44 protein-coding genes and 2 pseudogenes (1 of these 46 running past the window's edge) are annotated in these 57,671 nt (G+C 73.6%); 26 read left to right on the top strand and 20 right to left on the bottom strand.

Annotated features, from left to right (window positions below; all coding sequences use genetic code 11):
- The 7 genes from ACFPP6_RS33410 to ACFPP6_RS33380 form a co-directional block, all read right to left on the bottom strand.
- Window positions 1-1,257 carry the 5' portion of a 3-hydroxyacyl-CoA dehydrogenase NAD-binding domain-containing protein gene (locus ACFPP6_RS33410; protein WP_382050335.1) on the bottom strand. The gene continues 906 nt to the left of window position 1, outside the view, so 1,257 of the gene's 2,163 nt are visible here — the first part of the coding sequence; its start codon is at window positions 1,255-1,257; the stop codon falls past the left edge of the window.
- Between the two features lie 75 nt (window positions 1,258-1,332).
- On the bottom strand, window positions 1,333-2,550 hold the full coding sequence (locus tag ACFPP6_RS33405) for an acetyl-CoA C-acetyltransferase (protein ID WP_382050286.1): 1,218 nt from the start codon (window positions 2,548-2,550) through the stop codon (window positions 1,333-1,335).
- Window positions 2,551-2,593: 43 nt separating this feature from the next.
- The gene (locus ACFPP6_RS33400; protein ID WP_382050284.1) at window positions 2,594-3,736 is read right to left on the bottom strand and encodes an acyl-CoA dehydrogenase family protein; all 1,143 of its coding nucleotides are present in this window, start codon (window positions 3,734-3,736) and stop codon (window positions 2,594-2,596) included.
- On the bottom strand, window positions 3,733-4,872 hold the full coding sequence (locus ACFPP6_RS33395; RefSeq protein ID WP_382050282.1) for a CaiB/BaiF CoA transferase family protein: 1,140 nt from the start codon (window positions 4,870-4,872) through the stop codon (window positions 3,733-3,735). Before ACFPP6_RS33395 ends, ACFPP6_RS33400 begins: the two co-directional genes overlap by 4 nt.
- 219 nt (window positions 4,873-5,091) lie before the next feature.
- Window positions 5,092-5,469 (bottom strand): MmcQ/YjbR family DNA-binding protein, encoded by a 378-nt coding sequence (locus ACFPP6_RS33390; RefSeq protein ID WP_382050280.1) that lies wholly within the window; start codon window positions 5,467-5,469, stop codon window positions 5,092-5,094.
- A gap of 101 nt (window positions 5,470-5,570) precedes the next feature.
- Window positions 5,571-6,506 (bottom strand): dihydrodipicolinate synthase family protein, encoded by a 936-nt coding sequence (locus ACFPP6_RS33385; RefSeq protein WP_382050278.1) that lies wholly within the window; start codon window positions 6,504-6,506, stop codon window positions 5,571-5,573.
- A gap of 143 nt (window positions 6,507-6,649) precedes the next feature.
- Window positions 6,650-7,348, bottom strand: coding sequence for an endonuclease V (locus ACFPP6_RS33380; protein ID WP_382050276.1), 699 nt, complete (start codon window positions 7,346-7,348; stop codon window positions 6,650-6,652).
- A 44-nt stretch (window positions 7,349-7,392) separates the two neighbouring features.
- Here ACFPP6_RS33380 and ACFPP6_RS33375 point away from each other — a divergent pair, with 44 nt between their 5' ends.
- Complete coding sequence (locus ACFPP6_RS33375; protein WP_382050274.1) at window positions 7,393-7,692, top strand: YciI family protein; 300 nt, start codon at window positions 7,393-7,395, stop codon at window positions 7,690-7,692.
- A gap of 27 nt (window positions 7,693-7,719) precedes the next feature.
- Here ACFPP6_RS33375 and ACFPP6_RS33370 read toward each other — a convergent pair whose 3' ends face one another.
- Window positions 7,720-8,811, bottom strand: a complete 1,092-nt coding sequence (locus ACFPP6_RS33370) for a WD40/YVTN/BNR-like repeat-containing protein (protein ID WP_382050272.1) — start codon at window positions 8,809-8,811, stop codon at window positions 7,720-7,722.
- A gap of 172 nt (window positions 8,812-8,983) precedes the next feature.
- On the opposite strand from ACFPP6_RS33370, the gene ACFPP6_RS33365 reads away from it, so the two are divergent.
- Both ACFPP6_RS33365 and ssgD read left to right on the top strand, forming a co-directional pair.
- Complete coding sequence (locus ACFPP6_RS33365; protein WP_382050270.1) at window positions 8,984-10,174, top strand: sensor histidine kinase; 1,191 nt, start codon at window positions 8,984-8,986, stop codon at window positions 10,172-10,174.
- 307 nt (window positions 10,175-10,481) lie between these two features.
- Window positions 10,482-10,895, top strand: a complete 414-nt coding sequence (gene ssgD, locus ACFPP6_RS33360) for a spore wall synthesis regulator SsgD (RefSeq protein WP_168091666.1) — start codon at window positions 10,482-10,484, stop codon at window positions 10,893-10,895.
- A 109-nt stretch (window positions 10,896-11,004) separates the two neighbouring features.
- On the opposite strand, the pseudogene ACFPP6_RS33355 reads toward ssgD, so the two are convergent.
- Both ACFPP6_RS33355 and ACFPP6_RS33350 read right to left on the bottom strand, forming a co-directional pair.
- Window positions 11,005-11,484: pseudogene (locus tag ACFPP6_RS33355) on the bottom strand (inorganic diphosphatase); the annotation flags it as partial.
- Between the two features lie 603 nt (window positions 11,485-12,087).
- On the bottom strand, window positions 12,088-12,996 hold the full coding sequence (locus ACFPP6_RS33350) for a DMT family transporter (RefSeq protein WP_382050265.1): 909 nt from the start codon (window positions 12,994-12,996) through the stop codon (window positions 12,088-12,090).
- 435 nt (window positions 12,997-13,431) lie between these two features.
- On the opposite strand from ACFPP6_RS33350, the gene ACFPP6_RS33345 reads away from it, so the two are divergent.
- The 7 genes from ACFPP6_RS33345 to ACFPP6_RS33315 all read left to right on the top strand — a co-directional run bounded on the left by ACFPP6_RS33345 (window position 13,432) and on the right by ACFPP6_RS33315 (window position 23,335).
- Window positions 13,432-15,450 carry an MMPL family transporter gene (locus tag ACFPP6_RS33345; protein ID WP_382050263.1) on the top strand — a complete coding sequence of 673 codons (2,019 nt, stop codon included), beginning with the start codon at window positions 13,432-13,434 and terminating at the stop codon, window positions 15,448-15,450.
- Between the two features lie 26 nt (window positions 15,451-15,476).
- Window positions 15,477-16,790: a sensor histidine kinase gene (locus tag ACFPP6_RS33340; RefSeq protein ID WP_382050261.1), complete on the top strand. Its 1,314-nt coding sequence runs from the start codon at window positions 15,477-15,479 to the stop codon at window positions 16,788-16,790.
- Between the two features lie 168 nt (window positions 16,791-16,958).
- On the top strand, window positions 16,959-17,696 hold the full coding sequence (locus tag ACFPP6_RS33335; RefSeq protein ID WP_336013724.1) for a response regulator transcription factor: 738 nt from the start codon (window positions 16,959-16,961) through the stop codon (window positions 17,694-17,696).
- 307 nt (window positions 17,697-18,003) lie between these two features.
- Window positions 18,004-18,789 (top strand): AfsR/SARP family transcriptional regulator, encoded by a 786-nt coding sequence (locus ACFPP6_RS33330; RefSeq protein WP_382050258.1) that lies wholly within the window; start codon window positions 18,004-18,006, stop codon window positions 18,787-18,789.
- 142 nt (window positions 18,790-18,931) lie between these two features.
- On the top strand, window positions 18,932-21,775 hold the full coding sequence (locus tag ACFPP6_RS33325; protein ID WP_382050256.1) for a beta-ketoacyl [acyl carrier protein] synthase domain-containing protein: 2,844 nt from the start codon (window positions 18,932-18,934) through the stop codon (window positions 21,773-21,775).
- A complete protein-coding gene (gene redW, locus ACFPP6_RS33320; protein ID WP_382050254.1) occupies window positions 21,772-22,935 on the top strand; it encodes an L-prolyl-[peptidyl-carrier protein] dehydrogenase in 1,164 nt (387 codons plus the stop codon). The genes ACFPP6_RS33325 and redW overlap by 4 nt, the downstream gene beginning before the upstream one ends.
- An 82-nt stretch (window positions 22,936-23,017) precedes the next feature.
- Entirely contained in the window at window positions 23,018-23,335 is a 318-nt protein-coding gene (locus tag ACFPP6_RS33315; RefSeq protein ID WP_382050333.1) for a RedY protein, read from the top strand.
- A gap of 20 nt (window positions 23,336-23,355) precedes the next feature.
- Here the strand turns inward: ACFPP6_RS33315 and ACFPP6_RS33310 are convergent, their stop codons facing one another.
- From ACFPP6_RS33310 to ACFPP6_RS33285, 6 genes are all read right to left on the bottom strand, one after another.
- Window positions 23,356-24,018, bottom strand: a complete 663-nt coding sequence (locus tag ACFPP6_RS33310) for a LuxR C-terminal-related transcriptional regulator (protein WP_382050252.1) — start codon at window positions 24,016-24,018, stop codon at window positions 23,356-23,358.
- A 399-nt stretch (window positions 24,019-24,417) separates the two neighbouring features.
- On the bottom strand, window positions 24,418-25,608 hold the full coding sequence (locus ACFPP6_RS33305) for a nitroreductase family protein (RefSeq protein ID WP_382050250.1): 1,191 nt from the start codon (window positions 25,606-25,608) through the stop codon (window positions 24,418-24,420).
- Between the two features lie 11 nt (window positions 25,609-25,619).
- Complete coding sequence (locus tag ACFPP6_RS33300) at window positions 25,620-26,426, bottom strand: 4'-phosphopantetheinyl transferase family protein (RefSeq protein WP_382050248.1); 807 nt, start codon at window positions 26,424-26,426, stop codon at window positions 25,620-25,622.
- A complete protein-coding gene (locus tag ACFPP6_RS33295; RefSeq protein WP_382050246.1) occupies window positions 26,413-27,303 on the bottom strand; it encodes a DUF6206 family protein in 891 nt (296 codons plus the stop codon). The genes ACFPP6_RS33300 and ACFPP6_RS33295 overlap by 14 nt, the downstream gene beginning before the upstream one ends.
- Before the next feature lie 132 nt (window positions 27,304-27,435).
- The gene (locus ACFPP6_RS33290; protein WP_382050244.1) at window positions 27,436-28,662 is read right to left on the bottom strand and encodes a beta-ketoacyl-[acyl-carrier-protein] synthase family protein; all 1,227 of its coding nucleotides are present in this window, start codon (window positions 28,660-28,662) and stop codon (window positions 27,436-27,438) included.
- Entirely contained in the window at window positions 28,659-28,904 is a 246-nt protein-coding gene (locus ACFPP6_RS33285) for an acyl carrier protein (RefSeq protein ID WP_179083350.1), read from the bottom strand. The genes ACFPP6_RS33290 and ACFPP6_RS33285 overlap by 4 nt, the downstream gene beginning before the upstream one ends.
- A 295-nt stretch (window positions 28,905-29,199) precedes the next feature.
- On the opposite strand from ACFPP6_RS33285, the gene ACFPP6_RS33280 reads away from it, so the two are divergent.
- The 11 genes from ACFPP6_RS33280 to ACFPP6_RS33230 are packed head-to-tail and all read left to right on the top strand — an operon-like array spanning window position 29,200 to window position 47,692.
- On the top strand, window positions 29,200-30,195 hold the full coding sequence (locus tag ACFPP6_RS33280) for a beta-ketoacyl-ACP synthase III (RefSeq protein WP_382050242.1): 996 nt from the start codon (window positions 29,200-29,202) through the stop codon (window positions 30,193-30,195).
- Window positions 30,196-30,209: 14 nt separating this feature from the next.
- Entirely contained in the window at window positions 30,210-30,473 is a 264-nt protein-coding gene (locus ACFPP6_RS33275; protein WP_382050240.1) for an acyl carrier protein, read from the top strand.
- Entirely contained in the window at window positions 30,470-32,311 is a 1,842-nt protein-coding gene (locus ACFPP6_RS33270; protein ID WP_382050238.1) for an aminotransferase class I/II-fold pyridoxal phosphate-dependent enzyme, read from the top strand. The genes ACFPP6_RS33275 and ACFPP6_RS33270 overlap by 4 nt, the downstream gene beginning before the upstream one ends.
- On the top strand, window positions 32,308-33,939 hold the full coding sequence (locus ACFPP6_RS33265) for a D-alanine--poly(phosphoribitol) ligase (protein ID WP_382050236.1): 1,632 nt from the start codon (window positions 32,308-32,310) through the stop codon (window positions 33,937-33,939). Before ACFPP6_RS33270 ends, ACFPP6_RS33265 begins: the two co-directional genes overlap by 4 nt.
- An 11-nt stretch (window positions 33,940-33,950) precedes the next feature.
- Window positions 33,951-39,422 carry a beta-ketoacyl synthase N-terminal-like domain-containing protein gene (locus ACFPP6_RS33260; RefSeq protein ID WP_382050234.1) on the top strand — a complete coding sequence of 1,824 codons (5,472 nt, stop codon included), beginning with the start codon at window positions 33,951-33,953 and terminating at the stop codon, window positions 39,420-39,422.
- Window positions 39,307-40,749: an aminotransferase class I/II-fold pyridoxal phosphate-dependent enzyme gene (locus ACFPP6_RS33255; protein WP_382050331.1), complete on the top strand. Its 1,443-nt coding sequence runs from the start codon at window positions 39,307-39,309 to the stop codon at window positions 40,747-40,749. The genes ACFPP6_RS33260 and ACFPP6_RS33255 overlap by 116 nt, the downstream gene beginning before the upstream one ends.
- 4 nt (window positions 40,750-40,753) lie before the next feature.
- Window positions 40,754-41,815, top strand: coding sequence for an NAD-dependent epimerase/dehydratase family protein (locus tag ACFPP6_RS33250; RefSeq protein WP_382050232.1), 1,062 nt, complete (start codon window positions 40,754-40,756; stop codon window positions 41,813-41,815).
- Window positions 41,802-42,677 carry a thioesterase II family protein gene (locus ACFPP6_RS33245; protein ID WP_382050230.1) on the top strand — a complete coding sequence of 292 codons (876 nt, stop codon included), beginning with the start codon at window positions 41,802-41,804 and terminating at the stop codon, window positions 42,675-42,677. Before ACFPP6_RS33250 ends, ACFPP6_RS33245 begins: the two co-directional genes overlap by 14 nt.
- Window positions 42,665-43,735: an SAM-dependent methyltransferase gene (locus ACFPP6_RS33240; RefSeq protein WP_382050228.1), complete on the top strand. Its 1,071-nt coding sequence runs from the start codon at window positions 42,665-42,667 to the stop codon at window positions 43,733-43,735. The genes ACFPP6_RS33245 and ACFPP6_RS33240 overlap by 13 nt, the downstream gene beginning before the upstream one ends.
- A gap of 37 nt (window positions 43,736-43,772) precedes the next feature.
- Window positions 43,773-46,478 carry an undecylprodigiosin ligase RedH gene (gene redH, locus ACFPP6_RS33235; RefSeq protein ID WP_382050226.1) on the top strand — a complete coding sequence of 902 codons (2,706 nt, stop codon included), beginning with the start codon at window positions 43,773-43,775 and terminating at the stop codon, window positions 46,476-46,478.
- 44 nt (window positions 46,479-46,522) lie between these two features.
- Window positions 46,523-47,692: a Rieske 2Fe-2S domain-containing protein gene (locus ACFPP6_RS33230; RefSeq protein WP_382050224.1), complete on the top strand. Its 1,170-nt coding sequence runs from the start codon at window positions 46,523-46,525 to the stop codon at window positions 47,690-47,692.
- A gap of 94 nt (window positions 47,693-47,786) precedes the next feature.
- Here the strand turns inward: ACFPP6_RS33230 and uriT are convergent, their stop codons facing one another.
- Window positions 47,787-49,247 carry a uridine transporter UriT gene (gene uriT, locus ACFPP6_RS33225; RefSeq protein WP_382050222.1) on the bottom strand — a complete coding sequence of 487 codons (1,461 nt, stop codon included), beginning with the start codon at window positions 49,245-49,247 and terminating at the stop codon, window positions 47,787-47,789.
- A gap of 403 nt (window positions 49,248-49,650) precedes the next feature.
- Entirely contained in the window at window positions 49,651-50,652 is a 1,002-nt protein-coding gene (locus tag ACFPP6_RS33220) for a LuxR C-terminal-related transcriptional regulator (protein ID WP_382050220.1), read from the bottom strand.
- Between the two features lie 173 nt (window positions 50,653-50,825).
- Between ACFPP6_RS33220 and ACFPP6_RS33215 the strand changes: the two genes are divergently transcribed.
- From ACFPP6_RS33215 to ACFPP6_RS33195, 5 genes are all read left to right on the top strand, one after another.
- Window positions 50,826-51,143: a hypothetical protein gene (locus tag ACFPP6_RS33215; RefSeq protein WP_382050218.1), complete on the top strand. Its 318-nt coding sequence runs from the start codon at window positions 50,826-50,828 to the stop codon at window positions 51,141-51,143.
- A gap of 198 nt (window positions 51,144-51,341) precedes the next feature.
- Window positions 51,342-51,602 carry a hypothetical protein gene (locus tag ACFPP6_RS33210; protein WP_382050216.1) on the top strand — a complete coding sequence of 87 codons (261 nt, stop codon included), beginning with the start codon at window positions 51,342-51,344 and terminating at the stop codon, window positions 51,600-51,602.
- Window positions 51,603-51,853: 251 nt separating this feature from the next.
- Window positions 51,854-53,326, top strand: coding sequence for a C40 family peptidase (locus ACFPP6_RS33205; RefSeq protein WP_382050214.1), 1,473 nt, complete (start codon window positions 51,854-51,856; stop codon window positions 53,324-53,326).
- Window positions 53,327-53,509: 183 nt separating this feature from the next.
- A complete protein-coding gene (locus tag ACFPP6_RS33200; RefSeq protein WP_382050212.1) occupies window positions 53,510-55,723 on the top strand; it encodes a glycoside hydrolase domain-containing protein in 2,214 nt (737 codons plus the stop codon).
- Window positions 55,724-55,855: 132 nt separating this feature from the next.
- Entirely contained in the window at window positions 55,856-57,049 is a 1,194-nt protein-coding gene (locus tag ACFPP6_RS33195) for a transglycosylase family protein (protein ID WP_382050210.1), read from the top strand.
- A 117-nt stretch (window positions 57,050-57,166) separates the two neighbouring features.
- On the opposite strand, the gene ACFPP6_RS33190 is transcribed toward ACFPP6_RS33195, so the two are convergent.
- Entirely contained in the window at window positions 57,167-57,493 is a 327-nt protein-coding gene (locus tag ACFPP6_RS33190; RefSeq protein WP_382050208.1) for a hypothetical protein, read from the bottom strand.
- Window positions 57,490-57,671: pseudogene (locus ACFPP6_RS33185) on the bottom strand (aa3-type cytochrome oxidase subunit I); the annotation flags it as partial. The pseudogene ACFPP6_RS33185 and the gene ACFPP6_RS33190, both read right to left, overlap by 4 nt.

Genomic DNA, 57,671 nt, shown 5'->3' with positions numbered 1-57,671 from the left:
CTGGAAGACCTTGTGCTTGAGGGCCGGGTCCTCGAAGACCGCCTCGATGACGGCGTCGCAGCCCGCCAGGTCGGCCACGTCGGCGGTCGGGGCGATCCGGGCCAGCAGCTCGTCCCGCTGGGCCTCGGTGGTGCGGCCCCGGGCGAGGGCCTTGGCCAGCAGGCCTTCGGAGTAGGCCTTGCCCTTGCGGGCCGCTTCGTCGGAGACGTCCTTCAGGACGACCTCGATGCCGGCCTTGGCGCAGGCGTAGGCGATGCCCGCGCCCATCATGCCGGCGCCGAGGACGGCGACCTTGCTCACCTGGCGGGGGGAGACGTCCCGCGGGCGGCTGACGCCGGAGTTGACGGCCTGGAGGTCGAAGAAGAACGCCTGGATCATGTTCTTCGCGGTCTGCCCGGTGACCAGCTCGGTGAAGTAGCGGGCCTCGATGAGCTGCGCGGTCTCGAAGTCCACCTGGGACCCCTCGACGGCGGCCGCCAGGATGTTGCGCGGGGCCGGGTAGGGGGCGCCGCCGAGCTGCTTCCTGAGGTTGGCGGGGAAGGCCGGGAGGTTCGCGGCGAAGCGCGGGCTGGCCGGGGTGCCGCCGGGGATCCTGTAGCCCTTGACGTCCCAGGGCTGCTGCGACTCGGGGTGCGTGTCGATGAACGCGCGCGCCTTGGCGAGGAGTTCGTCGCGGTCGGCCGCCAGCTCGTGGACGAGCCCGGCCTCCAGGGCGCGGCGCGGGTCGTACTGCGTGCCCTGCAGCAGCACCTTCAGCAGTGCGTCGGTGATGCCGAGGAGGCGTACGGTGCGGGTGACGCCGCCGCCTCCGGGCAGCAGACCGAGGGTGACCTCGGGGAGGCCGATCTTCGAGCCGGGGGCGTCGAGGGCGATGCGGTGGTGGCAGGCGAGCGCGATCTCGTAGCCGCCGCCGAGGGCCGCGCCGTTGACGGCCGCGACGACGGGCACGCCGAGGGTCTCGATCCGGCGCAGGTCGCGCTTGATCGTCATGCTCCCCTCGAGGACGCTCCCGGCGTCGGCGGGGGTCGCGGCGATCAGCTCGCGCAGGTCGCCGCCGGCGAAGAAGGTCTTCTTCGCGGAGGTGAGGACGACGCCGCGCACCGACTCCTTCTCGGCCTCCAGCCGGTCGGCGACCGCCGTGAGGGACGCCTTGAAGGCGTTGTTCATGGTGTTGGCGGACTGGTCGGGGTCGTCCAGGACGAGGGTGACGATGCCGTCGTCGCTCCGCTCCCAGCGGATGGTGTTGCGCTCGCTCATGTCGGTGCTCTCCATGGGGGATTGTCCTCAATCGCCGGACAGGGGAAGGGGGGCCGGCCCGGGGCCCGCCGGAGGCTATACGCGCTCGACGACGGTGGCGATGCCCATGCCGCCGCCCACGCAGAGGGTGACCAGGCCGTACTGCTTGTCCTGGCGTTCGAGTTCGTCGATGACGGTGCCCAGCAGCATGGCGCCGGTGGCGCCGAGCGGGTGGCCGAGGGCGATGGCGCCGCCGTTGACGTTGATCTTGTCGAGGCCGATGCCCATCTCGCGGGCGAAGTGCAGCACCACGGCGGAGAAGGCCTCGTTGACCTCGATCAGGTCGATGTCGCCGATGGTCAGGCCGGCCTTGGCGAGCGCCTTGCGGGAGGCGGGGGCGGGGCCGGTGAGCATGATGGTGGGGTCGGAGCCCGAGACGGCGGCGGAGACGATGCGGGCCCGCGGCGTCAGCCCGTGGCGCTCGCCGGTCTCGCGGTTGCCGATGGCGACGAGGGAGGCGCCGTCGACGATGCCGGAGGAGTTGCCCGCGTGGTGGACGTGGTCGATCTTCTCGACCCAGTGGTACTGCTGCAGGGCCACGGCGTCGAAGCCGCCGGCCTCGCCGATCGTGGCGAAGGAGGGCTTGAGCCCGGCCAGGGTCTCGACGGTGGTGCCGGGGCGGGGGTGCTCGTCGCGGTCGAGGACGACGAGGCCGTTGCGGTCGCGCACGGGGATCACGGAGCGGTCGAAGCGGCCGGCCTTCCACGCGGCGGCGGCGTTCTCCTGCGAGCGGGCGGCGAAGGCGTCCACGTCCCGCCGGGTGAAGCCGCCGAGGGTCGCGATCAGGTCGGCGCCGATGCCCTGGGGCACGAAGTTGACGTCGAGGCTGGTCATGGGGTCGTTGAACCAGGCGCCGCCGTCGGAGCCCATCGGCACCCGCGACATCGACTCCACGCCGCCGGCGAGGACGAGGTCCTCCCAGCCGGAGCGGACCTTGGCCGCGGCGAGGTTGACGGCCTCCAGGCCCGAGGCACAGAAGCGGTTCTCCTGCACGCCGGCGACGGTGTCGGGCAGGCCGGCGGCGATCGCCGCGATCCGGGCGATGTCGGAGCCCTGGTCGCCCAGGGGGCTCACGACGCCGAGCACGATGTCGTCGATCGCGGCCGGGTCCAGGCCGGGCAGGCGGCGGCGCAGCTCGTGGATGAGGCCGACGACGAGGTCGACGGGCTTGGTGCCGTGCAGGGCGCCGCTTGCCTTGCCGCGGCCGCGCGGGGTGCGGATCGCGTCGTATACGTACGCTTCGGTGCTGCTCAAGGTCGTGGGCCTTTCGGGGCGGGGGACGCTGGTCGGGGGTGGATCAGGAGAGCAGGGAACGGCCGATGATCTCCTTCATGATCTCGGTGGTGCCGCCGTAGATCGTCTGGATCCGGCCGTCGGTGAACGCCTTGGCGACCCGGTACTCCGTCATGTATCCGTACCCGCCGTGCAGTTGCAGGCAGCGGTCGGCGACGCGCTTCTGCAGCTCGGTCGCCCACCACTTGGCCATGGAGGCGTGCACGGCGTCGAGCGTGCCCGCGGTGTGCTCGGCGATGCAGCGGTCCAGGAAGGTGCGGGTGACGGCGCACTCGGTGGCCATCTCGGCGATCTCGAAGCGGATGTGCTGCAGCTTGGCGAGCGGACGGCCGAAGGCCTCGCGCTCCTTGACGTAGCCGGTGGTGAGCTCCAGCAGGTGCTCGGCGGCGGCGATCCCGGCCACGGCTATGTTCATCCGCTCCTGGGCGAGGTTGGTCATCAGGTGGACGAAGCCGCCGTGGAGCTCGCCCAGCAGGTTCTCCTTGGGCACGCGCACGTCGTGGAAGAACAGCTCGGCGGTGTCCTGCGCCTTCTGCCCGATCTTGTCGAGGTTGCGGCCGCGCTCGAAGCCGGCCATGCCGCGCTCGACGACGAGCAGGCTCAGGCCCTTGGCCCCGCCCTCTGGCGTCGTGCGCGCCACGACGACCACGAGGTCGGCGAGGATGCCGTTGGAGATGAAGGTCTTGGAGCCGTTGAGCAGCCAGTGGTCGCCGCGGTCCTCGGCGGCGGTGCGGATGCCCTGCAGGTCGGAGCCGGCGCCCGGCTCCGACATCGCGACGGCGGTGATGATCTCGCCCGTGCAGAAGCCGGGCAGCCAGCGCCGCTTCTGCTCGTCGGTGGCGAGGCCCGTCAGGTACGGTCCGACGATGTCGTTGTGCAGCCCGATCGCGAGGCCGGCGGCCCCCGCGCGGGTGAACTCCTCGGTGAGCACGGCGCTGTAGCGGAAGTCGCCGGTGCCCCCGCCGCCGTACTCCTCGGGCACGGCGAGGCCGAGCAGGCCCTGGCGCCCGGCCGCCCGCCAGGCCTCGCGCGAGACGATGCCGTCGCGCTCCCACTGCTCGTAGTGCGGGGCGACCTCCTTGGTGAGGAAGGTGCGTACGGTCTCGCGGAAGGCTTCGTGCTCGGCGGTGAAGATCTGGCGCTTCATGACTGCGGGCCCTTCTGGAGCGACTCGAGGCCGGGGACGTCCCAGTCCCGCGCCACCTCGGCGGTGTCCGCGCCGGGCCGCGCGGGCGGGCGGCGGACGGAGCCGGGGGTGGCGGAGAAGCGCGGGGCGGGGGCGGGCTGGGTGAGGCCGGCGTGCTCGACGAAGGTGCCGCGGGCGGCGAGGTGCGGGTGGCCGGGGGCCTCGCGCAGGGAGAGCACGGGGGCGACGCAGGCGTCCGAGCCGTCGAAGACGGCCGTCCACTCGGCGCGGGTGCGCGTGCGGAAGCGGGCGGCGACGGCGGCGCGCAGTTCCTCCCAGCGGGAGGGGTCGTCGCGGGCGGGCGCGAGCTCGGCGAGGCCGATGAGCTCCATGAACTCCGCGTAGAAGCGCTGTTCGAGGGCGCCGACCGCCATGTGGCCGCCGTCGGCCGCCTCGTACGTGCCGTAGAAGGGCGATCCCCCGTCGAAGAAGTTGGCCTCGCGCCGGTCCTGCCAGGCGCCGGCGGCCAGCATGCCGTGGAGGAGCGCGGTGAGGTGGGAGGTGCCGTCGACGATGGCGGCGTCGACGACCTGGCCGGTGCCGCCGGCGCGGGCGTGGTGGAGGGCGGCGAGGACGCCGACGACCAGGTAGAGCGCGCCGCCGCCGAAGTCGCCGAGGAGGTTGGCGGGGAAGGCGGGCGGCCCGTCGGCCGGGCCGGACAGGCCGAGGGCGCCGGTGACGGCGATGTACGCGATGTCGTGGCCGGCGGTGTCGGCGAGGGGACCGTGCTGGCCCCAGCCGGTCATCCGCCCGTAGACGAGGCGGGGGTTGCGGGCGAGGCAGGCGTCGGGGCCGACGCCGAGCCGCTCGGCGACGCCGGGCCGGTAGCCCTCGATCAGTACGTCGGCCCGGGCGGCGAGGCCGAGGACCGCGCGGCGGCCCGCGGGGGTCTTGAGGTCGGCCGTCACGGAGCGCTTGTTGCGGTTGGTGACGTCGCGGGACGGGGCGATGTGCAGGCCCGGGCCGCCGGGCCGGTCGACGCGGACGACGTCGGCCCCGAGGTCGGCCAGGAGCATGGCGGCGAACGGGCCGGGCCCGATTCCCGCGAGCTCGACGACGCGCACGCCGTCGAGCGGACCGCCGGCTGTCCCGGTCATCCGGACCCCCTGTGGCTTTGTGTGACCCGACTTCGCTGATACGGCTTTGGTGAGGCGGCCTTGGTGATACGACCCCGGTGATACGGCCCCGGTGATACGACGTCTGTGACACAACCGCTGTCACACCCGCGATGCTAAGAACAGGTTCCAGTTTTCACAAGACCTCGGCCCCCGGCCGCGGCCTCACATCGCTCCCCCGGCAGCGCACTTCGGGCCCGCTCAGCCCGCGTCGAGCTCGGCGATGAGGCGCTTGGGGGCGATGGTGCGGTAGCTCTCCTCCACCCAGTCGCACAGCACCTCCGCCGGGGCGCTCTCCCCGGTGAGCGGGACCGACACCCAGCCGTGTCTGCCGAGGCCGTAGGACGTGGGCGCAGCGCCGGGGACGGCCATGGCGTGGCCGTGCACCTCCTCGTCCTTGAGCTTGACCGAGATGCCGGGCGACTCGGTGTTCCCCTCCGGGCCGAGGAAGACGAAGATCTTCTTGTTGACCTTGACGACGGCGTCCTCCTCCCAGGGGAACTCCTCGACGGCGCCGGGCAGCGAGAGCGCGAATTCCCGCACCTTCGCGCGGGCCTTGAGAGGGGCGGACAAGGTCATGGGATGCCTCCGGGGTGTGCGCATGCGCCTCTGTGCCTCTTGCCCGTACAACGCTAGCCCGCGGGTCCGACATCACCGGGGATCTCCGGCTCCGCGGGGGATCACAGCAGCCCGGCCTCCGCCAGGTGGTGCCGCACGGCGTCCACGGCCGCGCCGGGCAGGGGACGCTGCGGGGCGGCCGTCGCCGGGCAGTCGATGACCCCCAGGAGGTGCAGCGCCGCCTTGAAGCCGCCCAGTGCGGACGCGCTCCCGCTCATACCAGTGAGGTCGCCAGTCCCGGCGAGCGCGAACAGGACCGCGAGCCGGTCCTGTTCGGCGGCCGCCTCGGCCCAGCGGCCCGCACGGGCGTGCTCGTACAGCCGTACGTACCCGGCCGGGTCCACGTTGCCCAGCCCCGGGACGACGCCGTGCGCCCCCGCCAGCAGGGCCCCGTCGACCGCCAGTTCGGACCCGGTCAGCACGGCGAACGAGTCGTCGAGACCGCGCCGCCGCAGCGCGACGAGGAGCCGGCGCAGCCCGCCGGAGTCGCCGCTGCTGTCCTTGAGCCCGGCCAGCGTCCCGTCCTCGGCGAGGGGCAGCAGGATCCCGGCGTCCAGCCTGGTGGGGACGGACGGGGGGATGTCGTACGCGACGAGCGGCAGCCCGGCGCCGGACCGGATGCGGCGGAAGTGGTCACGGACCTCGGCCGGGTGGGTGGCGGTGTAGAAGGGCGCGGTGGCGACGAGCGCGTCCGCGCCGGTCGCGGCCGCGGCCCGGGCGTGGTCCAGGACGCGCGCGGTGGTCATGTCGATCACCCCGGCGAGCACGGGCACCCGCCCGGCGACGGCGTCGACGGCGGCCCGCAGCGCGGTGCGGCGCCGGGCGTCGTCCAGGTAGGCCGTCTCCCCGCTGGACCCGAGCACGAAGACCGCGTGGGCGCCGGCGGCGAGCACGTGCTCCACGAGCGAGCCGAGCGAGCGGGTGTCGACCTCGCCGGACGGGGTCAGCGGCGTGCAGAGCGGCGGGACGACCCCGGACAGGGGAACGGGCAGACCCATGGCGACCGCCTTTCCGGCGCGGTACGGGCCGCGCCGAGCCTTCGGGAGGGGCGAGGTCAGTATGTCGGCGCCGTGCGCCGCCGTGGGGCCGCTCCGTCACCGGGCGGCACGTGTCCGCCCGCCACCCGTCGCCCCATCACCCGTCACCCCGTCACCAGCCCCTTCAGCGCCCGCCGGCACAGGCCGTCCGCCGCTCGCGTCGTCTCCGGGAGGCGGAAGGCGGGGGCCAGGGCGAGGGTGTGGGCGGTGGCGTTGTCGAGGCCGGTGCGGTGGCCGACGGAGACGAAGACCGGTTTGACGCCGGACTGGGTGCGCAGGGCGCGGCCCACCTCCTCGTCGCCGTCGAGGAGGGGCGAGGTGTCTCCGCGGTGCGGCCCGGGGGCCTCGTAGCGGAAGGTGAAGGGGTTCTTGGCGACGCCGATCGTCGGCAGGCCGGTCACGACGCCCAGGTGGCTGGCGAGGCCGAAGCGGCGGGGGTGGGCGAGGCCGTAGCCGTCGCAGACGACGAGGCCGGGGGTGACGCCGAGCCGTTCCAGGGCGGCGAGCACGGTGGGGATCTCGCGGAAGGCGAGCAGCCCGGGCACGTACGGGAAGGCGACCCGGCCGACGGCCGTCGCCTCCTCCACCACGCTCAGGGTGGCGGTGTCCAGGGCGACGGCGGCGGCCACGACGACGTCCCGCTCGTCGTCGTAGGCCACGTCGACGCCGACGGCAACGAGCGGCTCGCCGGGCGGGGGCCCGGGTTCGTCCAGGACGGTGCGGCCCCGCAACTCGTCCTGGAGGGCGGTCGCTTCCGCCTCGGTCGTGGGCCACCCGGGCGGTACGTCGGTTACCTCTGCCATGCTCATAGTGCGGGTCACGCTACCCGGCGGCTAGCCTGGCGATCATGTTCGTACTGGAGCTGACCTACATCGCGCCGATCGAGCGCATCGACGCCGCCCTCGCCGAGCACGTCGCCTGGCTGGACGCGCACTACGCGTCCGGCGTCTTCATCGCCTCCGGCCGGAAGGTGCCCCGGGACGGCGGTGTCATCCTCGCCGTCGGGGAGGACCGGGCGAAGATCGAGGAGATCACGCGGAGCGACCCGTTCACCGTGGCGGGGGTGTGCGAGTACTCCATCACCGAGTTCATCCCGACGAAGACGGCCCCCGCCCTGGAGTCGTACCGGCAGGAACTGCCGTCCTGACCACGGCTCCCGCCGCCCCGGGCGCGCCTACCGGGAGGTGAGCCGGGCGAGGCGCCCCTTCTCCCCCGCCGCCCAGCAGCCGCCGTCCGGCGCGCAGTCCACCGTGTCGTAGGAGCCGGTGCCGAAGGCGCGCCAGGTGCGGCCGCCGTCGGTGGTGAGGTCGCTGCCCGCCGGGCCGACCGCGAGCGCCGTGGTGCGGCTGCGCGGCAGCCAGGCGACGCCGGAGCGGTAGGAGCCGGGCGGGCGGGAGGCGGCCGTCCAGGTCGTGCCACCGTCGCCGCTGACGGCCGCGGCCCGCTCCGAGGGCTGCCCGGTGCGGTAGTCGCCGCCGACGGCCAGGCCGTGCGTCCGGTCGCGGAAGGCGAGCCCGAAGACACCGCGCGCGGAGTCGCCGGCGGGCACGGGCGTGCCGGCGACGGTCCAGGTGCGGCCGCGGTCGGCGGAGTGCAGGACGCGGGAGGACGCGGCGCCGCCGGTGGCGATCCAGGCGTCGTGCCGGCCGGAGCTCACCACGCACTGGCCGCTCGCCGCGAACGCGGCCTCGCCGGGGAGGGCTGCCGGCATGCCGCGGCCGGGCAGGACGCGCCAGCTGCGGCCGCCGTCGCCGGTGGCGAGGATGCGGAACCGGCCGTCCACGGGGTCGCCGAGGGCGATGCCGTGGCGCGGGTCGAAGAAGGTCAGGCAGTCGTAGAACGCCTTCGGATCGGTGTTGCGGAAGGTCTCCGTCCAGGTGCTGCCGCCGTCGTCCGTGCGGAAGACCCTGGACGCCTCGCCCTCGCCGATGGCCAGCACGACGGCGCGGCGGGCGTCGAACGCCTCCACGTCGCGGAATTCGAGCGCGCCCGCGCCGGGCGGCGAGACGTTTCGCCAGCTGCGCCCGCCGTCGCGGGTGAGCAGGACCGTCCCCTTCGTGCCGGCGGCCCACGCCGTGGAGCGGCTGACGGCCGCGAGCCCCCGGAAGCGGGCGTCGGTGCCGGCGTCCCTGCTCTCCCACGCCGGGCCCGCGCCCCCGCTCCCCGCACGGGCCGGTGCGGCGGTGACCGCCAGCGCCAGCACGGCGCCGGTGAGCGCCCCCGTCAGTCCGCACAGTCTGCGTAACGTCTTCCCCGTCCGTCTCATGACCGGGGAAGCTAGCCGACGCCGGGCGGGCCGTCCACGGGACCTCCGCTCCCGCCCCTGCCCGCGGCCCGTCCGCTGCCGCGCAAGCCGTCCAACGTTCATCCTTTCGGCCGGGGCGGGTGTGGCTTTACGGGCGATCCCCGGGCTCCGCGCCCCCGCCTAGCGTGAGCCCATGACGCCGACATCCCTGCTGTTCTCCCCCGCCGGGAGCGCCGCCGCCCCGTCCCGGGCCAGGCGCCGCCAGGGCTGGCTGCTGGCCGGCCTGTGCGGCCTGTGGCTGCTTGAGGGCCGCCTGCTGTCCCGGGGCGCCGTCCACGCCGAGCAGACCGGCGGCCACCAGGCCCACCTCGTCGTGTGGGCCGCCGGGCTGCTGGTGGCCCTGTGCGTGCTGCCGTGGGGCCCGCTCGCCGCGCGCGCCGCGGCGGCGATCGCGGTGTCCTGGTCGGCGACCGGGTACCTGATGGCCGCGGGCGAGCACCTGCCCGTCTGGGGGCTGACCGAGAGCGCGGCCCTGCTGGTGCTGCTCGCCCTCGTCGCGTGGCGGGTGCCGGTGCGGGCCGCCGTGCCGGCGGGCGTCGCGCTGGCCGCCGGTGTGCTGGTGGCGCCTGTGCGCGACACGGACGCGCCCGGGGCGGCCGTCGTCGTCCACGCCCTGGTCGTGGCAGGCGTCACCTCGGCGGGCCTGTGCCTGCGCTACCGGGACGGCGAGCGCGCCCGGGCCGTGGCCGCCGCGCGCGACGCCGAGCGCCTGGAGCTGGCGGGCGAGCTGCACGACTTCGTCTCCCACCACGTCGCCGCGATGACGCTGCTGGCCAAGGCCACCGGCACCGTCGCCAAGGACGAGCAGGTCGCCGCCTCCCTGCGGGACATCCAGGCGGCCGGCGACGAGGCGCTGACCTCGTCCCGGCGGCTGCTGCGCGTCCTGCAGCAGGACCAGGCCCACCGCGCGCCGCTGCCCGGGCTGGACGGGGTGAGCGCGCTGGTCGACGAGTTCCGCAGGACGGGGCCGGGCGCCGTACGCGTCGAGCTGCACGTCGACCCCCGCTTCGGCTCCGGGACAGCCCCGGAGCTGGCCGCCTCCGTCCACCGGATCGTCGCCGAAGGGCTGGCCAACGTGGCCAAGCACAGCCCCGGGGCGTCGGCCGTGCGCGTGACGCTGCGCGAGGAGGAGCGGCGCCTGTTCGTCTCCGTGCGCGACGACGGCCCCGCGGGCCGGCCGGCGCCCCCCGCGCCCGAGGACACCGGGGGCCTGGGGCTGGTCGGGCTCACCGAGCGGGCGGACGCGATCGGCGGGTCCCTGACGGCGGGGCCGGTTCCGGGCGGCGGATGGGAGGTGCTGGCGGTGCTGCCGGTGCAGCGGTAGGTGCGGTAGTGAACAGAGTGGCGTTCGGGCAGCGATTTCATGGCTGAGACGGCTTATGTCCTTTCCAATCGAAGGATCGTGATGCAGGTCACGCTTGAATCATGTGCACTGCAGCGATCGAACCGCCGTCTCTTCAGACGGCGTCTCTCCAGTCGGCGGATCCCCCCGGATCCGGTCGGCGTCCGGACGCCGGCAGGAGCAGCACGACCCGCACGTCCCGTACGACCCGCACGACCACCGCCGCACCAGCACCCCGTACCACCGCAAGGACCCGCACCACATCACAGCGATCGCGAGGGAGCACGCGTTGTCCACTGTCATCGACCAGGCTGTCCAGGCACGGCTCATTGCGTCGGCCCCGCAGGACCGCGCCGTCCCCGCGCAGCTGCGCTACGTACCCTCCGATCCCTTCGCCGTCCACATCGCCTTCCCGCCCGTGGCCTCCCTCGACGGGGCGGACGTGGAATGGGTCTTCGCCCGCGAGACGCTCGCCTGCGGCCTGATCGCGCCCACCGGGGGCGGCGACGTCCACGTGTGGCCGTGCGGGCCGGACCGCACGGTGCTGGAGTTCCATGCCGTCGAGGGCGTGGCCATGGTGCAGATCGACACCGCCGAGCTGCGGCGCTTCCTCGCGCGCTCCTACGCGCTGGTGCCGGCCGGCAGCGAGGGCGGCCGCCTGGACGTGGACGGGGACCTCGCGGCGCTGCTGCGGGAGGCCTGAGCCCGGCACGGGCGGCCTAGTGCGCCGGGCGCTCCTGCTCCTGCCCCGGTTCCTCCTCGTGCTCCTGCCCCTGTTCCTGCCCCTGTTCCTGTTCCTGCTCGGCGCGGGCCGCCGCGGCCCGCGCGTAGGAGGCGGAGATCTCCGTCTCGGCGGCGGCGCGGTCCGCCCAGCGGGCGCCGTCGTCGACGGACTTGCCGGGTTCGAGCTCCTTGTAGACCTCGAAGAAGTGCTGGATCTCCAGCCGGTCGAACTCGGGCAGGTGGCGCAGGTCCCTCATGTGCTCGTGGCGCGGATCGGACGAGGGGACGCACAGCACCTTGTCGTCCTCCCCCTTCTCGTCGCGCATGCGGAACATCCCGATGGCGCGGCATCTGATGACGATCCCCGGGAACGTCGGCTCGCCCGCGAGGACGAGGGCGTCGAGCGGTTCGCCGTCGGCACCGAGGGTCCGCTCGATGTAGCCGTAGTCGGCGGGGTAGCGGGTCGAGGTGAACAGCAGCCGGTCCAGGCGGATGCGGCCGCGCTCGTGGTCCATCTCGTACTTGTTGCGGCTGCCTTGCGGGATCTCCACGACGACGTCGAAGTCCACGGGGCTCCTCCGGAGGGGGTAGGCCGGACGGACGGGCCCATCGTGTCGTGGTTCCCGCGCCAGGGCCATACCTCCTCGCGGAGGGCGCTCACGGACAACGGCGGCCCCGCCGCGCCCGGCGCCTGACGCCGCCGTCACAACCCGCCAACCTTCCGGACACGCCCGGCCCGCCTCCCCTTCGCCACGGCACCGCCGGAACGCGCCATCGCGGCTTATCGCCGCTGCGGCGGAAGTTGGTTTCCCGGCGCCCCGGACACCGGCAGAGACCACCCAACCCTCGGCACGGCACCGCCGGAACGCCCCGTCCCGGCTGATCACCGTCGCGGCGGAAGTTGGTTTCCCGGCGCCCCGGACACCGGCAGAGACCACCCAACCCTCGGCACGGCACCGCCGGAACGCCCCGTCCCGGCTGATCACCGCTGCGGCGGAAGTTGGTTTCCCGGCGCCCCGGGCACCGGCAAGGACGGCCCCGGCGTGGAAGGCCGAGCCCCCCTCCCCCGCGACGTCACACCGCCAGTCCGCGTCCTGCCGGCTGATCACCCCCGCGGCGGAAGGGGTTTCGGGGCGTGCCCCGTAACTCCCGTCGCTGCAGTGCTCGGTGGGCTATTCCTGCTTCGCCGTGGCGTGGGTGAGGCCTCGGCGGGCGCGGGGGACGGTGCTGGTGGTGTCGGAGGGGTGGGGGGCGGCGCGGGGTGGGGTGAGGCGGCTGAGGGTGACCACGCCGGCTGTGGCGACCGTGCCGGCGAGGATCGCCAGGAGCCCGCCCGTCACCCCGTACCGGAACGTTTCTCCCAGCACCGCCGTCCCTACGGCCGCCGCCACCACGGGGTTCACGGTGGTCACCGTCGCCAGCGGCGCCGCCAGGCCCGCTCCGCGGTAGGAGGCCTGGGACAGGAGCATGCCGCCCGCGGCGAGGACGGCGGTGACCAGCGCCGTGAAGACGAAGAACTCCGTCCTGCCCGAGGTCCAGTCCTGCGCGGCGGCCTTGGTGAAGACGGAGGCCATGCCGAAGGCGACGCCCGCGGCCGCGGCCAGCACCACTCCGTGGACCACGGCCCGCCGCGCCCAGTGCGCACCGAGCGCGAGGACCGCAGCCCCGGCGACCGCCACGGCGGCGAGGCCGGGCCGCTGGGCGGGGTCGAGGGTCTCGGCGTGCGGCGGGCCGGTCAGGCTGAGGAGCCCGGCGAGCCCGGCGGTGGCCAGCAGGGCGCCGCGCCACCCCGCCGCGCCGACGGGTCTGCGGGCGGACACCGCCGCCAGGGGCAGCGCGAAGACGATCGTGAGCGCTCCCAGGGGCTGCACCAGGCTCAGCGGCCCGTAGGCGAGCGCCAGTACGTGCAGCCCCGCGCCGAGCCCGGTCAGGGCGACCGCGCCCCACCAGCCGGGCCGGCGCAGCGGCCCGCAGGGCCCGCCCGGCGTCGTGGCCGCGACGCGCTCCTGCACGACGGCCGCGGCCGCGTAGGCCACGGCCGACACCAGGCAGAGCAGCACCGGCAGCAGGAGCGGGCTCACACCGCTCTCCGCCACCGCCGGGGCCCGTGGCCCTTCACGCCTGTCGTGCCTGTCATGCCCTTCATGTCTCCACCATGCCTCGCGCCCGCCGCGTCCGTCGTCGTCCCAGGGGACGGATCCGGCCCTCATACCGGGGGAGTACGGGATGACCCCGAGCGCGCACACTGCGTATCCGTCCGGCGTCGGCCGTCGTCCGCCCGGCCTTACTCCCGCGGGAGTACCAACCCCCCTGTTGCACCCGGCGGATTAGCTTCCGCTTCGCTCTCCGGGCCGACGTGCCGGGCGCTTCGCGCCGGAATCCTGGGAGGGTCAGTGGATTTCGGCTCGGAGGAGGCGGCGGGAAACATGGCTCCGGCGGCGGAAGCGCAGCGGAAGGAAGGCCGGCTGCGACCGGCACGCGAAGGAAGGTCGAGGCGCCGCGCCCTTCCGTGGGCGGTGATCGCCCTGTGGATCGTGGTGCTCGCGGTCACGGCGCCCTTCGCCGAGAAGCTCGGCGGCGCGGCGCGGGACCGGCCGGTGGACTACCTGCCGGCCAGCGCCGAGTCCACCAGGGTCGAGCACCTGCTGGAGAAGCTGCCGGGCGGCAACACCTCGGACGCGATCCTCGTCCACCACCGCGACGGCGGCCTCTCCGACGCCGACCGCAAGGCGGCGCAGGAGCAGATCAAGCGGATCGCGGCGCGTTACGAGCTGCGGGGCGGGGGCGAGCCGCCCACGGTGGTCTCCAAGGACGGCGCCACGTCGATGACGGCCCTGTCGGTGTCCGGGCTGGCGGACGCCGCCGCGCAGGGCAAGGCGGTCGACGGCATCCGGGACATCGTCGGGAAGGACAAGCCCGCGGGCCTGAAGGCCGAGCTCGGCGGGCAGGTGGCCCTCGCCTCCGACCAGAACGAGGTCTTCGAGTCCATCGACGGCACCCTGCTGATCGGCACCGCGGGCGTCGTCGCCGTCCTGCTCATCCTGATCTACCGCAGCCCCTTCCTGTGGCTGGTGCCGCTGGGCGTGGTCGGCGTGGCGGCCTCGGCGGCCATGGCGGGCGTGTACGGGCTGATCAAGGCCTTCGACCTGACGGTGACGACGATGAGCACGTCGGTGATGACGGTGCTCATCTTCGGCGCGGGCACGGACTACGCACTGCTGCTGGTGGCCCGCTACCGCGAGGAGCTGCGCAACACCGAGCAGCCGTACGACGCGATGATGTCCGCGATCCGCGGCTGCGGGCCGGCGGTGCTCGCCTCGTCCGGAACGGTCGTCGCGGGCCTGATGTGCCTGATGGCGGCGGACCTCAACAGCAGCAGCGGCCTCGGGCCGGTCGGCGCGGTGGGCGTCTTCTGCGCGCTGGCGGCCATGCTGACGCTGCTGCCCGCGGTGCTGGTCCTGCTGGGCCGCCGCGTCTTCTGGCCGATCGTGCCGGCCTACGGGTCGGAGGCGGTGCACCGGCGTTCGCTGTTCGCGGCGATGGGCAACTCGGCGGGCCGCCGCCCGGGCCTGGTGCTGCTGTGCGGCGTCGCGGCGCTGGTCGCCCTGTCGGTCGGCGCGGTGAAGCTGCCGGGCACGCTGAAGCAGGAGGACGCCTTCCTCAAGAAGCCCGACTCGGTCGCCGCGATGCGCACGGTCGCCGAGGCCTTCCCCGACTCCAGCAGCCTGCCGATCACCGTGGTGACGCGCAGCGGGCAGGCGGGCGAGGTGGAGAGGCGCATCAAGGCGACGAAGGGCGTCGCCGCGGTGCAGCCGGGCCGCAGCGGCGGGGACCGCACCGAGCTGCAGGTGTTCTCCGTGGCCAAGCCCGAGTCGGACGGCGAGAAGAAGACCATCTCCGCACTGCGCGGTGCGGTGCACGACGTGCCGGGCGCCCAGGCGATCGTCGGCGGGCCCACGGCCCAGCAGATGGACCTCGCGACGACCAACGCCGACGACCGGGTCAAGGTGATCCCGCTGGTGCTGGTCGCGGTGCTGATCGTGCTGATCGCCCTGCTGCGCAGCCTCGTGGCGTCCGTGGTGCTCGTCCTCGCCGTGATCGCCTCCTGGGGCGCGGCGATGGGGCTCAGCGGCCTGGTCTTCGGCCCGGTCCTCGGCTACAAGGGCCTCGATCCGAGCCTGCCGCTGCTGACGTTCGTCTTCCTCGTCGCGCTCGGCGTCGACTACGGCATCTTCCTGATGCACCGCGCCCGTGAGGAGCGGCTGAAGGGCGCGGACTCGTCCGAGGCGGCGCTCACCGCGCTGCGCACCACCGGTGGGGTCATCACCTCCGCGGGCATCGTGCTGGCGGCCACCTTCGCCGTGCTGGCGACGCTGCCGCTGGTGGCGCTGGTCGAGATGGGCTTCATCATCGCGGTCGGCGTGCTGCTGGACACCTTCCTGGTCCGTACCTACCTGGTCACCTCCGCAAGCCTGTTGCTGAAGAGGTGGATGTGGTGGCCCGGGAAGCTCTCCCGGGGTTCGATGGAAGCGTGATGCCGTCCCGGGAACCGGTTGCCCCCATGATCGCGCGTCTGCTGCTGCCGCGGCACGCGGCCGTACGACGCAGCGTCCTGCTGCAGGACTTCGGAATCGCGCTGGCGGTCCTCGCCGTGCAGAGCGTGCTCTTCGTGGTCACCACGCGGCGGTCGCCGGACCTCCCGGGATGGGCGCTCCTCACCGGCGCCGCGCTCGTCCTGACGGCGCGGCGCCAGGCACCGTGGCTCACGGTGCTGGCCGTAGCCTGCATGAACGGCCCGTTCTACGCGCTGGGTTACCCCCGCACGGCGGTGCTGCCGGCGGGCCTGGTGGCCCTGTGCACGCTCGCCGTGGTCGGCCCGCCCAAGCGCAGCTTCCTCACCCTCGGCGGCATCTTCGGCGTGGCCACGGTCGTGCTGCTGGCGTTCGGCAAGGGGCACGAGATCGTGCCGACGCTGGTGAGCGCCGGCTGGATCGCCGACGTCGTCCTGATCGGCGAGGCGGTGCGCCTGCACCGCAATTACGTCGGGGCCATCATGGAGCGCGCGGAGCGCGCCGAGGCGACGCGCGAGCGCGAGGCGGCGCGCAGGGTCGCGGAGGAGCGCGTGCACATCGCGCGCGACCTCCACGACCTGCTGGCCCACAGCATCACCCTGATCGGGGTGCAGACGGCGGTCGCCGCCCACGTCCTGGTCGCCGACCCCGAGCGGCTCGACCGGGCGGCGCTCGCCAAGGCGCTGGACGGGATCGCCGACACGTGCCGGGACGCCCGGGCGGAGCTGCGCGGGACGCTGGAGGTGCTCCGCGGGAACGATTCCGCGGGCTACGGGCCCCTGCCGGGCCTCGACGGGCTGCCCGACCTGGCGCGGGCGGCGGAGGCGGCCGGGGCACGGGTGAGCCTGCAGGTGCACATGGGGCCGGGCCCGCAGGGCGGGACGGCGGAGGGCAACGGGGCGTGCCCCGGTACCTCGGCGGATCCCGCGGCGGATCCCGCGGCAACGGCCGTCCTGGCCCCGGCAGTCGGGGCCGCTGCGTACCGTATCGTGCAGGAAGCGCTCACCAACGCGGTCCGCCACGGCGGTCCCTCGGTCCGCGTCTGGGTGACGGTGGCGCGCGGCGGGGACGACGGCGCCCTGCGGGTCACCGTGCTCGACGACGGCGGTGCGGGAGCGCCCGCCCGCGACCCCGTGCCGGGGAACGAGCCGAACGGCACCGGCGGTTACGGCATCGTCGGGATGCGCGAGCGGGCCCGCAGCGTCGGCGGAGGGCTGCGGGCCGGGCCGCGCGCCGGGGGCGCCGGGTTCGCGGTCACCGCGGTCCTGCCGTCGGCCCCCGCGGACGGGACGGCCCTGCGGTGAGCGCGCCGTGAGGCGCCGGCGAGCGCGTGCGCCCGTGCGTGCCGTGCCCGCATCAGTGAACGACCCGCGCCGCGGGGCGCGGTGCGGGTCCCCACCCCGAAGGATGACTCCGATGACATCAGCACCGACTCCGGCAGCACCTCCCCCTCCCGGGGGGAGGGAGGGCCGATGAACGCGCAGCAGCCGATCCGGGTCCTGCTCGCCGACGACCAGCGGCTCGTCCGCTCCGCGTTCGCGATGCTGGTGGACACCGCACCCGACATGGAGGTCGTGGGCGAGGCGGGCACGGGACGGCAGGCCGTCGAGCTGGCCCGCAGCGCCCGTGCGGACCTGGTGGTGATGGACATCCGGATGCCGGACCTGGACGGCATCGAGGCGACCCAGCGGATCGCGGCCGACGAGGACATGGCCGGCGTGAAGGTGCTCGTCCTGACGACGTACGACACCGACGAGTACGTCATCGACGCGTTGCGCGCCGGCGCCTCGGGATTCCTGGTGAAGGACACGCGCCCGGCGGCCCTGCTGGAGGCGATCCGGACCATCGCCGCCGGGGAGGCGCTGCTGTCGCCCGGCCCGACCTCGCGCCTGATCGCCCGGGTGCTGCGGGCGCCGAGGGCGGACATCCCGGCGGGCTTCGTGACCAACGGCCTGGCGGTGCTCTCGGTCCGCGAGCGCCAGGTGCTGACCCTGGTGGCGAGGGGCCTGAACAACGCCGAGGTGGGCGATGTGCTGGGGCTCAGCCCGCTCACCGCCAAGACCCATGTCAGCCGGATCATGGGCAAGTTGTGCGCCCGCGACCGGGTCCAGCTGGTCATCGCCGCGTACGAGGCGGGGCTGGTGACGCCGGGCGCCGTGCCGGGGGTACCACCCGCCGGGGGCGGCGGGGGCGGCGCGTACTCTTCCTGAAGCCTCCCTGAAGAGAACGGGCGCCGTTCCTACGCCACGGGGCGGAACATCACGGGCGGCCGGCGTCGTCCGTGCGTTGACGCCGTGTTGAGCCGGGCGCGCACGCGCCTCAATGAACGTTCGAGGCACCCGCCCGGCTCCGCCATCCGTTGAGGGCGGAAAGGGGCCGGGGGATGGATGACGCCGGTTGTTCCACGTTGCAAGGATTGGGCGCCGAAAGGGGGAAAAAGCTGTCCAAGCTCCTGTTCTGATCTCCGGCGGAAACCGCTGTGGGGGGAAATTCGTGCAAATTGAAATACTCGGTCCGGTGCGCATCAGCGTTGCGGAGAGGAGCAGCGACATTCGGGCCAGCAAGGTCCGTTCCATGCTCGCCACCCTCGCCCTCCGGGCGGGCCGGGCGGTGTCGCACATGGAGCTCGTCGACGAGCTGTGGTGCGGTTCGACCCTCGGCAATCCCCGCAACGCCCTGCAGGCCCAGGCCACCAGGGTGCGCAAAGTACTCGAGGCACACACTCCGATGAACCGCACGACCGTCCTGCGCGCCGTCCCGAACGGCTACCTGCTGGACGTGCCCGCGGAGTGCGTCGACGCCAACAGATTCCTCGATCTCGCCTCCCGCGGCGGAGCCGCGCTGACCACCGACCCCGAGCGGGCGGCGAGGATGCTGGAAACCGGTCTGCGGCTGTGGCGCGGCCCTGCCCTGTTCGACGCCGGGGAGGGGCTGCGGTGCGCAAGCGCCGCGACCCTCTTCGAGGAACGCCGGCTGACCGCGTGGGAGGACCTGGTGAGCGCCCGTCTGGTGCTCGGCCGCAACACCCAGGTGATCGCCGAACTGCAGCAGCTCGTCGCACAGCACCCGCTGCACGAGCGGTTCTGCGAGCTGCTGATGCTGGCGCTGTACCGGTCCGGGCGGCAGAGCGAGGCACTGGAGCGCTTCCGCCTGACCCGCAAGCGGCTGGACGAGCAGCTGGGCATCCAGCCGGGTGCAGGGCTGCAGCGCCGCCACGCCGAGATCCTCGCCCAGGACCCGGCGCTGGCACAGCCGGGCGCGCTGTGGAACGGGCGGCGCGAGCCGCTCGCGACCAGCGCGTAGCGCCCTGCGGGCGGGGCTCGACCGCACCGCACGGTGCCGCAGCCCGATTCGGCACCGCCGGAAGCCGGTGTCGGCCCCGCACCGCGGTGGCGGAGAGAGGTTGCCGGACCCGGCAGCACCGAGACAACTGGAGCCAGCCCGCATGCACTCCGAGTCCGACGCGCGTGGTGCCACCGGCGCCGCGCGCACACCACAGAACGAACCCGTCGCGATCGTCGGCATCGCGGCGCTCTACCCCGGCGTCCGGGGAGCCGACGCCTACTGGAGGGCCCTGACCGAGCCCCCTCCGGAGCCCGGGTCCGGCCCGGCGCCGTCGCTCGCCGGCATCAAGGTCGACGTCGCGCGGTTCGGCATACCGCCCGCGCAGGCCGGGGCGCTCACGCGCATGCAGCTGCTGATGCTGGAGGCGGCCCGCGAGTGCCTGGAGGACGCCAAGGCCGGCGACCGGACGCTGCAGGCCGAGCGCACGGACGTGGTGGCCGGGGTGTGTTCCGGCCTGGACCGGCAGTACGCCAACGCGCTGCGCGTCGAGGGCAGCCGGTACGCCCGGGAGCTGGAACGGGCCGTGTCCGCACCGGAGTTCGGCGGCTCGGCCCGTACCGCCGCGCAGGCCGCCGACGAGCTGCGCACGGCCCTGGTGCGGCGCCTGGGCGCCTCGCCGCACGACCGGGTCGGGGAGATGGCGAGCACCATCCCCGCCCGGATCGCGAGCGCGTTCAAGCTCCGGGGCCGCACCCTGGCCCTGGAGTCGGCCGACGCGACGTCGTTCCTGGCACTCGCGCACGCCCTCGACAGCCTGCGCGGCGGGCTGTCGGAGGCCGTTCTGGTGGTGACCGGCCAGCGCGAGGAGGGGCCGTACCTGCGGGCGGCGCTCGCGGCCAAGGGCCTCGTCGCGCCGCGCACCCGGCCCTTCGCCGCGGACGGCGACGGCTTCGCGCTCGGCGAGGGCGTGGGTGCGCTGCTGCTCAAACGGCTGTCGTCCGCGGTCCGCGACGGGGACCGCGTCTACGCGACGGTCCGCGGGTGCGCGGTGCACCACCAGGGGCGCCCCGGCGTCTTCCGCTACTCCACGTCCGTGGAGCGGCGCGCGGAGACGGCCCGGGCCGCCTTCCGGGAGTGCGGCGTCCCCCCGGGCACGGTCGGCTACGTGGAGTGCGGCGCCTCCGGCGTGCCGCGCGAGACGGCCGCCGAACTCGCCGCGCTGGCCGCGGTGTTCGCGGACGCCGAGCCCGGCTCCGTGGTGGTGGGCAGCGTGCGCGACCGGCTCGGGCACACCTTCGCCAACGCCGGTCTGGCCGGCGTCACCAAGGCGGCGCTGGCGCTGTACCACCAGCGCCTCCCGGCCCGGCTGCCTCCGGCGCCCGGGGCGGCGCAGGACCTGTCCGCCGCGCCCTTCCGCTCGCCGGCGGAGCCGCAGAAGTGGGCCCCGGCGCCGGGCGGGGAACCGCGCCGCGCCTCCGTCAGCGGCGCCTCGCTGACGGGCACGCTCTGCCACCTCGTCCTGGAGGAGCACGAGACGGCCGGCGCCGCGCCCGCCCCGGCCCGGCCGCGCACCGCGCGCGCCTCCGCCGCGCCGGAGCCCGTGGCGATCGTGGGCTTCGGGGGCCGGTTCGGGAACGCTCCCGACGCCGACGCCTTCTGGGCGGCCATGCTCGGCGGGCAGGACCGGATCGGGCCGCTGCCGGAGTCCCTGCTCGACCGGGAGCTCTACCACCGGCCGGGCAAGCTGAGCCTGACCCACAGCTACACCGACCTGGGCTCCCCGGTGGAGGTGCCCGCGGCGCCCCCGGAAGGACTGTGCATCCCCCCGCAGCGCTACGCGGTCATGGACGCCGCGCAGCGGGTGGCCCTGGGCGTGGCCGGCGAGCTCCTGGCCCGCCGCGGGCGGGCGGGGTCCGGGGGCACGGCCGCGCGGCCGGCCGGCCGGGGGCTGGTCGCGATGGGCACCAACCTGAGCCTGTCCCGGGAGCGGCGCACGGCGGCCGGCCTGGCCCTGGGCGAGGTCGAGGCGGCCGTCGGCGAACTGGCGGCGCTCGGGCACCTGGACGCGACCGGGGTGGCCACCCTGCTCGACCTGGTCCGCGAGCGGTACGCCGCGGACCCGGCCCCGGGCGGGCCGGAGGACCTCGACGGCTCCCTCGCCGGGGGCGTCGCCGCGGTGATCGCCAACGAGTACGGCCTGGACGCCGTGCCGCTGGGGGTCGAGGCGGCGTGCGCGTCGTCGCTCGCGGCGCTGGACGTGGCGGTGGGACGGCTGCGCTCCGGCAGCGTGGACTACGCGCTGGCGGGCGGCGTCGAACTGCCCTGCAACGCCCGCGACATGGTGCTCTGCTCGGCCCTGGGGCTGCTCTCGCACGAGCGCATCACCCCCTTCGACACCGCGGCCGACGGCTTCACCCCGGGGGACGGCTGCGCGCTCTTCCTGCTCAAGCGCTACGCGGACGCGCGCCGCGACGGGGACGCGATCCACGGGCTGCTGCGCGGGATCGGGGCGTCCAACGACGCGAAGTCCCTGATCGCGCCGGACGTGGACGGGCAGGTGCGGGCCATGCGCCAGGCCTTCGGGCAGGCGGGCTTCGACCCGGCGGACGTCGGCTACCTGGAGGCGCACGGCACCGGCACCCGCGTCGGCGACCGGGTCGAGATCGCCGCGGCGGCGCGGGTGTACGCGAGCCCGCACCGGCGGCGCCCGCTGGAGATCGGCTCCGCCAAGTCGTTCTTCGGCCACACCTTCGCGGCCGCGGGCGGCGCCGGGCTGCTGCGGGCGCTCTACGCCCTGCGGACCGGGGTGCTGCCGGCCAACGCGGGCCTGACCGCCGTCAATCCCGAGCTGGACCTGGACCGCATCCCCGCGCGCGTCTCCACCGGGACGGCGCCCTGGGAGTCCGCCCCCGGCCGGCCGCGCCGGGCGGGCGTGAGCTCCTTCGGCACCGGCGGCATCAACTATCACGTGCTGATCGAGGAACACCTGGACGGGCCACGATGAACTTCGACTTCGACACCGAGACCGCGGAGATGTGCGACATGGTCGTGCGCTTCGCCAGGCGCGACCTCGGCGACGGCACGGCGGCGCACGACCCGGAGGAGTTCCGGCGCCGCTGGCAGCTCGCGGGGAAGCAGGGCATCGTGGGCGCGAGCGTGCCCGCCGCGTACGGGGGCAGCGGCCTGGACGCCGTCACCACCGCGGCCCTGATGGAAGCCCTCGGCTACGGCTGCGCGGACCAGGGCTTCGCCTTCTCCGTCGCCGCGCACCTGTTCGCCGCCGTCATGCCGGTCACCGAGTTCGGCACCGAGGAGCAGAAGCAGCGCTGGCTGCCGCCGCTCGCCTCGGGCGAGGCGATCGCGGCGCACGCCATCACCGAGCCGCACGCCGGGTCCGACGCCCTGAACCTGCAGACGCGCGCCGTGCGGCAGGGCGACGCGTACGTGATCAACGGCAGCAAGTGCTTCACCACCAACTCCCCCGTCGCCGACGTGTTCGTCCTGCAGGCGGCGACGTCGCCCGGCGGCGGCTTCTTCGGCCTCACCACCTTCGTCGTGGACGCGGACACGCCCGGCCTGACCGTGGGCCCGCGCTACGACAAGGTCGGCCTGCGGGGCTCGCCGATGGCCGACGTGCACCTCGCGGACTGTGTGGTGCCGGCGGCGGACGTGCTCGGCGAGGAGGGCGCCGGGGCGAGCATCTTCTCGTCCTCGATGAAGTGGGAGCGCACCTGTCTGTTCGCCACCTACGTCGGGGCGATGCGGCGCGTGCTGGAGTCGACGGTGGACTACGCCCGGGAGCGGGAGCAGTTCGGCTCGGCCATCGGCGGCTTCCAGGCCGTCAGCCACCGCCTCGTCGACATGACGATCCGCCTGGAGTCGGCCCGGCTGCTGCTGTACAAGGCCGCGTGCGGGCTGGCCGCGGGCAGCGACGACGAGGTCGCGCCCGCCCTGGCCAAGGTCGCGGTGAGCGAGGCGGCGGTGCAGCTCGGGCTGGACGCCGTGCAGTTGCGCGGCGCCCTCGGGATCCTCGGCGGCGAGGCCGAGACGTTTCTGCGGGACGCGCTGCCCTCCCGTATCTTCTCCGGCACGAACGAGATCCAGAAGAACAATGCGGCCCGGGCGCTCGGCCTGGGCGGACGCCGTTCCCGAAAGCGCCGGTGATGTTGCACCGGCCGCCGATACCGGACCGGCTTCCGGCAATGAACCACAAGAGAATCCAGAGGGGATTTCCGGCGTCGTGGACATGATTGTGCACCGAATTCGGCTCCGCCCGAACGTCACTCCCGCCCGTTTCGAAACATGGGTCAAGGAGACCGACTACGCCACCTGCCCGGAACTCCCGAGCGTGCTGTCATTCAGCGTGCAGCGGGTATCCGCGGACCCGGCGGCTCCCGTTCACTTCTTCGAAGTCATCGGGGTGAGCAGCCGGGCCGATTTCGAACGGGACACGACAAGCGAAGCGTTCGGCCGGCTGGTCGCCGATTTCGAGGGAATGGCCGAGGTCGTGGACGAAATGAGCGGAGTCCGCGTGGAGCCCGGATACCGGGTCGCGGCGGGCTGACGGGCCCGCGCGGCGGGCCTTCAGAGGCGGCCCTGCACCTGCCGTTCCATGGCGTCGATCAGCCCCGTCTCGTAGGCGATGGCCACCGCGCGGGCACGCGTCCCCGCGTCCAGCTTGCGCAGGACGTGGTGGACGTGGGAGCGGACCGTCGTGTTGGAGATGGAGAGCTTCTCGGCGATCTCCGCATTGGACCGGCCCTGTGCGAGCAGCAGCATCACCTCGGCCTCGCGCGGGGTCAGGGCGCCGGCCGGCGGCGGTGCGGGGGCCGGGGGCTGCTCGGTGCGGAGCTGGTCGAGGGCCTTGCGGGCGGTCAGCGGGGCGACCATGGCGTCGACCTCGATGACCGTCTTGATCATGCGGATCAGCTCCTCGGGCGGATCCTCCAGGGAGAGCACGGCCCGCACCCCGATGCGCAGGGCCTCGAACGCCCTGGGGGTCGTGTCGGGCCGGGCGAGGAGGATGACCTTGGCCATCCGGGAGAGTTCGGCGAGTTCACTGGTGTCGTCGATGCTGAGTGCCGGGGCCACGACGACAATGGCATCCGGAGTCATCTCCTTGGCGGCCGCCACCGTGCTGCGCACGGACGTTTTCGTGTGTGCTTCCAGGCCGTGCTGGCCCAGCAGTGCCTGCATACCCGCGCCTAGGATGAGCTTGTCGCAGCACAGCAGTATGCGCATACTCATCGAGCCTGCTTCCAGTTAACGGAACGGTTCCGAGCGAAGTCACTTCGGGGAGCAGGCGCTATTGTGGCCGCCGGGGTTGCGGGGGTGAAGACCACCCAAGTCCCCCCGCCGGCGGTCCGATGGCTCAATGACGTCATCTCCGTGGCCACGGCATCCCCCTGAACGTCTCACCCGACTGTACGCCAGCGGCAACTGACGGCCGGGCGTCCCGCCAGGTTTTGGCGGGAAATATGTCACGGTAAAGGCGGCGGCAAGGAGCAGTATCCCCGGCTGCGCGACGTACGGGTTCCGGTCCTGGCCGGAATGTTCCGCTGCTTTTCCGGCAGGCCCGCGGACGGGCCGGCCGGCCCGGATTGTCCCCTCCTACGCCGCGTGGTCCGGAGTGTGCGGCAGGTCCTTTCAGACCGTGCGGTGATCCGCCGCTCCGGCGCTCCGGGGCGCCGGAGGGAAGGCCGTACGGGGCCGGCCGACACGGCTGACGAAGAAGAGCCTTCCGGAGAGGCCCAGTTGCTCCTGGAGCATCGCCCGCAGGGGCTCGTGCTGCATGACGACGCTCAGAGGGTGCAGGGCCAGCCCCGCGGTGGCCGCGTGCAGCCAGTAGTCGGCGATGCGCGCGCCGCCCCGGAAGGCGTCGGCCACCCCGGGTGCTTCCTCCGCGAAGTTCATCAGCACGACGGCGGGCGTGCGGCGGATCTCGGCGGCCAGGCCGCCGGCGAGCGACCGGTCGTAGCCGAAGCGGCACAGGAACTTCATCACCGGCGGGGACAGGGCGATCCGCTTCGCGATCCGCTGCCGGGCCGACATTGGCCCGAAAAGCTGGGTCGCGGGGAAGCCGTCGCCGTGGGCGCGCACCGCCGCGGGGCTCCAGCGGATGTACGAGTGGGTTTCCCGCCACGCCGCCGGGTGGCTGAAATCTATCCCTCCGTGGCGGGCGAGGAAGTCGGCGAAGGCATCCCGGTCATGACGTTCCGTCAGGTGGCGGATCTCCGTCGCGGGGCCCCCGGTGGGCAGGTGGCGCGTGAGGTCGCCGAGGAGCCCCGGGGCAAGCGGCAGCTCGTCGTACGGGCCGCGGTTGGTGTGCCGGGCGCGGGCCGCGTCGGACAGGGCGGTCAGGCTCTCGGCGGCCTCCCCGGTCCGGCGCAGCGCAGCCGTCCACAGCAGCGACCAGTCCCGGGGCCACGGGCCGCCGGGCAGCCGGGAGTCTGCGCCCGGCCCGCCTGGCCCGTCACCCCCGCTGTCGTTGTCGTGTGCCCGCTCCCGTACGAGCGCCCAGCCCTGGGCGGCCAGCGCCCGGGAGAGCATCCGCCAGTAGGCGGCGCAGCTCAGCCGCATCTCCAGCAGGTGGGCGGGCAGGGCCGTGAGGCTGCGCCGGCGGTCGACGGCGAGGGCGAGGTACACGTGGGTGCCGTCGTCCGGGCAGCCCAGCAGGTCGGCCGCGGCCCGGCGCGCCGGGCGGCTCTCCAGCCGGGCGAGCGCCCAGGGCTGGCAGTTGTGCGAGGAGGGGCTGAGGGCGGCGATGCCGGTGGCGTGCCGCAGAGCCTCGGGGAAGGGCGCGCCGAGTCCGGGAGCACGGGAAGTGGGCGGTGTCATGGGTTCGTTCATCACGTCCATACCAGGGCGAGGAAGTAGCCGTCGATCCGCCGGGCCCAGCCGTGCGGGCGGACGTCGCCCGCCGAGGGCGCGTGGCGCAGGAGGTCGGGCCCGGGCCGCCACGTGTAGGTGTGGTCGTCGCGCCAGGTGTGCAGGGCGACCTCGCGGGGGTCGATGCGCAGGCCGAAGCCGAAGTGCTTGAGGACGGCCTCCTTGCAGGCCCAGCGCAGCGGCAGGGGCATGCCGGCGAGGCGGCGGCGGTCGGGGTCGGCGCAGGCCGCGGCCCGGTCGTCGCCGGCGGTCAGGAGCGAGGTGAGCATGGGCGGCATGCGGCGCTCGTGCTCCAGGTCGACGCCGACGGGGCGCGGCCCGCACACGGCGATGGCGAAGTCGCCGGAGTGGGACAGGCCCACGTCGACGGGGGCGTTGACGAGGGGTTGGCCGGCCCGCAGCCCGTGGGCGACGGCGCCGACGCGGATGTCGCGGGTGCGCCCGGTCCGGCCCCAGTGCCGCCTGCCGTGGGCGAGGACGCCGTGCTTGACGGCGAGGCGGCCGGCGAGCCACTCGTAGCGCCGCTTGGGCAGGCGCAGGCCCGCCGCGTGGGCGGCCTCGTCGTCGGTCAGGTGGCGGGCCTCCAGCGCGGCGCGCACGGCGTCGCCCTGGGCGCGCAGCCAGGCGATGGACACGACGGCGGCGGTGAGCTGCTCGGCGGGCCGGGCCAGGTGCAGCGGCCGCGCGGGGTCGAGGGCCAGCGTCTCCCCGGCGAGGCCGCCCGGACGGGGCCGCGGGGGCGCGGCGAGGGTGTCAGCGGTCGACATCGGGTGGCAGCAGGAAGGGGTAGGGGCGGTGGCGCACCTTGAGGTGCCAGGCGCGGTCGGCCTTGCGCAGCCGCTGGATGAGCTCCCACATCGAGGCGTCGCCCTTGTAGTACTTGGCGACCTCCTCGGCGGTGAGGGCGGGCGTGATGCGGGCGTTGGCCTGTTCGAGGAAGCCGGGGACCAGGCCGGCCAGCCTCTCCTTGTGGAGGTTGCCGAGGAAGTCGAGGACGACGCCGCGCGGTGTGTAGAACTTGTCGAAGATGGACTTGGACATCGCGAGGCGGACGGGGTCGCGCAGGAGCCACGGCAGCGAGGTGAAGAAGAGCCGGACGTCGAGGAGTTCGCGGCCGCGGGCGTCGCGCATGAGGGGCGAGGTGACGTCGAGGTAGACGAGTTCGCCGTCGAGGTCGATCCAGTTGGACGCCTGGGCGTCCAGGCCGAGGGCCGGGGAGACGCAGCCGTGCACGCGGTCGAGGAAGCGGGCGAAGAAGTCCTCGGCCCAGGCGTCGCCCTCGCTGTGCAGGAGGTCGGGGACGAGCCGTTTGACGGGCAGGGTCTGCTGGACGCAGTAGCCGGCGATCCGGCCCGAGGGCAGCTCGGTGTGCCACAGCCGGGTCTCGGCGACGTGGATGCCGGTGGCGCGCAGGCGGTCGAGGTACCGGTCGAGGGTGCGCCCGTAGGCCTCGAAGCGCTTGCGGCCGTCGAAGACGGGCAGCCGCTTGCAGGCGAAGGCGCCGCGTCCGGTCTCCAGGGCGAGGACGAGGGTGACTTCCCCGTAGCCGAGGACGGTCAGCCCGCGCGGGTCGCCCGCGGCGAGCGCGTGCTGGACTTGCTGTTCGAGTTCCCGGAGGTCGTCCTCCGGGACGGTGAACGTCATGGGACGGGGTCACCTGCTTCCGGTCTGCTGAGGTGTTCGTCCCGCCGCAACGGCGGGTCACCACTACGGCGAGGGTCCGGCGGAATCCGCACCGGCGGCGCCCCCGCGTGCCCGGGATCCGCCGGAACGGCATCACGCCGCGACGAAGACGAGCGCCGCGTTCTGCCCCCCGAAACCGAACGAGGTGGACAGCGCCGCGTCGACGGCCTTCTTGCGGGGTTCGCCCGCGACGACGTCCAGTTCGACGGCCGGGTCCAGCTGTTCGAGGTTGGCGGTCGGCGGGACGAGCGAGCGCTCGACGGCGAGGACGGTGAGCGCGGCCTCGATGGCGCCCGCGGCGCCGAGGGTGTGCCCGAGCACGCCCTTGGTGGAGGTGACCGCGGCGCCGTCGCCGAGCGCCGTGCGCAAGGTGGCGGCCTCGACGGCGTCGTTGAGACGGGTCGAGGTGCCGTGGGCGTTGACGTGGCCGATGTCGCCGGGGGCGGTGCCGGCCTGCTCCAGGGCCGTGCGGACGGCCGCGAGGACGGCCCTGCCCTCCGGTTCGGGCGCGGTGAGGTGGTGGGCGTCGGCGGAGGCCCCGTAGCCCGCGAGGAGCGAGCGGATCCGGGCGCCGCGGGCGCGCGCGTCGGCCTCCCGCTCCAGCACGAGGATGCCACTGCCCTCGCCGATGACGAAGCCGTCGCGGCCGGCGTCGAAGGGCCGTGAGGCGGCGGCCGGTTCGTCCAGCCTCCGCGAGAGCGCGCCCATCTGCGCGAAGCCGGTGACCATCAGCGGGCTGACGCCGGCCTCCGCGCCGCCGGTGACGACGACGTCGCAGGCGCCCTCGCGCAGCAGCGCGGCCGCGGCGCCGATGGCGGTGGCCCCGGACGAACAGGCCGTGGCGGTCACGAAGTTGGGACCGGTGGCGCCGAGGTCGATGGCCAGGTTCCCGGCGGCCATGTTGGGGACCAGCATGGGGACGAGGAGCGCGGAGACCTTCGCCGGGCCGTGCTCCAGCATCCGGCGGTGCTGTTCCTCCCAGGTGCTCACGCCCCCGAGCCCGCAGCCCACGACCACGCCGACGCGCGCGCCGTCCCACTGCGCGGGGTCGAGCCCGGCGTCGGCCACCGCCTCGCGCGCGGCGGTGATCGCCAGCTGCGTGAAGCGGTCGTGCATCAGCGCGCTGCGGCGGCCGACGTGCCGGGCGGGGTCCAGCCCGGGGACGGTGCACGAGATGTCCACCGGCAGCCCTTCCAGGGCGGGGTTGCGGGTGGCCGCGGAGACGCCCGCGCACACGCCGTCCCAGGTCGCCCCGGTGCCGATGCCGGCCGCGGTGACCAGGCCCAGGCCGGTGACGGCGACCGGTGCCGCGGCGTTCACGGCGCCGTGGCCGCGATCTCGTTCGCGATCACCTTCACCACCGTGGCGATGGTGTCGGTCGGCGCGGCGGCCTCCTCGCCGATCTTCACCTGGAACTCGGACTCGATGACGAGCAGCAGCTCGACGAGGAACAGCGAGTCCATCTCCAGTTCCTCGAAGGTCACGTCCGGGCCGATGGCCGCGCGGTCCACCGCGAAGCGGTCGACAAGCAGGTCCACCAGCTTGTCGTAGACAGGGCTCATGGTGCGGTCCGCCTTTCCCGTGGGGTCAGGTGCGTCACCGGGTCCTTTGCGGCACGCCGTCCGGCCCGGTGTGCGGCAAGTCTGGACGGCCGCGCTGACGGGGGGCTGACGGATGGCTGACCCCGGACCGGGTCAGCCATCCGTCAGCGTCCGGTCAGCCCGGGTGAGCAGACTCGGCACGCCGGAGCCGTCCGGCTGTTCCGCATCGGAGGAGCGCTCGCGTGGTTTGCTTCCGTCCCAGCCGCACATCTTTCCGGAGGGCCCAGCACGGGCCCCGGCACCGCGGCGGTGCCCGGTGACGCGGGCGGCCGTCGTGGCCGGAGTGGGCAGCGCGCTGCCGCCGGTGCCCGTCACCAACGACGAACTGGTGGCCGCGCTCGACACCTCCGACGAGTGGATCCGCTCCCGGACCGGCATCCGGCAGCGCTACTTCGCCCCGGACTCCATGGCGACCTCCGACCTGGCCGCGGGGGCCGGCGCCAAGGCGCTGAAGTCCGCGGGCGGCCGGCCGGTCGACACCGTGGTCGTGGCGACCACCACGCCGGACCGGCCGTGCCCGGCGACCGCGCCCACCGTGGCGGGCAAGCTGGGCCTCGGCCACGTCGCGGCCTACGACGTCGCCGCGGTGTGCTCCGGCTTCGTCTACGCCCTGGCGACCGCGGCGGGCCTCATCGCGTGCGGCGCCTCCGACGGGGTCCTGGTCATCGGCGCGGAGACGTTCTCCCGGATCCTCAACCCGGCCGACCGCTCCACCGCGGTCATCTTCGGGGACGGTGCCGGGGCCCTGGTCCTGCGGCCCGGCAGGGAGGGCGAGACCGGCGCGCTCGGCCCCTTCGACCTCGGCAGCGACGGCGAGGGCCTGGAGCTGATCACGGTGCCGGCGGGCGGCTCCGAGCGGCGCCCGTACGCGCCGCGCGAGGAGGACCACTACTTCACGATGCAGGGCAAGCAGGTCTTCCGGCTCGCCGTGCAGCGCATGGGGCACTCGGCGCGCGCCGTCCTCAACCGCGCCGGGTGGCGGGTGAGCGACGTCGACCACCTCGTCAGCCACCAGGCCAACCACAGAATCACCGCCCGCCTGGCCGACGAGCTGGGCATCCCGCAGGAGCGCTGCGCCGGGAACATCGCCGAGGTCGGCAACACGGCCGCGGCCTCCATCCCCCTGGCCCTCGACCACGCCCACGCCGGAGGGGCGCTCCGGCCCGGGGACCGGGTGCTGCTCACCGCCTTCGGCGGCGGCCTCACCTGGGGGGCGACGGTGCTCACCTGGCCCGCCCTCGACCGCGACTGACGGCAAGGAAAGCGATGACCCCTCAGAAACTGATCACCGATTACATCGTCGAGGTCTGGATGGACGGCGACGCCGGCGGGCTGGAGCCGGACACGCCCATCGACGAGCTGAACATCATCGACTCGGCGGGCGTCTTCGACCTGGTCCATTACCTGCAGCAGGAGTTCCGCGTCACCGTTCCGCTGCGGCAGATATCGCCGGCGAACTTCCGTTCCGTCAACGCGATCTCGGCCCTCGTCGGCCGGCTGCAGGCAGGGGAAGGAGCGAGCACCGCATGACACACCTCATGGACGGCCCGCAGGAGACCGTGCGCATCCACCGGAAGGTCGTGGGGATCGTCGCCGAGCGGACGCTCTACGACGAGTCCCAGCTGCTGCCCGACAGCCACTTCGAGGGCGACCTCGGCATCGACTCCGTCATCCTGGAGTCGATCCTGGTGTCGGTCGGCGAGCAGTTCGGCATCGAGGAGCGGCTGCCCGGCAACATCACCACGATCCGCGAGCTCGTCGCCCGGGTGGAGGGCGCGCTGGGCGTGACGCCGGGGGCGGCGGAGCCCGGGGCCCCCGCGGAGGCGGAGGGCGCGGACGCCGTCCTGGAGGCGGTGCTGGCCGCCGCCGTGCGGCAGACGCAGTACCAGCGCAGCCAGCTGGCCCTCGACGCCGACTTCGAGAGCGAGCTCGGCATCGACTCGGTCATCCTCACCTCGCTGGTCGCCGAGGCCGCGCAGGAGCTGGGCCTGCCGGAGACCGCGGTGGGGGCGGTCACCGCGCAGAGCCTGCGCGGCCTGGCCGCCGGGCTCACCGCCCTGACGGAGCAGGCCGGAGCGGCCGGGCGCGCCGGGGACGGCTCCTGGGACGGCCGCTCGATGAAGGACTTCGTCGAGCAGCGCGACCCCGACCTCTTCGCCAAGGCCCGCAGCTTCGGCGCCTACCGGCGCCGGCGCGAGGAGGAGCGGCTGTACTGGTACGGCATGCCGCTGCTCTCCCGCTGCGAGAACCGGGCCGTCATCTACGACGAACTGGCGGGCCGCGAACGCGAGTTCCTCATGTTCGCCTCGAACAACTACCTGGGGCTCGCCAACCACCCCAAGGTCGTCGAGGCGGTGTGCGAGGCCACCCGCACCTACGGCGCCACCCACACCGGCTCCCGCTTCATCGGCGGCACCAACATGCTCCACAAGGAGCTGGAGCGGCGCCTGGCCGCCTTCAAGCAGCGCCCGGCCGCCATCGTCTACCCCGGCGGCTACGCGGCGAACCTCGGCGCCATCTCGGGCCTGGTCAAGAGCTACGACACGCTCGTCGTCGACAAGCTCAACCACATGAGCATCGTCGACGGCAGCAGGCTGTCGGGCGGTGTGCGCAGGATCTACCAGCACAACGACATGCAGGACCTGGAGCAGGTGCTGCGCCGCGGTGCGGAGCAGGGCACGGGCGGCGGCACGCTGATCGTCGCCGACGGCGTCTTCAGCATGCACGGCGACGTCTGCGACCTGCCGGAGATCGTCCGGCTGGCGAAGACCTACGGCGCCCGCGTGATGATCGACGACGCCCACGCGACCGGCGTGCTGGGCGCGCGCGGTTCGGGCACGGCCGAGCACTTCGGGCTCAAGGGCGAGGTCGACCTCGAACTGGGCACCATGAGCAAGGCCCTCGCCGGCATGGGCGGCTTCGTCGTCGGCGAGGAGGAGGTCGTCGAGTACCTGCGCTACTACTCCAACTCCTACGTGTTCGCCGCCAACATCCCCGCGGGCGTCGCGGCCGGGCTGATCGCCTCGCTGGACGTCATCGAGTCCGAGCCCGGGCGCGTCAAGCGGCTCTGGGCCAACATCCACGCGCTCCGCGACCGGCTGCGCAAGGCCGGCTTCGACCTGGAGCGGACCGAGAGCGCCATCCTCCCCATCGTCATCGGGGACGAGCGCAAGGCCATGGAGATGGGACGCGCCGTGCGGGCGCGCGGCCTGTTCTGCCAGACCGTGGTCTACCCGGGCGTACCGCTCGGCGACGCCCGCCTGCGGGTCAGCGTCACCTGCGAGCACACGCCGCAGGACCTGGAGCTCGCGACGGAGATCTTCATCGAGTCCGCGACGGAGACCGGCGTCCTGCCGCGATCCGAGTGAGCGAGGAAGTGCACACGACCATGGGCGCCTTCAACACCAGCGTGATCCAGCTGCGGCGGGACCTGCCCGCCGGGCAGGCCGATCGCCCGGCCTTCGTGGGCGAACACCCCCTGACCTACGGCGAGTTCACCGCCGCCGTCGACGCGCTCACCTGCCGGCTGCTCGACCTCGGGGTCCGCACCGGCGACCGGGTGGCCGTCTGGATGGACAAGCACCCGCACTACGCCGAGGCGATCCTGGCCACGGTGCAGTCGGGCTGCGCGTACGTCCCCCTGGACGGCGGGCAGCCGGCGGGCCGGGCCGGGACCATCCTCATGGACGCGGAGCCGGTCGTGCTGTTCACCGACCGCCGCCACCTGGACCTGCTCGCGGACCAGGAGCTGCCGTCCTCCCTGGAGGCCGTCGTCACCACCGGCGAGCCGCCGGCGGGCGGCCACGTCCGCGGCGTGCCCGTCCACTCCTGGGAGGGCTTCGCGCGGGTCAGGGCCGGGCGGGTGACGATCCTGCCCGCGCTCCGGCCCTCCGACCTGGCGGCGATCCTCTACACCTCGGGGTCGACCGGGGTGCCCAAGGGCGTGCGGATCTCCCACCGGAACCTGGCCAACTTCACCGGCTGGGCGCGCAGCGAACTCGACGTGGGACCGGACGACGTGTTCGCCAACCACGCGTCGTTCAACTTCGACCTCAGCACCTTCGACCTGTTCGTCGCGCTGTCCGTCGGCGCCGCGGTGTGGATCGTGGCCGACGCGGCCGCCCGGGACGTCCCGGCGCTGGCCGCGGGCATCCGCGAGCACGGCATCACCGTCTGGTACTCGGTCCCCTCCGTCCTGCACCTGCTCACCGCGTCGGGCGTGCTCACCCCCGACGTCACCCGGAGCCTGCGCTACGTGCTCTTCGCGGGCGAGGTCTTCCCGATCCCGCAGCTGCGCGGCCTCGCGGACCGGCTGCCCGCCGCCACCGCCCTGTACAACCTCTACGGGCCCACCGAGACCAACGTCTGCACCTACCACCGGGTGCGGCCCGAGGACCTCCTGCGCGACACGCCCGTGCCCATCGGGGCGCCGATCACCGGCGCGCGCGTGAGCGTCGTCGCCGACGGCCGGCCCGTCGACGTGCCCGGCGCGATCGGCGAACTCGTCGTCGAGGGCGACTGCGTGACCCCCGGCTACTGGCGGCGCCCCGACGAGCCCGCCGCCGCCCTCCACTGCCAGGGCCGCCACCCCACCGGCGACCTCGTCAGCTACGAGGACGGGCAGCTGGTCTACCGCGGCCGCAAGGACCGCATGGTCAAGCTGCACGGCTACCGCGTCGAACTCGGCGAGATCGAGGCCGCGGCGCTCTCCCACCCCGCCGTCGCCGAGGCCGCGGTCGTGCTGCGCCCCGGGCAGGGGGAGGACCCCCAGCCCCGCATCGCCCTCTACTACACGCTGCGCCCCGGCGCCGCGCGGCCCGGCCTGGTGCAGCTCAAGCAGCACTGCGCCCGCCTCCTGCCCCGCTACATGCTGCCGCGGACGGCGACCTGCCTCGACCGGCTCCCGCACAACGCCAACGGCAAGACCGACTACCGGCGCCTTGACCACGAGGCGGCCCAGCCCACCGCAGAGCCTGCCGGCACTGCCAGCAAATGACGGAGACCATCTTGAGTCGAGGACCGATCGGGAAGCCCTGGCCCGGCGGCGAACCGGAGACCGTGGCCGCGCTGCTCCGGCACCGCGCGGACCGGACGCCGGACGCGCTCGCCTACCGCTTTCTCCCCGGTGCCGACGACGCGAGCGAGTCGTGGAGCTACGGGGAACTGGACCTGCGCGCCCGCACCGTGGCGGGGCGGCTGCTGCGCGAGAACCTGGGCGGCAGGCCCGTCCTGCTGCTCCACCCGCCGGGCCTGGACTACATCGCCGCCTTCTTCGGCTGCCTCTACGCCGGGGCCATCGCCGTCCCCGCGTATCCGCCGGACAGCGCGCGCTTCGGCCAGACCATGCCCCGGCTCGCGGCCATCGCCCGGGACTCCGGGGCCACGCACGCCTACACCACCGCGGACGTCCGCGAGGCCGCGCGCGCCAAGCCGGAGGAGATCTCCGCGCTCGGCCTGGCCGGGCTGACGTGGCTGACGGCCGGCGACCTCGGGCCCGCGGACGCCGAGGCCTGGCACGAGCCGGGCACGGGCGGCGACTCGCTCGCCTTCCTGCAGTACACCTCGGGGTCGACGTCCGACCCCAAGGGCGTCATGGTCACCCACACCAACCTCGTCCGCAACCTGCGCTCCATCCATCTGCGCCTGGAGCACGACGAGGACTCCGGCATGGTCTCCTGGCTGCCGCCGTACCACGACATGGGGCTCATCGGCGGCATCCTGACCCCGCTCTACGGAGGCTTCCCCGCCCACCTGATGGCGCCGGCCACCTTCGTCCGGCGGCCGCTGCTGTGGCTGGACACCCTCTCCCGGACGGGGGCGTCGACCAGCGTCGCGCCCAACTTCGGCTTCGAGCAGTGCCTGCGCCGGATCACCGACGAGCAGCGCGACGCCCTCGACCTGAGCACCTGGCGGCTCGCCCTCAACGGCGCCGAGCCCGTACGGGCCGAGACGCTGGAGCGCTTCGCCGACCGCTTCGCCCCCTGCGGCTTCGACCGCCGGGCCCTGCTGCCCTGCTACGGGCTGGCCGAGGGCACCCTGATGGTCACGGGCATCGACGCCGCGCAGCCGCCCGTCCTCGGCGCGTTCGACACCGGCGCCCTGGCCCGCGGCGCGGCGGAGCCCGCCGCGGAGGGCGCGGAGCGGGTGACCCGGGTCGTCGGCTGCGGCACGCCCGTCCCGGACGTCGAGGTCGCCGTGGTCGACCCGGACACCCGCCGCCGGGCGCCCGAGGGCCGCGTCGGCGAGATCTGGGTGGCCGGGCCGAACGTCGCCGAGGGCTACTGGGGCCGGCCGGAAGCCACGGGCGAGTCGTTCGGCGCCCGCATGGCCGGTGAGGACGAGGAGACCGCTGCGGCCCATCTGCGCACCGGCGACCTGGGCTTCCTGCGCGACGGCCAGCTCTATGTGGTGGGCCGCACCAAGGACGTCGTCATCGTGCAGGGCCGCAACCACTACCCGCACGACGTCGAACTGACCGCCGAGAAGGCGACGGACGCCGTCCGCCCCGGCTGCGGCGCCGCCTTCGGCATCCCCACCGAGCAGGGCGAACAGCTCGCCCTGGCCTACGAGTCCGGCGGCGGCGACCCCGCGGCGGCCCTCGCCGCGCTGCGCACCGCCATCGCCGAGGAGCACCAGGTCGCCCCGCACACCGTCGTCCTGCTCAAACGGTCGACGGTGCCCAAGACGACCAGCGGCAAGATCCAGCGGCAGGCGTGCCGGGCGGGGCTGACGGGCTTCGGGCTGGAGGTGGTGGCGGCCAGCGTGGTGCGCGAGGACGCGGGGCCGCCGTCCCCCGCGGCCCGGCCGGGCCGCGAGGAGGCGGTGGAGGCGGTCGCGCGCGTGCTGGGCCGGGCAGCCGGCCCGGACGACGTCGCCGACCGCGGCTTCGCCGAACTCGGTCTGGACTACGCGGGCCTCCTGGAGGCCGTGGGCGCACTGGAGCGGGAGTTCGGCGTAGCGGTCCCGGTGGGAGAGCTGCTGGTGCGCCCGCACGCGGCAACACTCGTGGAACTGCTGCTCGCGACCGGGCCCGGCGGGAGCGCGGACCCGTACGGCGTGACCCCGACCGTGGAGGAGGCCGGCGAGAGCAACCGGGCAGCCGTCGTCGGCACGCCCGGGGACCGGCCCGGCGAGGACGCGCTCGCGGACGGACCTGGCTCGGGCGCGACCGGCGAAGGGCCCCGCGCAAGCACGCGTGCGGGCCGGGCCGGCACGGGCACGTTCGCGAGCCCGGCCGGTGAGGGCACGCCCGCCGGCCGGCCCGGCGAGGACACGTCCGCGGACGCACCCGGCGCGGGCGGAAGTGCGCCCCGCGCCGCCGCCGTCGAGGCGTGGCTGGCCGCGCGGATCGCGGGCCGGCTCGGTCTGCAGGCCTCCGCGATCGACCGGGACCTGCCCTTCACCTCCCTCGGGCTGGACTCCCGGCAGGCGGTGGCCGTCACCGGCGAACTGGGCGCCTGGCTGGGCCGCGAGCTGCCCGCGGGCCTGGTCTTCGAGCACCCGTCCGTCCGCGCGCTGGCGGCCCGCCTCGGCACGCAGGAGCGACCCCGGCCCGCGGCCGTCCCGGCCGCCCCGGCCCCCGGCGAGCCGATCGCGATCGTCGGCATGGGCTGCCGCTTCCCGGGCGCCCCCGACGTGGACAGCTACTGGCGGCTGCTGCTGGACGGCCGCGACGCCGTCGGCGAGGTGCCGCGCGACCGCTGGGACCCCGGCCTCGTCGACGCCCCCCGCCACGGGGGGTTCCTGGACCGCGTCGACGCCTTCGACGCCCGCTTCTTCGGGATCTCGGCGCGCGAGGCCGAGCGCATGGACCCGCAGCAGCGGCTGCTGCTGGAGGTGGCCTGGCAGGCGTTCGAGGACGCGCACGTCACGCCCGCGCGCCTGGCGGGCAGCGAGACCGGCGTCTTCGTCGGCATCAGCAGCCACGACTACGCCGAGCTGCAGATGCCGCACCTGGAGGCGGTCGACGTCTATTCGGCGACGGGCAACGCCCAGTCGGTGGCGGCGAACCGGCTCTCGTACCACTTCGACCTGGCGGGCCCCAGCCTCGCCGTGGACACCGCGTGCTCGTCGTCGCTCGCCGCCGTCCACATGGCGTGCCAGAGCCTGCGGGCGGGAGAGTGCCGCGCCGCGCTCGCCGGCGGGGTGAATCTCCTGATCACGCCGGGGCTGTCGGTGGCGTTCGCGCAGGGCGGGATGCTCTCCGCGGGCGGGCGCTGCCGGACCTTCGACGACGCGGCCGACGGCTACGTGCGCGGCGAGGGCGTCGGCCTCGTCCTCCTCAAGCCGCTGTCCGCGGCCCTGGCCGACGGCGACCGCGTCCACGCGGTGATCCGGGGCTCCGCCCTGGGCCACGGCGGGCGCAGCAACGGCCTGACGGCGCCCAAGGGTTCGGCGCAGCGCACGGTGATGGCACGGGCCCTGGCCCAGGCCGGCCTGGAGGCCTCCGCGGTCGGCTACGTCGAGGCGCACGGCACGGGCACGGCGCTCGGCGACCCCGTCGAGTGGGGGGCGCTGGCGGGCGTGTACGGGCGGGGGCGGGCCGCGGAGGAGCCGTGCCTGGTCGGCTCGGTGAAGACGAACATCGGCCACCTGGAGGCGGCCGCGGGGATCGCCGGGCTGATCAAGGCGGCCCTGGTCACCAAGTACCGCCAGGTGCCTCCGTCGCTGCACCTGTCCACGCCCAACCGGGGCCTGGACCGGGAGGGTGCGGGCCTGGAGGTGGCCACGGACCGGCGTGCGCTGCCGGTGCGGGACGCGGCGCGGGCCGGGGTGAGCTCGTTCGGGTTCGGCGGCGCCAACGCGCACGTCGTCCTCGAAGCGGCGCCCGAGGTCCCGGCCGCCGCCCCGGCCGCGGGGCCCCTGCGCCCGCGGCACGCGCTGTGCCTGTCCGGGCACACGCCCACCGCCCTGGCCGCGCTCGCGCGCCACTACCGCACGCACCTCGCGGCGCACCCGGACGCGGACCTGCGGCAGGTGTGCCACTCGGCGAACACCGGGCGCGCGCACCTGGCGCACCGCGCGGTGCTCACCGCGACGTCGGCCGCCGGCCTGGACGCCGCGCTGGAGGACCTGGTGCGCGACCGGCCCTCGACGGCGGCGGTCCGCGGCCACGTGCTGGGCCGGCCGGAGCCGAAGGTGGCGTTCCTCTTCAGCGGGCAGGGCACCCAGTACCCGGGCATGGCGAAGGAGCTGTACGGCACGCACGAGGCGTTCACGCGCACGCTCGACCGCGCCGACGCCGTGCTGCGGCCGCTGCTCGGCACCCCGCTGACCCGGCTGCTCTTCGACGAGGACGGTGCCGCGCGGCTGCGCAGCACGCGGTACTGCCAGGCGGCCCTGGTCGCCCTGGAGGCCGCGCTGGCCGGGGTGTGGACGTCGCTGGGCGTGCGCCCGGCGGCCGTGCTCGGGCACAGCGCGGGCGCGATCGCCGCGGCGGCCGTCGCCGGGGCGGTGTCCCTGGAGGACGCGCTGGCCCTGGCGGCGGAGCGCGGGCGGCTGATGGACGCGCAGCCGGGCGACGGCGCGATGATCGCGTGCGTCGGCGACCCCGGCGCGGTCCGCGCGGTGGCCGAGGGCTTCGCCTCGGTCGCGGTCGCCGCGGTCAACACCGGTGACCACCTGGTGCTGTCGGGCGAGGCCGCGGAGATCGCCGCGGCGGGCGAGGCCCTGCGCGGGCGCGGCGTCACCGTACGGCCGCTGGTCGTCTCGCACGCCTTCCACTCCCCGCTGATGGCGGGCGCGGCGGCGCCGTTGCGGGAGGCGGCGGGGCGGATCGCCTTCGCGGAACCCTCCGTGCCCTGGGTCTCCGACGCCACCGGAGAGCTCACCGGCCGCCCCGACGCGGACTACTGGCGCGCGCACATGCTCGGCACGGTGCGCTTCGCCGACGGCTTCGCGACGCTGCGCCGGCTGGGCTGCGACGCGTTCGTGGAGGTCGGCCCGCATCCGACGCTCCTCAACCTGGGCCGGTCGATGACGGCGGCCGAGCCCGGTGCGGCGGACGTCCCGGCGCCGCTGTGGCTGCCGACGCTGCGGCGCGGCGGCGACGCGTGGGAGTCGCTGCTGCAGTCGCTGGGCCGGCTGCACTGCGCGGGCGGCGCCGTGGACTGGGCCGCGCTGGACGGGCAGGACGCGCCGCGGCGCGTCCCGGTGCCGCACGCCGTCCTCGAACGGGAGTCGTACTGGTTCACGGCCCCCGCGGAGCGGGCCCGGCGGTCCGCCGTGACCGGCCCCCGCCGCGCCGTCCTCCGCGCCCCGCCCGGAGCCGCAGGAGCCGTACGCCCCGGCGGCGGGCGGCGCGGTCGTCGAGGGCAGCGTCCTCGGCCACATCGCGCGGATCTGCGGCTTCCCCGCCGAGCAGATCCCCCCGTACGCCCGCCTCGGCGTGGACCTGGGGTTCGACTCGCTGATGCGCACCGATCTGCAGCGCAGCATCGCCGCCCAATTCCCCGATCGGATGGACGCATTGCACCGTGACCTTCCCGAGGACCCGACGGTACGGGACCTGGTGGACCGGCTGGGCGACGGCGGCGGACCCGTTCCGCAGGCGCCTGCCACCCCCGCCCCCGCCCCGGCGCAGGCCGTTCCGCCCCTGGTTCCGCAGCCCGCGCGGCCGGCGGTGAAGCAGGAGTACGCGTTCGAGGAGTGGGCCGAGTACGCCGAGCTGCAGGGGCGGCTGCGGCAGGCCCGGTCCGGCGGCTCGAACCCGTACGGCCGCTCGCACGAGGGCTTCAACTCCGCCGAGGCCACCATCGGCGGCCGCAAGGTCGTCAACTTCGCCGCCTTCAACTACCTGGCGCTGTCAGGACATCCGCAGGTGCGGCAGGCCGCGAAGGAGGCCATCGACCAGTACGGCACGTCGGCGTCGGCGACCCCGCTGCTCTTCGGCGAGACGCCGCTGCACCACGAGCTCGACGCCGAGATCGCCTCGTTCCTGGGCACCGGGGCGGCGATCGTCTTCGCGGGCGGCCACGCCACCAACGTGGCCACGGTGGGGCACCTCTTCGGGCCGGAGGACCTCATCGTCCACGACGAGTGGAGCCACGACTCCACCGTGCGCGGCTGCGTCCTCTCCGGCGCGCGGCGGCGGCCCTTCCCGCACAACGACTGGGAGGCCCTGGACCGGATCCTGACCGCGCTGCGCGGCCGGCACCGGCGGGCGCTCGTGGTGATCGAGGGCGCCTACAGCCAGGACGGCGACATCCCGGACCTGCCCCGGTTCATCGAGGTCAAGCAGCGCCACGGCGCCATGCTGATGATCGACGAGGCGCACTCGGTGGGCGTGCTCGGGGAGACCGGTCGCGGCATCGGCGAGCACTTCGCCGTCGACCGGGCCGACGTGGACCTGTGGATGGGCACCCTCAGCAAGGCGATCGGCAGCCTCGGCGGCTACATCGCGGCCCGCGAACCGATCGTCGAGTACCTCCGCTTCACCGCTCCCCTGCACATCTTCAGCACCGGCATCTCGCCGGCGAACGCGGCGGCGGCCCTGGAGGCGATCCGGGTCGTCCGCAAGGAGCCGCAGCGCGTGGCCCGGCTGCGCGAGCTGTCGGACTTCTTCCGCGACGGGGCCCGGGAGCGCGGCCTGGACATCGGGGTCTCCCGGGCGTCCGCCGTCATCCCGGTCATCACCGGCGACTGGGAGAAGACGATGGCCCTGTCGAACTCCCTGCTGGAGCAGGGCGTCAACGTCATGCCCATCGGCTATCCGGCCGTCGAGCGCGACAAGTGCCGGCTGCGCTTCTTCGTCAACGTCGACCACACCGAGGTCGACCTCGAAACCTCCCTCGACCTTCTGGTGTGATCCCATGTCGACGCTGAACAAGGACACCTCCGGCTCCCCCGCCCCCGGCCCCGGCGAACAGCCGGACGTCCTGGTCACCGGGGCCAGCGGGTTCATCGGCGGCCACCTCGTCCGCCGCCTCGCCGAGCGCGGCCACCGGGTGCGCGTGCTGGTGCGGGAGGGCAGCGACCGGTCGGGTTTCGCCGGCTCCGAGGCCGGCGCCGTGGTCGGCGACCTGAACGACCTCGCGAGCCTGCACCGGGCGGTGGCCGGGGTGCGGCAGGTCTACAACTGCGCGGGGATGTCGGCGGACTGGGGCGCCTGGGAGGACTTCCGGCGCATCAACGTCACCGGCGCGGCCAACGTCGTCGAGGCCGCGGCCCACGCGGGCACGGTGCGGCGGGTGCTGCACGTCAGTACCACCGACGTCTACGGCTACCCCGTGCGGCCCTGCGACGAGCGCACCGAGCCGCGGGACACCGGCCTGCCCTACAACCGCAGCAAGCTGCTCGGCGAACGGGCGGTGCGCGAGGCCGCCGAGCGCACCGGGGTGCCGGTGACGGTGATCCGCCCGGTGTCCGTCTACGGGCCCGGCAGCAAGGACTTCGTCATCGAGATCGCGGACCTGCTGCTGCGCAAGCAGATGGTCTACATCCGCCAGGGCCGCGTCCCGGCCGGACTGCTGTACGTGGGCAACGCCGTCGACGCCATGATCGACGCGTGCACGTCGGAGGCGACGGCCGGGCGCGCGTACAACCTGCGCGACCCCGGGCTCACGACGTGGCGCGAGTACATCGAGGCGCTCGCCCGCGGCCTGGGCGCGCCGCCGCCGAAGCTCAGCCTGCCCACGCCGGTGGCCACCCTCGTGGCGACGGTCTCGGAGAAGCTCTACGGCGCCTTCGGCATCAAGGCGCGGCCGGTCCTCACCCGCCACGCGGTGCACCTCTTCGACCGCGACCAGTCGTACGGGATCGAGCGCGCGCAGGAGGAGTTCGGCTTCAAGAGCCCGGTGGGCTTCGAGGAGGGCATGCGGCGGACGGTCGCGTGGCTGGACTCGGCGGAGGGGCGCAGGCATGTCGCCCGCTGAGCCGCTCGTCGCCGCCCTCCCCCGGGACGCCCTGTGGTTCCCGCGCTTCGGGGCGCCGCCGCCCGCCGCCGGCGCCGCGGGGACCGTGCTGATCTGCTTCCCGTACGCGGGCGGCACGGCCTCCGTATACCGCGACTGGCGCGAGCCCCTCGGCACCGAGGTCATGGCCCTGCAGCTGCCGGGCCGCGGCCTGCGCATGCGCGAGGAGCCGTACACGTCCGCGGAACCGCTCGTGGCCGACGTGGCCGACGAGCTGGTGCGCCGGGGCCTGACCCGCGACTACGCGTTCTTCGGGCACAGCATGGGCGCGCTGCTGGCCTACGAGACCGGCTGCGCGCTGCGGGAGCGCGGCGAGCCCGGGCCGCGGCACCTGTTCGTCTCCGGCAGCAGGGCGCCGCACTTGTACGGGGACCGCACCGAGCACCTGCTGCCCGACGCCGGGCTGCACCGGTTCGCGGCCGGCATCGGCGCGCTCGGCGACGGCGACCGGGCGCTGGTCAACGGCGCCTACCTCGCGCGGAGGCTGCCGGTCCTCCGGGCGGACCTGCGGGTCTGCAACGACTACCGCTGGCGGCCGCGCCGTCCGCTGGACTGCCCGATGACGGCGTTCTCCGCGAGCGACGACCCCGTCGCCGGGGCCGCGGAGGTGGAGGCGTGGCGCGCGTACACGACGAGCTCGTTCCTGCGCCACCACGTGCCCGGCGACCACTTCTTCCTCACCACCGACGGCCCGTCGCGGGAGCGGCTGCTGCGGGAGCTGCGCGGTGAGCTCGCCCGCCTGCCCCGCGCCGCGGCCCTCACGACCACCGACGGGGCCGCCGCGCCCCGCTCCGAGCAAAGGGAAGCCTCATGGACCTACTGAGCCTGGTCAAGAGCGTCGGCAACCGCGTCGGGGAGCCGCTCGGCGACGCCCTGGCCGCGGTGCGGATCGTCGGCAACTGGCGGATGCCCCTGCTCCTCGCGGTGTCCAAGGGGGTCATCACGCCCGTCTACCGGGCGGCCTTCCTCGCCTCCGCGACGGGCTCCGGCGTGCTCGGCTGGCTGGCCGTGCGCCCCTGCGACCTGGAGTCGCTGGCCGACAAGCTGGGCGCGACGCAGGACAAGGAGCGGCTGCGCGCCTGGCTGGAGATCGGGGTGCGCCTCGGCGAACTGGACAGGCGCGAGGGCTGCTACCGGCTCAAGAGCCTCGCCGCCCGGACGCTCGCGCGGGCCGGCAACGACGCCCTGGCCGCCGCCCTGGAGGAGGTACTGCGCTTCCACGTGCCGGTGCTGCTCGGCGGCCCCCGGATGGCGGCGACCGGCGAGCGCTTCTCCCTGGGCGACCAGGACGGGCTCGTCATCGCCCGCTCGACGCGCGTGATCGAGCCGTTCGTGGAGGCGGCGATCGCGCGCACCCTCGACCGGGAGGGCCCGGTGCGGCTGCTGGAGGTCGGCTGCGGCAGCGGCGTCCACGTGCGGCACGCGGCGCGGCTCAACCCGCGGCTGTCGGCCCTCGCCGTCGACATGCAGCAGGAGGTCGCGGAGACCGCCGCCAAGAACATGGCCGAGTGGGGGCTCTCCGACCGCGTCGAGACCCGGCAGGGCGACCTGCGCACCCTCGACCTGCAGCCGCAGTTCGACCTCGTGACGATGCACAACAACATCTACTACTTCGCCGAGGACGAGCGCGTGGCGGCGCTGGAGCGGGTGCGCTCGCTGCTGGCGCCCGGCGGGCGGATCCTGCTCACCACGTCCTGCCAGGGCGGCAACATCGGCCTGGACGTGCTCGGCCTCTGGTTCGCCTACGCCGACTTCGGCGGCCCCCTGCCCCGCGAGGAGGAGCTCGTCGCGCAGCTGGAGCGCGCCGGGTTCACCGGCGTCGAGGCGGCCCGGATCGTCCCGGGCGAGCAGTTCCGCGCCTTCACGGCCACCAGCAAGTAGTCCCCCGCGCAGGCCCGAGCGTCCAGGAGAGCCCGACATGGCAACCCGTCCCCAAGACACCGCCACCCTCGCAGCGCAGACCGGCGACGTCGTCGACCTCGGCGGTCCCGGGCGGGCCGACCCCGCCGTCCTCGGCGGCAAGGCGGCCCGGCTCGCCGACATGATCGCGGCGGGGCTGCCGGTGCCGCCCGCCTTCTGCCTGACCACCGCGCTCTTCACCCGCTACCTCGCCGACACCGGCCTGGCCGGCAAGATCGAGGGCACCGAGGGCGGGACGGTCCGCGAGCTGATCCTCGCCACCCGCATCCCCGCCCCGATCGCCGACGAGGTCCTCGCCGCCTACGAGAAGCTCGGCCGACCGCGGGTGGCCGTGCGCTCCTCGGCGCTCAAGGAGGACTCGGCGGCGCGCTCCTTCGCCGGCCAGCACGACACGGTGCTGGACGTCGCGGGGGACGCGGCGCTGCTGGACGCCGTGCGGCAGTGCTGGGCGTCGCTGTGGTCCGCCCGGGCCACGGCCTACCGCGACGGCGCCACGGCCGGGGCGATGGCCGTCGTCGTCCAGGAGATGATCCACTGCGACGTCAGCGGCGTGCTGTTCACCGTCGACCCCGTCAGCGCCCGGCCGCACCGCGTGGTGGTCGAGGCCTGCCAGGGGCTGGGCGAGGGGCTGGTGTCCGGGCGGGTCTCCAGCGACCTGTTCGTCGTCGACGACGGCAGCCTGGAGGTCGTCGAGGAGCGGGTGCGCTACAAGGTGGCCAAGTGGGCGCCGCTGGCACCCGGGAAGATCGGGATGACGAAGGTCGACGCCGCCGACCGCAACGTCCCCTGCCTCGACCACGCGCAGCTCGCCGAGCTCGCGAAGCTCGGGCTGCGGGTGCGCGAGCACTACGGCAGCGAGCAGGACGTCGAATGGGGCCTGCGCGGCGGCGCGTTCCACCTCTTCCAGACCCGCCCGATCACCACCCGGCCCGCCCCCGGCGACGCCGCGTCGCGCGCCGGGACGCTCAGCCCGTACGTGACGGAGCAGCCGGAGGCCGTCCAGCGGGGCACCCTGTGGTCCCGCATGGACATCGGGGAGATCTTCGTCGGCCTGATGACGCCGCTGGGCCTGAGCTTCGCGCGCTACTACCAGAAGAACGTCCACCTGGACTGCGCCGCGGCCCTCGGCGTCCGCGACACCGGCGAGGCCGACCTGCACATGGGCTTCTACCAGGGGCACGTCTACCTCAACATCTCCTACAGCGCCTACCTGCTCGGCCAGGCCCTGCCGACGCGCAACCAGCGCCACTTCACCAAGCGGTTCGTCGGCGAGGAGGTCGAAGGAGGAGCGCTCGCCGACTACGAGAACCCCTTCGGGACGTTCCCCGGCGGCCTGGAGGACCTGCGCTCCACCGCGCACTGGCTGCGCTCCACCGCCGCCGAGGCGGTGAGGATGAAGTCCCGGTCGGGCGAGATGGTCGCGTCGCGGCTCTACGAGTTCGACCGCGCCCGGCGGCTGGACCTCTCGCGCATGAGCCGCCGCGAGCTGCACGCCGAACTCACCCGCAACCTCGGCTACTTCCACGACATGCACATCGGCTACATGCCGTACTACATCAACGCCTTCGGGTTCTACGGGATCCTCACCGAGCTGTGCCGCCTGTGGCTCGGCGAGGAGGGCGAGAACCTGCAGAACCGCATCAAGACGGACATGTCCAGCCTGCGGACGGTGGAGTCCGCGAAGGAGATCTGGGCCGTCGCCCAGGCCGCCAAGGACCGGCCCCGGGTGCTGCGGATCATCGACGAGCAGCCGCTGGAGTCCGTCGAGGAGGCGCTGCGCGCGGACGACGAGGGCGCCGTCTTCTGGGAGCGGCACATGGAGCCGTTCCTGCGCGCCAACGGCACCCGCGGCCACCAGGAGATGGAGATCACCCACCCGCGGTGGATCGACGACCCGTCGTACATCTTCCAGATGATCCGCCGCTACGCCTCCGACGGCTTCTCCGCCGACGACATCCTCAGCCGCAGCAGCGGCTACCGCGACGACTCGCGGGAGATCCTCAAGAAACTCTCGCTGCCGCAGCGCAAGGTGATCGAGACGGTCATCTCGCTGTACGCGCTGTGCAGCGAGCTGCGCGAGACCACCCGGATGTCGATGATCACCTCGATCTGGCTGGTGCGCAACGTGGTGTACGAGGTGGGCCGGCGCCTGGTGGACAAGGGCGTCCTGCACTCCATCGACGAGGTCGCCCACCTCGACTTCGAGGACGTGCGGGCCTATCTGGCCGGGGAGGCCGGCGAGCCGGAGGCCTTCCCCCGGGAGCGGATCGACGAGGCCCGGCGCGTCCACGAGTACCGCAAGCGGCTGCCGGAGCCGCCGCTGACCTTCATCGGCGAGCACGACATCACCCAGGCCGTGCGACCGGCCCCCGACGGGGCCCGGCTGAGCGGGCTGGGGGCGAGCCCCGGGCGGGTCGTCGGCCGCGCCCGCATCGTGGAGGACCTCGCCTGGCAGGCCGACGAGTTCGAGGCCGGCGAGATCCTCGTGACCCGCTACACCGACGCGTCGTGGACGCCGCTGTTCGCCATCGCCGGCGGCGTCGTCACCGACGTCGGCTCGATGCTGTCGCACAGCTCGATCGTCTCCCGCGAGTTCCACGTGCCGTCGGTCGTGAACACCAAGTACGCGACGCAGCGCATCAACACCGGGGACATGGTCATGGTCGACGGCGACACGGGGACGGTCGAGGTCGTCGAAGGCTGAGCGTTTCGCACCGCGTTCGAGCAACTGCCCGAGGAGAGAACGAGATGATCCCCAACCAGTGGTATCCCATACTCGAGGCCAAGGAAGTCGGCAACGGCAAGCCCACCGGCGTCCGCCGCATGGGCGAGGAGCTGGTGCTGTGGCGCGACCTCGACGGCAACCTGGTCTGCCAGGGCGCGCGCTGCCCGCACAAGGGCGCGAACCTCGCCGACGGCCGGATGAAGGGCAACACCGTCGAGTGCCCCTACCACGGCTTCCGCTACGGCCCCGACGGCGCGTGCAAGGCCGTGCCCGCGATGGGCTCGGGGGCCCGGATCCCGCGCTCGCTGCGGGTGCCCACGCACCCGGTGCGGGAGGCGCACGGGCTGGTGTGGCTGTGGTGGGGCGAGGAGCGGGCGGAGGCCGACCTGCCGGGCATTCAGATCGCACCGGTCGTCGCGGACAACCCCAAGGCCCACTCGACGACGCACTGGACCCGTCCGGTCCACTACACCCGCTACATCGAAAGCCTGCTCGAGTTCTACCACATCACGTACGTCCACCGTGATCACTGGTTCAACTACATCGACTACCTGTTCCTCTACGGGACCGCGCGCAAACTGGGCCTGGACGGCAAGGAGCGCTACCTCGCGGCGACGAAGATCGTCAACCACAAGCTGGAGACCGAGGGCCAGACGCTGCGCTACTCCTTCGACCACCAGGAGGAGGCGGACCCGAAGAACAGCACGCACTACGTCATCACGTTCACCTTCCCCTGCCAGGTCCACGTCCAGACCGAGCAGTTCGAGGCGACGTCGTGGCTGGTCCCCGTCGACGACGGGCACACCGAGCACATTCTGCGCTGGTACGAGTACCCGACGTTCAAGCCGCTCCTCCGCACGGAGAAACTGCGGCGCATCCTGCCCTGGGCCTCCCTCTACATGGAGAAGTGGATCCAGGACGTCCAGGACGTCCGCATCATGGAGCGCCAGGAACCGAAGATCAGCGAGGGCGGCGTCAGCAAGTTCATCCCGGTCGACGAGCTCAACGCCAAGTACCTGGCGATGAGGTCGCGGCTGATCCAGGAGGCGGCGGCACCTGCGGCGGGCGAGAAGCCCGGGACGGCGGCCGCGCAGGAGTCCGCGGCGCTGCCGGCGCCTGCGGCGAAGACGGCACCTGCGAACGGCCGCCGGACGGCGAGGACGGAGGCGGCACCGGCGAGCCCCGCACGCTGAACCGGTGCGAGGCCGGGCCTGTCCGGTACCGCCCGGAAACGCAGCAGAACCCCGGCTCAGGAGCCGGGGTTCTGCTGCTGTGGCTCGACCGGCGTCAGCCGTGCGCCTCCGCCGCGGCCGGCTTCGGGATGAGGAAGGACGTCCCGAGGGCGGCGGCCATGATCACGACACCCGCGATCATGCCGGCGGTGTAGCCCGTGGACGAGGCCGGGTCGGCCGGCTGCACGGCGGTCTTCACCGCGTACAGCAGGGCGAAGCTCAGGCCCGCGCCGAGGTTGAACGCGCCCGCGTTGAGACCTGGCAGGAAGCCCGGGTTCTCCTTGGGCGACAGCACGATGCCCAGGCCGTTGAGCACGATGTTCGCCACGCCCGCGTAGGTGATGCCGACCAGCAGCGAGGCCACCAGCAGCAGGACGCGCGAGTGCGCCGGGATGGTGAGGATCATCAGGACGACGGACGCCGCCGACCCCACGAGCCCAAGGCGCAGGACGCGCCCGTAGCCGAAGGTCGCCGCGAGGCGGCCGGCGACCGGCCCCATGGCGAGGCCCGCGAGGGCGTACGGGGTGAGCGTCCACCACGCGGAGGCCTCGGCGGACATCCCCAGGCCCGCCTCGGCGTCCTGGGCGAGGGAGGGGATGAGGCCGTTCATGACGGCGAAGACGCCGGTCATGGTGAGCGTGGTGGTCAGCAGGGTGGCCCAGGTCCCGCGCTGCTTGAGGTGCCGGGTGGCGACCAGCGGGTGGCCGCTGCGGTCCTCGGTGCGCCAGAACAGGGCGAAGGCGACCGCGGAGACGGCCGTCAGCCCGGCGACCATCGGCCAGCGGGCGTCGCCCAGCTTGCCGGCCTCGTTGAGCGCGATGAGCAGCGAGCCGACGGAGACCACGAGCAGGGCCACGCCCGGCCAGTCCATCCGGTCGGCGGCCGCGACCTTGCTCTCGGGCGTCAGGGTGGCGACCAGGACGGTGGCGACGACGGCCACGACGGCCATCGCCCAGAAGACGGCCTGGAAGCCGTGGTTGTCCGCGAGGAAACCGCCCGCGAGGGAGTCCACACCCGCGACGCCGCCGTTGACGGCCGTGATCACACCGAGCAGGGTGCCGTAGCGCTTGGGCTCGGTCACCTCGACCCGCAGCATGATCAGGCACAGGGGCACGGTGGGCCCGGACGCACCCTGCAGGATCCGCCCGGCGAACAGCATGGGCACGCTGTCCGCCAGCGCCGCGACCACGCACCCGACGGCCATCAGGGCCAGCATGCCGGCCAGGACCTTGCGGCGTCCGACGACGTCGCCGAGGCGCGGCAGGAAGAGCGAGAACAGGGCGGCCGACGTGAAGAACGCGGTCTGGGTGAGGCCGATCTCGGCGGAGCTGGCGCCGAGGCTGTCCTCGATGCTCTTCAGCGCGGGGCTGAGCATGCTGGCGTTGAGCTGGAAGGCGACACAGGCCGTGAGCAGCGCGGCGACCAGCACGCCCACCCGGACGGGACGGCGGCCCGTCACATCGGCGGACCGGTCACCGGTGGCGCGCCCGGCGCGCTCGGTGGTGGAAGGGTTCATGCCTCGTGGATCTCTGATAGTTCAGGGCACACGGAAAAACCCCAGCCCGGCTGGGGTTTCGACGGTGTCCAGGGACGTGCAGACCGGCCTCCCTCGCCGAGCGCTCCCGACGGGCCCCTGACCTGCGGAAACGCCCCCCCGAGAGGGACGCTTCGTACCATATTACCCGCCCCGGCGGGCCCGCGGACCGCACGGCCGCGTGGCCCGCGGCACACGGCGGCCGCCGCGCCCCTTTCCCGGACGACAGCCGTGCCCCTTTCCCGGGTGGAGGCCATGCCCCTTCCCCGGGCGGAGGCCGGACTCTTCCCCGGGCGGAGGCCGGACCTCCTCCCATACGGACGGAGGCGCGCGCCGAGGCCGTACCCCCTCCCGGACGGAGAGGGACGAGATCCGGCCGATGCCGTCAGTGGGCCGCCCGGGCGGGGAGCCAGCCGGCCTGGACGGCGAGGACGCCCGCCTCGAAGCGGCTGCGGGCGCCCAGGCGCTCCATGAGGCCGGTGGCGATGCGCCGGGCGGTGCGCTGGGAGACGCCCAGCCGCTTGGCGATGGCCTCGTCGGTGCGGCCTTCCGCCAGGAGCCGGACCGTGGCCTCCTCCTGGCCGGTGAGGCCGCGCTCGTCGCGGGCCGGGCTCGCCCCGAGCGGCCGGGCGCCCGCCCAGACGGTCTCGAAGAGGGCGCAGAGAGCCGCGAGGATGCCCTGCCCGGTCAGGACGACGGCGCGGGCCGCCGTGTCGTCACTGTTCACCGGCATCACGGCGGTGGCCCGGTCGATGATGATCATCCGGGTGGGAAGCGCGGGCGCCGTCCGGATCCGTCCGCCCAGCCGCGTGAGCCACTCGGCGTAGGCGGTGGTCGAGGGACTGTTGCGGACGCTGTCGAGATAGACGGTGCGCAGCCGGACGCGGCGGCCGAGCAGCTCGCGGTCCAGCGGGCGGGAGGCCGCCATGCTGGCCTCGGTCTGCGCGCCGTCGGGGCTGAAGGCCATGACCTCCTCGCGCACCTCGCGGGTGAGGTGCGCCAGCCGGTCCCTGATCTCGTCCAGCCCGACCAGCTGCTCCCCGCCCAGGCTGGCGGCGACGGAGCGCTGGTCGGCGTACTCGGCGATGAGCTGGGCGGCGGCGACGCGCGACTCCTCCAACCGCTGCTGCTGCGCGGCCAGCCGGGCCTGCTGGCGGGACATCAGGATGTCCAGGCCGATGTCGGGGGAGACGGCGCGCAGCCCGCCCGCGTGCTCGGCCGACGGGCGCACCAGCGACAGCTCGCTCAACACGTCGAGCCCGGCGCGCACTTCGGCCCCGGTCAGGCCCAGGTACGCGGCCAGCGCGGCGACCCCGGCGCCGGGCATGGCCAGCAGCCCCCGGTAGACCTGCTCGGATCCGGCATCCAACCCCAGTGTGTCCAGCATCTGCGCCCCCCGGCGATCAAGGACAATTACCGAAATCACCCATGATCATTACATGGTGCACACAAACATGTGTAGCTCTTACCGGGGCAAGTCCCTGGCCGTTTGCGGCCATGGACGGAAGAGTTCCGCTTGATCCCTGGTGGGCGCGTCCCCCGCTTGCGAGAGTTGCCGCCATGTATCTCGTGCACGTCGGCCTGCGCCGACCCCGCCGGTCGACGGAACTCCCCGCCGAGATCAGGGAACTGGTGCTCGCGCGCGCCCTGTCGCGGGAGCGCATCGAGCACATCTCGGTCCACCCGCAGGCCAGGCCCCACCCGGTCCTCGGGGTGTACCTGCTCGCGGACCGGCTGGAGGAGGCCGAGGAGCACGCCGAGCAGGCCTGCCGGCGCGCCATCGCCCACTGCCCGCAGCTCGCGCGGTGGGAGGTGGTGGACGCCCAAGTGCCTCTGCTGGATGTGCGCGTGGCGTCGTCCGCCGGGTCCCTGGACTGATCCGTCCCAGGCCCTTTCGGTCCATCGGAAAACCCTTCCGCCCCTTCCGTCCCAGGACGAAGCTTTCTCCTGTCAGCCGGTACGAACGGCTGACCGGCAGAACCAGCAGAACCGGCCGGAACCGGCCGGGCATCACCGCGGGATGCCCACCGGTCCGCCGCTCCTCTCGACGCTTCGTTCCCGGAAGGACCACCTGAGATGTTCCGTACCCGCATCGCCGAGGCCGCCGCGGTCGTCGCCCTCGCCCTCGGAGCCGCCACCCTGGCTCCGGCCGCCGTCGCTGTCGCCGCCGACACCGTCACTCAGGACACGGCTGCCACTCAGGTCACCGGTGTTACGCCGGCCACCGCTGCTGTGTCGGCCACTGCTGTTGCGCAGATCGCCGCTGCCGACACCCTGCTGACGACTGCCGACGAGAACACCGTCCCGGTGGTCCCCGACTCCATGGGCTGGCAGTGACCGACGGGCCGCCACCGGCCCTGGCCCACCTGTAGCACGCCCTTTTCTCGCCCGTTCCTCTCCTTCGTCTCTTCCTTCTTCTCTTTCCTTCTTCTCCTGGCGGACGGGCGACACCGCCCCTCCGCCCGGCCTCCGGCCTCCGGCCTCCGGCTCGCGATCGTCAGCTGCCCCTTGTCCCGGTGCGCAGCCATCGCCTTCTGAGCCGCTCTTCCCACCCTTCACCTCACCCCACCTCTTCACGGGAGATCCTTGTGTCCAAGCACGCCTATCTGCGCAATTCCGCCATCGGTATCGCCCTCGTCTGCGCCGTCACGGGCGGTGGATTCACCCTGGCGACATCGGCCACGGCGGCACCGGTCCCCGCGGCGGTCGCCGCGGACGAGGAGCCGGGCGACTTCGGGAGCAACGGCCAGGGCCCGATGCTCCCCGTGGAGCCCGACGGCGAGGAGTTCTTCAACGTCGCGGGCGCCAGCAAGGACGCCCCGAGAATCAAGCGCAGCGAGACGCTCAAGCGCGCCGCGGAGTGGGTGGGCAAGGGCATCCCGTACAACATGGGGGGCTCGTACCGGGGTCACCGGACCGACTGTTCCGGGTACGTGTCCATGGCCTGGCGCCTCGCCTGGGACATGGCCACGCCCAACTTCGGCCCCCAGGGCGTGACCGAGAAGATCAAGAAGAGCGAACTCAAGGCCGGTGACGCCCTGCTCAACCCCAAGCCGGGCCGGTACGGGCACGTCGTCCTCTTCGACAAGTGGGCGAACGCGGACCACACCAAGTACGTGGGCTACGAGTTCAGCAGCTCCGGCGTGCACCACCGCGAGATTCCGTACCCCTACTTCCCGGGCCACGACACCGACAGCTACTACCCGGTCCACAACAAGTCCGTCGTCGACGACGAGCGGCCCCCGGTCGACCCCGGCATGACGGAGCTGACGGCCGGCGACCTCAACCACGACGGCAAGAAGGACATCGTGGCCGTCCAGGTCTCCACCGGAAAGCTCTTCCTCTACCCCGGCACCGGAAAGAGCGGCCTCAACGCCCTCGACGACCGCGTGGAAATCGGCACCGGCGGCTGGAACGGCATGCGGAACCTCACCGTCGGCGACTTCAACGGGGACGGCAAAGCCGACCTCCTCGCCACCAAGCGGGCGGGCGGCAAGCTCTACCTCTACCCCGGCACCAACGGCAAGGGCCTCAACGCCCTGGGCGACCGGATCGAAATAGGCTCCGGCGCCTGGAACGGGATGAAGCACCTCACCGCGGGCGACTTCAACGGCGACGGCAAGACGGACCTCGTCGCCGCCAAGACCGACACGGGCCAGCTCTTCCTCTACCCGGGCACCCGCAAGTCCGGACTCGACGCCCTCGACGACCGCGTCGAAATCGGCACCGGCGCCTGGAACGGCATGAACAAGGTCGTCTCGGGCGACTTCAACGGCGACGGCAAGGCCGACATCGTCGCCACCAAGACCGAGACCGGCGAGCTGTACCTCTACCCCGGCACCGGGAAGTCCGGCCTGGACACGCTCGGCAAGCGCGTCGAGGTCGGCACGGGCGGCTGGAACGACATCTCCGACTACGCGGCCGCCGACTTCGACAAGGACGGCATCGACGACCTCGCCGCCGTCGACTCCGACCCGCGCAAGACCGGAAAGCTCTACTTCTACCGGGGCAACGGCAAGGGCTTCGCGCCCCGCGTGGAGATCGGCACCGGCGGCTGGTGATCCGCCGCCGCACCGCGGCCGATCGTCGCACCACGCCCGACCGCCGCGCTGCGGCCGACCGCCGCACCGCAGCCATCCGTCGCACGGCACCCGTCCGGCCCGTCTGACGCGTGCCTACGGGGCGGGTCCGGCACCCCTCTCGCGGACCCGCCCCGTCCCTCGCCTCCCTCCCCGGAGAACTCCATGAGCCCCAAGCGCATGCGCGGCCTGGCCGCGTTCGTCGCCGCCGCCGCGGTGCTGTCCGTACCGCTGCAGTCCGCCACCGCCAACGCCACGGCCTTCGCCGCCACGGGCACCGCTCCCGCCGCGGCTCCGACCCCGGCCTCCGCCTCTGCTCCGGCCTCCGCCCCCGCGTCCACGTCCGCGTCCACGTCCACCTCCGCCTCCGCCTCCGCCTCCGCCTCCGCTTCCGCTTCCGCTTCCACCGACGGGCCGGGCGGCACCACCCCGGTCATGTACCGCGGCCTCACCCTCGACATCCCCGCCGGCTGGAACGTGGTGAACCTGGACGAGCACCCGGACACCTGCGTCCGGCTCGACCAGCACACCCTCTACCTCGGTCACCCCGGCGCGAACCAGGACTGCCCGGCGCACCTGATCGCCGACAAGACCGACGCCCTGGTCCTCGAACCCTTCGCCGACGCCGTCCCGCGCCCCGAGGTGCCCGGGGTGACCGTCCGGGCCGGCGACCACGTCCCCGACGCGCTGCCCACCGACGAGCAGCACGAGGTGCGGGTCGCGTTCGAGGGCGCGGGCCTGTACGCGACCGCCGGTTACGAGGACTCCCCCGCCGCCGTGCAGAAGATCCTGGCCTCGGCGCGGACCGACGCCTCGGCGCGACCGGGCACCGTCCTCGAACCCTCGGCCGCCGCCGTCCCGCAGGCAGCGGCGGCCCCGGTGAAGCCCACCACGGGCTTCACGGGCAAGGCGTTCGACACGTGCACCGCGCCGTCCGGCGCGGCGATGGCCGACTGGGCCACGTCCCCCTACCGCGGCATCGGGATCTACATCGGCGGCCCGTCGATCGGCTGCCCCAGCCAGCCCAACCTCACCCCGGCCTGGGTGCAGGCGCAGACGAAGGCCGGGTGGCACATGCTGCCCGTCTACGCGGGGACGCAGGCGACCCGCATCTCGCCCCGCACCGCCGCCAAGGACGGCCGCGCCGCGGCGGACAAGGCCGTGGCCCTCGCGAAGCGGCTGGGCTTCGTACCGGGAACGGTGATCTACGAGGACATGGAGGGCGGGTACAAGGCGGAGTACAACACCCGCGTCGTGCAGTACCTCTCCGGCTGGTCGGAGCGCATCCGCGAACTCGGCTTCCGCTCGGGCGTCTACAGCTCGACCGGCGCCGCCATCGATCAGCTCGACGCGGTCTACAACTCCGGTTCCTACGAGCGCCCGGACGTGATCTGGGCGGCCACCTGGAACGGCAAGGCGAACACGGAGATCCCCGGTGTTCCGGCCGGGCACTGGGGCAACCGCCAGCGGATCAACCAGTACTCGGGGAACGTCCACGAGTCGTACGGCGGCACCAAGCTGCTGATCGACCGCGACTACGTGGACGTGGCGCCGGCCGTCATGGACCCCGGAATGACGGAACTGACCGCCGGCGACTTCACCCACGACGGCAAGAAGGACCTCGTCGCCGTCCAGGTCTCCACCGGAAAGCTCTTCGTCTACCCGAACACCGGAAAGTCGGGCCTGCGTACGTTCGGCAGCCGTGTCGAAATCGGTTCCGGCGGCTGGACCGGCATGAAGAACCTGACCGTCGGCGACTTCACCGGCGACGGCAAGGACGACATCGTCGCCGTGAAGGACGAAACGGGCCAGTTGTTCCTCTACCCGGGAACCAACGCCAAGGGCCTGAGCACTCTGGACGACCGGATCGAGATCGGCTCGGGCGCCTGGAACGGCATGAAGCACCTCGCCGCGGGCGACTTCAACGGGGACGGCAAGACGGACCTCGTCGCCGCCAAGACCGAGACCGGTCAGCTCTTCCTCTACCCGGGCACCCGCAAGTCCGGACTCGACGCCCTCGACGACCGCGTCGAAATCGGCACCGGCGCCTGGAACGGGATGAACAAGGTCGTGTCCCCCGGTGATTTCAACGGTGACGGCAAGGCCGACATCGTCGCCACCAAGACGGGCACCGGCGAGCTCTTCCTCTACCCCGGCACCGGAAAGACGGGCCTCAACGCCCTGGGCAGCCGCGTCGAGATCGGCTCCGGCGGCTGGAACGGCATCTCCGACTACGCGGCCGCCGACTTCACCGGCGACGGCATCGGTGACCTCGCCGCCGTCGACTCCGACCCGGGCGAGACCGGAAAGCTCTACCTCTACCGGGGCAACGGCAAGGGCCTGGACCAGCGCACGGAAATCGGCACAGGCGGCTGGTGACGCGCGCGCTTCTCGCATCTTCCTCTCTCTTCTCCCTCTCCAAGAACAAGAAAAGGTCCGATGTCCACGTCATCGCCATCGTCATCGCTGTCGTCGTCACCGTCGTCATCGCCGTCGTCATCGCCGTGCCGTATGCGCGCGTTGCTGGCCGCCACCGGCGTCGCCGGGGTCACTGCGCTGTCCCTCTTCGCCTCCGGCCCGGTGGCACAGGCCGCCTCCGTCGCCACCTGGGACAAGGTGGCCCAGTGCGAGAGCAGCGGCAACTGGCACATCAACACCGGCAACGGCTTCTACGGCGGCCTGCAGTTCAGCCAGGGGACCTGGTCGGAATTCGGCGGCAAGAAGTACGCCGAGCGCGCCGATCTGGCCACCAAGGAGGAGCAGATACGCATAGGCGAGAAGGTGCTCGACAAGCAGGGCGAGCGGGCCTGGCCGACCTGCGGCCCGAGGAACGGACTCGGCAAGGACCACGCGGACCCGTTCCCGTCCAAGCCCCTGCCGGCCGACCCCGGAATGACGGAACTGGTCACGGGTGACTTCAACCGCGACGCCAAGAAGGACCTCCTGGCCGTCCAGGTCTCCACCGGAAAGCTCTTCCTCTACCCCGGCACCGGAAAGAGCGGGCTCGACACCTTCGGCACCCGCGTCGAGATCGGCTCGGGCGGCTGGAACGGCATGCGGAACCTCACCGTCGGCGACTTCAACGGCGACGGCAAGGACGACCTCCTCGCCGTGAAGAAGGAGACCGGAGAGCTCTTCCTCTACCCGGGCACCAAGGCCAAGGGCCTCGACGCCTTCGACGACCGCATCGAGATCGGCTCCGGCGCCTGGAACGGCATGAAGCACCTCGCCGCCGCCGACTTCAACGGCGACGGCAAGGACGACCTGATCGCCGTGAAGGCCGACACCGGGCAGATGTACCTCTACCCAGGCACGGGCAAGTCCGGCCTGGACACCCTCGGCAAGCGCGTCACGTGGGGCACCGGTGACTGGAACCGCATGAACAAGGTCATCTCCGCGGGCGTCTTCGACCAGCTCGGCGCGCCCGAGCTCATCGCCACCGACACGAAGACGGGCAAGCTGCTCCTCTTCCAGCCGGACGCGAAGAACCACACCTTCGATGCCGGCTCCTCCATCGAACTCGGTGCCGGCGGCTGGAACGGGATCTCCGACTACGCGGCCGGTGAATTCACCCACGACGGCCAGACCGACCTCGTGGCCGTCGACTCCGACCCCCACCGCACGGGCAAGCTCTACCTCTACCCCAACGACGGCTCCAACAGCGCCTTCAAGCCCCGCATCGAAATAGGCACGTCCGGCTGGTGATCTGCCTTCCCGCCCAACCCTGAAGAACGAAAGAACGAAAGAACGGAAGAACCCCGGGCCACCTGGGGTTCTTCCGTTTTCGGAGGGGGAGGACCGCCCGGGGGCATTCCGTCCGGGTCAGCGCAAGGTCAGCACCAGCACGGCGACCACCCAGACCGCCCCGCACACCATGCCCCACGCGGTCGTCCGGCGTTTGAGCACCCGGTACACCGCCTCGTACTCGGCACGCAGTTCAGTGCTTCTCGCGGCGATGCGCCGGAGGTACGTGCGGGACGCCGCGAGCTGCTCCACGGTGTAGCGGTGTTCGAGATCGGCGCGCTGCGAGTCGGTCAGCCAGGGGATTCCGGCGGTGAATTCCCTGGCCCTTTCCCCCGCCTTTCGCTTCTCTTCCTCCCACAGCAGGTATCCCTCGATCTCATTGATGGCCTCTGCGGTCGTCCTCATGCGAGCGCCTCCTTCCGCGAGCCGGTCTCCACGGCCGGTGCGTCCACGCCGGGGTGGTGCAGGTCGAACGCCGGGGATTCGGAGCGGATGCGCGGCAGCGTGAGGAAGTTGTGCCGCGGCGGCGGGCAGGAGGTCGCCCACTCCAGCGAGCGGCCGTAGCCCCACGGGTCGTCGACCT

Origin of the sequence: Streptomyces aureoversilis (genome assembly GCF_042657885.1) — a bacterium.
In the GTDB taxonomy this organism is placed as follows: Bacteria; Actinomycetota; Actinomycetes; order Streptomycetales; family Streptomycetaceae; genus Streptomyces; species Streptomyces aureoversilis.
This window is presented reverse-complemented; position numbering and strand designations above follow the sequence as displayed.

Excerpts from the sequence above, each read along its gene's own strand:
- ACFPP6_RS33400 (WP_382050284.1), bottom strand. The coding sequence starts at position 3,736 with ATGAAGCGCCAGATCTTCACCGCCGAGCACGAAGCCTTCCGCGAGACC.
- ACFPP6_RS33395 (WP_382050282.1), bottom strand. The coding sequence starts at position 4,872 with ATGACCGGGACAGCCGGCGGTCCGCTCGACGGCGTGCGCGTCGTCGAG.
- ACFPP6_RS33390 (WP_382050280.1), bottom strand. The coding sequence starts at position 5,469 with ATGACCTTGTCCGCCCCTCTCAAGGCCCGCGCGAAGGTGCGGGAATTC.
- ACFPP6_RS33385 (WP_382050278.1), bottom strand. The coding sequence starts at position 6,506 with ATGGGTCTGCCCGTTCCCCTGTCCGGGGTCGTCCCGCCGCTCTGCACG.
- ACFPP6_RS33380 (WP_382050276.1), bottom strand. The coding sequence starts at position 7,348 with ATGGCAGAGGTAACCGACGTACCGCCCGGGTGGCCCACGACCGAGGCG.
- ACFPP6_RS33375 (WP_382050274.1), top strand. The coding sequence starts at position 7,393 with ATGTTCGTACTGGAGCTGACCTACATCGCGCCGATCGAGCGCATCGAC.
- ACFPP6_RS33370 (WP_382050272.1), bottom strand. The coding sequence starts at position 8,811 with ATGAGACGGACGGGGAAGACGTTACGCAGACTGTGCGGACTGACGGGG.
- ACFPP6_RS33365 (WP_382050270.1), top strand. The coding sequence starts at position 8,984 with ATGACGCCGACATCCCTGCTGTTCTCCCCCGCCGGGAGCGCCGCCGCC.
- ACFPP6_RS33340 (WP_382050261.1), top strand. The coding sequence starts at position 15,477 with ATGATCGCGCGTCTGCTGCTGCCGCGGCACGCGGCCGTACGACGCAGC.
- ACFPP6_RS33335 (WP_336013724.1), top strand. The coding sequence starts at position 16,959 with ATGAACGCGCAGCAGCCGATCCGGGTCCTGCTCGCCGACGACCAGCGG.
- ACFPP6_RS33325 (WP_382050256.1), top strand. The coding sequence starts at position 18,932 with ATGCACTCCGAGTCCGACGCGCGTGGTGCCACCGGCGCCGCGCGCACA.
- redW (WP_382050254.1), top strand. The coding sequence starts at position 21,772 with ATGAACTTCGACTTCGACACCGAGACCGCGGAGATGTGCGACATGGTC.
- ACFPP6_RS33315 (WP_382050333.1), top strand. The coding sequence starts at position 23,018 with ATGATTGTGCACCGAATTCGGCTCCGCCCGAACGTCACTCCCGCCCGT.
- ACFPP6_RS33310 (WP_382050252.1), bottom strand. The coding sequence starts at position 24,018 with ATGAGTATGCGCATACTGCTGTGCTGCGACAAGCTCATCCTAGGCGCG.
- ACFPP6_RS33305 (WP_382050250.1), bottom strand. The coding sequence starts at position 25,608 with ATGACACCGCCCACTTCCCGTGCTCCCGGACTCGGCGCGCCCTTCCCC.
- ACFPP6_RS33300 (WP_382050248.1), bottom strand. The coding sequence starts at position 26,426 with ATGTCGACCGCTGACACCCTCGCCGCGCCCCCGCGGCCCCGTCCGGGC.
- ACFPP6_RS33295 (WP_382050246.1), bottom strand. The coding sequence starts at position 27,303 with ATGACGTTCACCGTCCCGGAGGACGACCTCCGGGAACTCGAACAGCAA.
- ACFPP6_RS33285 (WP_179083350.1), bottom strand. The coding sequence starts at position 28,904 with ATGAGCCCTGTCTACGACAAGCTGGTGGACCTGCTTGTCGACCGCTTC.
- ACFPP6_RS33275 (WP_382050240.1), top strand. The coding sequence starts at position 30,210 with ATGACCCCTCAGAAACTGATCACCGATTACATCGTCGAGGTCTGGATG.
- ACFPP6_RS33270 (WP_382050238.1), top strand. The coding sequence starts at position 30,470 with ATGACACACCTCATGGACGGCCCGCAGGAGACCGTGCGCATCCACCGG.
- ACFPP6_RS33250 (WP_382050232.1), top strand. The coding sequence starts at position 40,754 with ATGTCGACGCTGAACAAGGACACCTCCGGCTCCCCCGCCCCCGGCCCC.
- ACFPP6_RS33245 (WP_382050230.1), top strand. The coding sequence starts at position 41,802 with ATGTCGCCCGCTGAGCCGCTCGTCGCCGCCCTCCCCCGGGACGCCCTG.
- ACFPP6_RS33240 (WP_382050228.1), top strand. The coding sequence starts at position 42,665 with ATGGACCTACTGAGCCTGGTCAAGAGCGTCGGCAACCGCGTCGGGGAG.
- redH (WP_382050226.1), top strand. The coding sequence starts at position 43,773 with ATGGCAACCCGTCCCCAAGACACCGCCACCCTCGCAGCGCAGACCGGC.
- ACFPP6_RS33230 (WP_382050224.1), top strand. The coding sequence starts at position 46,523 with ATGATCCCCAACCAGTGGTATCCCATACTCGAGGCCAAGGAAGTCGGC.
- uriT (WP_382050222.1), bottom strand. The coding sequence starts at position 49,247 with ATGAACCCTTCCACCACCGAGCGCGCCGGGCGCGCCACCGGTGACCGG.
- ACFPP6_RS33220 (WP_382050220.1), bottom strand. The coding sequence starts at position 50,652 with ATGCTGGACACACTGGGGTTGGATGCCGGATCCGAGCAGGTCTACCGG.
- ACFPP6_RS33215 (WP_382050218.1), top strand. The coding sequence starts at position 50,826 with ATGTATCTCGTGCACGTCGGCCTGCGCCGACCCCGCCGGTCGACGGAA.
- ACFPP6_RS33210 (WP_382050216.1), top strand. The coding sequence starts at position 51,342 with ATGTTCCGTACCCGCATCGCCGAGGCCGCCGCGGTCGTCGCCCTCGCC.
- ACFPP6_RS33200 (WP_382050212.1), top strand. The coding sequence starts at position 53,510 with ATGAGCCCCAAGCGCATGCGCGGCCTGGCCGCGTTCGTCGCCGCCGCC.
- ACFPP6_RS33195 (WP_382050210.1), top strand. The coding sequence starts at position 55,856 with ATGCGCGCGTTGCTGGCCGCCACCGGCGTCGCCGGGGTCACTGCGCTG.
- ACFPP6_RS33190 (WP_382050208.1), bottom strand. The coding sequence starts at position 57,493 with ATGAGGACGACCGCAGAGGCCATCAATGAGATCGAGGGATACCTGCTG.